Here is a 57671-nt window from a genome sequence, read left to right as displayed (position 1 = left end):
CCAGCTTGCACGGTAGGTGCCGGCTGATTTCGTCTCATTAACTATCGTAGCCACCCGTTGACCCATTACATTATAAACGGTAAGCTTAACAAAGCCTGTCTCAGCAATACTGTACTGAATATTTGTGGCTGGGTTAAAAGGGTTCGGGTAGTTTTGCTCTAGTGAAAACTGTTCGGGTGTTGTTCCTCGTTCATTACTGGTCGTTACGCTGCTAGACATCCTGATACCAAATCTCGCACTTACTTCTTCAGGAGCAGCTTCAACTGCGGTCAGATTTAGCACACTGGCATGCGGTGCTTTCTGTTTAGCTTCAACGGTAAATTCATACGATTCTCCTGGAATCATATTTACTGTTTCACCCGTCTCAAAATCAGTAAGGGTGAATGTCCAGTCAGAAGGGATATTCTTCATTTCAGGCCAGCTGAGTGTGTAGGTTCCGCTAAGTCCGGCATCAGCCAGTGCTAACTCGTATACCTGATCTCTCTCCGGTTGAACAGGACGAGAATCCTGTACATAAAGCTCATCACCGCTTCCAAAGTTGTTTACAAATGATAGATAAGGTGAGCCGTTCAGAGGAGTAAGCTTTCCTCCATCAAACGCATCTCTTCCTTCCACAGCCTTATTTGTAAAATACAGTTTGTTAGATCTATCAGATAGATTACCAGGTGCTTCCAGTAATAATTCAACTTCCCGAAATTGATCTGAGTTCTCCTTAGAAAATGAAGCAACGGTAGAAGTAGTGCTTGTTTTACCGGCTTCAGGGAAGGTGATCTCTGTTGTTGAACTACTATTACGTTCGATAAAGAATCCCTGCCAGGTACTTAGTATTTCATTATTGCCAGAACCAAAATTTGCAGTAATCCATGATCCGCTTTCATCGGTACCAGCTCCATCATCCCAAACACTTACTGGACTTTTGAGACCATTGTTAACACCCTGTCCGGAATCATTTCCTGTTAGCTCATCTAGCTCAAAATTGCTGTTAAAAGGATTACCAAGTAAAGCCCAGCTATTTGACACAGTCACACTTACATCACCCGAAGGTTCTGTCCCAAACGCCTCTAATGTAATTGGTAATTCAGAACTCCCTGCCGTAGTGTTGTCGTAGAAATATAGAATAAACCCACGACCGTCTCCCCAAGGGGTAGTTACATTTGTAGGTACCATATATCCATTCTGGGCGGAACCGTCTGATGCTGTATTAATGTAAAAATTTGAAGTTTCACCGGCATTATCTCCACCCGTAACTCCTTGCACAGCCGTGTCATCAGAAATGTCTTCCACAGTTCCATCTTCAACAGGCAAAGAAAGCATTCTCCAACCTGCATTTCCAGATATTTCAACGGTGGGTTGAAAAGTTGAACCGTCAATACGGGTACCTGGAGAGAATAAAGAAGCGTCATCAGTATCTGCTGATGAATGATCAGCAAAGTCACCTGTCAAATCTGGGCTTCTGGTTTCCGACTGATCAGAAGCACCTCCGTATTCATAATATATTAGTGTATTACTACTTCCATCTTTCACTTCAATAGTTTCTCCACTATTGCTTAAACCTACGCTTCCACTTGAAGCAGTTTGTACTTCTGAATTACCAAAATCACCAGTCGGAGTACCGCCTCCAAATATCACAATACCTTGCATTGGGCTAAGGACTGTTGGGTCAGTAAACGTATGCTCTGTACTCCCGCCAACTTCGACCGTCCAACCAGTTATAGTTAAATCACTGCTCCCTGTATTCACAAATTCTATAAATTCATCATCAGCAGAATCTCTTGTACCATCGCCATTCGCGTCTCCAGTTATATCAGTAGCTGGGTCAGCAAAAATTTCATTTAAAACTAAATCAGGTGCCTCTAATGTAGTTGCATTATCCGAAGGTACTGTTCCATCTGTTTTGTAATTAATATTAGATCCGGAATTTGTGTATGAGTAGATTTCAAAATAGTACTGGGTATTTGGATTTAGTCCTGAAAAAGAAGCAGATTGAGTGCCTTGAGAGATATTTAATACAGCTGAACCATCAGACAGATCAGTATCATCAGATTGTGCAGTACCATCGGAAGGAACTGAAAAAGAATTATCATCATTCGCTAAGATTAAATAGCTATCCGGGAGCGTAACACTGCTTGCATCTGTCCAAGATAGATCAACTTTCTCTACACTTGTTGAGGTTGCACTAAAACTAGTCGCATGATTCGTCGGTTCTGCCTTTAGAGTATTCTCTTCTTCAAAAACAATTAAATCATCAAACTGTAGGTCAGCATCACCGGTGGTATTATAGTCAAAGTAGAAGGATATATATGAGAAAGTAGTATGAGTGTTGTCAGTTATTGAACCGTAAGAAGTAAAGTTATTAAATACTCCATCCTCATCATTGTCAACAAATAGTTCCCATGACCCAGATGGCTGGCGGACAACTTTAACACCCATAAGATCACTAGTATTAACGTTCACTTCTGCTGTAATAAGATCGGTTACTGCTCCACTTGTAATTTTATGAAGGGTTATATCGTCGCTTGTACCATTAAAATTTACACCCACATAGTAGCCATTTTGTGAACCATCAGCCGGATTAGCTTGGTCACCCATCAAAAGAACTCCAAAATTATTTGGACCAGATGGATCAAACGAGCCGTTTTTCATATTAAACCTCCAAGTAGTAATACTGTCACTTAAATGGGTGCCCGAAACAGCCTGATATAAAAATGATTCACTGTCACCAGAAGACAATGTGTTATCATGCTGCAACGAATATGTTCCACTAATAGGGCTCGTAGTAGATGCGGACCAATGATCTGTAGAATCATCTGTCCAAGAATTCAAATTACCCGCTTCAAAATCGTCTGATAAAAGTGTTGTCTGCCCCATCACATTACCTAAAAATCCGAAAACCATTAATAGTGAGAAAAGCAGTGTCGTAAATTTTTTCATAAATGATACCTTGTAAATTGATTCAGGTTTTAACCTTGAATAGTCAGTCCTTTAATATGATAATCAGCACGATCAATCTTTGTTAACATACTGTTGTCATTTTATAACCAAACTAAAAAAAGGCAATTCTGATTAAGAATCGCCTTTTGGTAAAAACATTAGAAGAATTTAACTATTGAGGGGCAGCGTCAAATTCTACAAATAAAAAAAGCCCCGCACTTAAGTTGAAGTGCGGGGCTTTTGAATATCTTACTTTTTCTTCTTGTGTCTGTTTTTTCTCAGACGTTTTTTACGCTTATGCTTTGCTATTTTTGCGCGCTTTCTTTTCTTACCGCTTGGCATAAATACTCACCTAAAATTTATTAATAGAATTACTGTTGTTCGAACACAGCTAAAATAAGAAGATTTATCGGTTTTCTAAATTCATTTTTCAACCATCTGTGCTTCGTTCACAGCTTCTTTAAAATCTTTAGACATTTTTAAAACCGGAGCGAATTGTTCAGGGACAATAACTTCTTCATTTGTTTTAGGGTTTCTTGCCACACGCTGCGCACGTTTAACAACCTTAAAACTTCCAAAGCCACGAAGTTCAATATTTTCTCCCCGCTTCATCGCATCAATAACGGTTTCCATGAAACCATTAACTACGGCTTCAGTTTCTACTTTGGTCAAACCTACAGATGAAGAAATTACATCTACTATGTCTGCTTTAGTCATGATTTAAAAGATTGATTATTAATTAATATACGGTTTTCGAAATACTACAATGAAAACAAAGCTACTTAAAAATCGTTCACTCCCAAGCACGGATTTTTAGAAATTCATATAATTTTTTCAAAAGTTTTCATTTTTTATTGAAAACAACTTCTGTAATCAAGGGGAAGCTAATCGTAAAGTAAATTACTTATTCTAAATGCCAAACGTGAAGAACCTTATTGCTTCACTTGAAATCCATCTTGTCAAAACTTCATTCATTGCTCAATTACTTGGAACTCTGAAGTATAATCACACAAGGATTTATCTATTTAACAAGGTATTCCTTTAATATTCCGAAATGTTTTTTACTTTCTGCCTGCCTCTTAAAATTTCTTAACCTATTAATAATTTATTCATGGAAGTATTTGAACAAGCTGTAAACTGGTTGAACAACCTCGTTTGGTCAACCCCCGAAAAGTTTCCCTTCATGGTTGTTGTGCTTTTGGGATTTGGAATCTTCATTACGCTCCGACTCGGGTTTGTACAGATTCGACGATTTGCTCACGGTATAAAATCTGTTATGGGAGTTTACGATAATCCCGATGATACCGGTGATGTCAACCACTTTCAGGCCTTAACTACAGCTCTCTCTGCAACCGTAGGTATTGGTAATATTGCCGGTGTTGCTATAGCCATCCATTATGGAGGTCCCGGAGCCCTTTTCTGGATGTGGGTTACTGCTTTCTTTGGAATGGCAATCAAATACGCTGAGTGTACACTGGCTGTAAAACACCGTGTGCAAAATGCCGACGGTTCTGTATCTGGTGGACCGATGTATTATATCGAAAAAGGCTTAGGTGAAAACTGGAAGTGGCTTGCAATCTTTTTTGCAGCGATGGCGGTAATCTGTTCATTTCTTACCGGTAATGCCGTACAAGCCAATACCGTTGCTGACACCATGTACTCAACATTTTTAGTACCTGCCTGGATTACAGGGATCTTCACTGCTTCCGTAGTTGGTATTGTTATTGTAGGTGGGATTAAGCGTATTGGCCAGGTAACTGCACGACTGATGCCCATCATGGCTCTGATTTATGTGTTAGGTGCACTCACCATTTTACTATTAAATGCCAGTGACGTAATTCCTGCTTTTAAAACTATTTTTGTTACTGCTTTTACTCCTGAAGCCGGACTTTTCGGAATTGTTTCCGGTGGATTTTTAACCACATTGGTTTGGGGAATTAAACGAGGTTTATTTTCGAATGAAGCTGGTCAGGGTTCTGCCCCTATCGCTCACGGTGCTGCGAAAACAGAAGAACCGGTTCGTGAAGGTGTGGTTGCTCTGTTAGAACCATTCATTGATACCATCCTGATTTGTACAATGACCGGTTTGGTGATTGTTAGTACAAACGTATGGCAAGAGCGCCACGATGTACAGTTTGATCCGGTTACCGTAGAAAATACCTATGTATTTGACGAGGACGGCGACACCATGCTTTCTATTGTGAACGGTGAAGCCACCGATGGTTATGTAGAACGAAATGATGCTCCAACCGGAATGTTTTATGCTGATGAAGAACGCACTACTCCATTCACAGGATCCATTGATGTTTCCAGTGGATCAGCGGTGATTATTTCTGCCAGTGGAAATGAAGTAGAAGTTTTATATACCAGTATCGCTGAGAATGGGGCTCCTCTTACTTCGCTCGCTTTCGAGAAAGGACTCTCTTCTCTATTCCCCGGCGGCCAAATGATTGTTACTATTTGTGTGCTCCTGTTTGGTATCTCAACCGCTATTAGTTGGAGTTACTATGGAGACCGTTCCATTCAGTATCTGGCCGGCGATAAGTCGATCATATACTACAAAATAGTATACCTGGTGATGCATTTTATTGGGGCCATCTTCCCACTTGCAACCGTTTGGGCTATCGGTGATATCGCGCTTGGTTTGATGACCTTCCCGAATATCATTGCCTTGTTTGCCCTTTCAGGTTCTGTAGCTGTAGCCAGCAAAAAGTATTTCACTAAAATGGAAGAATTTGAAGCGAAAGAATCATAATTCACCTATGGAAAACGTCACAGAAATAGACCATCCTGTCGTTAAGCGCTATCTCAGTATTCTCCGGAATAAAAAAACTGAGACCGCGCCTTTTCGCAGGGCCATGAGCACCATCGGTACTATTTTGGCTTATCAGGCACTTACTGATTTGCCTATGAAAACTTATGATGTAGAAACGCCCATTCAGACCACAACAGGTTATGAACCATCATCTGAAGTTTTTGTAATTCCCATTTTGAGAGCTGGGCTTAGTTTAGTTGATGGGATCATCAGTTTTATGCCGGATGCAAAAGTTGGGCATATTGGTGTTTATCGTGATGAACAAACTCATGAACCCGTCAACTACTATCATAACTTTCCCGGCGGCTTGAAGGGAGCCTACACATTAGTTGTAGACCCGATGTTAGCTACCGGAGGCAGTGGTTCTCATGCTATCAAATTCCTAAAAGAAAATGGAGCAGATAATATTAAATTCGTTTCCCTTATCTCTGCTCCTGAAGGAATTGAACGGCTCCAGAAAGATCACCCCGATGTCCCGATTATCACCGCATCAATTGATGAGAAATTAAATGAGAATGCTTTCATTGTGCCTGGTTTAGGTGATGCTGGTGACCGATATTTCGGTACGTTATAATTTAAGCCGTTAGCTTTCAGACTTCAGCTGTTAGTAAGAGACACCTGATGGCTGATTACTGACAGCTGAAAGCCATTTCGCTATGATCTAATCATGAAAAACATCCACCTTTTCTTACTGCCCATATTTTTGCTCCCTCTGACGACAAGCTGTGGAGAACTTACTGAGTTTGAGAACAAACAGGTACAGGAAGCACTAAGCGATTCTCTTTTCACAACTACTGAAAGCTGGGGAATTGATATGGAAGTGCTTGAAAACGGAAAGCTAAAACTCAAACTTTCCGGGAGTTATGCTGCCTCAATTAAAGACGAATCTCGAAATTTAACCAAGATAAGCGGCCCCGTTTATATCGAGATTTTTGACGAAGAGGGAAAACCCGATACTTTTGTAAACGCAGACAGCGCCGTCCATAAACCTCAGGATTCTGAATTTGAGCTTTTCGGTAATGTTCGAGTTGACGCTCCGGGTGGCAAGAAACTTCAATCTGATTACCTGAAGTGGGAGCGCCAGCGAGATCGGGTAAGCACTCCTGAGTTTGTCATATTCATTTCTCCGCCCGACAGTATTGCTGCCCAAGGCTTTTTTGGAGACTCAGACCTTAACAACTACACGCTGAATGAAGGCGGCGGAAGGGCAGTCATTGAATAAGCTTAATTCTAAAAGATTGCAGTTGTATATTCATGGCATGACCATATCACTTCACCTAAAAGTATTATCTAAGTTATTAACCGGGCTTTTTTTCGTGCTGGTTTTATCTACCGGTTTGATGGCTCAAAGTGTGGTAAATATTGAATCATTCAGCCGCGCTATTGGCGCCACCGTTGATGGCGAGCAGATTCAAAAGCTGTATAACGCTCGCCTCACAACGGGAAATATTGAAATGGTTTGCGACAGTGCCTGGCGATTTATCAACCGCAGTGAAATTCGGGCTTTTGGGAACATTCAAATTGAAACGCCTCAGGAAACTATCTGGAGTGATACCCTTTATTATTACAACAACCGGGATCTCAGTTTACTTAGAGGGCGGGTAATAATTCAACAAGACAGCACTACCCTTTTTGGTAAAAAAGTAGACTACAACTTCTTTACTAAAGTCGCTTATTTTGAAAACGGCATTCGTTTGGAAGATCAAAACGGAACCTTGATTGCTCAGCGTGGAACCTACTTCCAAAACCAAGACAGCGCTATTTTCAAAGGCAACGTGCAGCTTTCTGATTCTGCTCAATATGCCGAGGGAGATAGCCTTTTCATTAATCGAAGGACGGAATATCTGCAGCTGTACGATAACATTTTTGTTGTGGATAGCACCAATAACGGTACACTCACCGGGGATTATCTGGAGGCAGACTCCACAGGAAGGCGCTTCGTAGATGGGAATGCATACCTCAGTCGAGTCAGTGCTGACACGTCTGATACAACCCATATCAACGCAACTCAGCTGTTGCTTTTAGAACAGGATTCTACCTCACTAATTCGAGGTTTCAAGAACGTAAAGGTTTGGTCTCCTAAGTTTTCATCCAATTCTGACACCCTGCTTTACGATTCTTCCACAGAGATCTTTGAACTTATTTCAAACCCTATTGCCTGGCACGAAAATATTCAGCTTACCGGACCCTATATTTCTGTTGAAATGGACAGCAACGAAGTACAGCAACTCCGTTCATATTATAAAACCATTGCTGTTCAGGAAGACAGCAGCACCGGCAGGCTTCATCAAATTAAGGGTGATACTTTAATAGCCGATTTTACAGACGGAAATTTATCCCGCATTAAAATCTATCCCAATAGTCAGGTTTTGTATCACACAAAAAATGAACAAGGAAATCCTGATGGAGCAGTGGAGTATTCCTCACCAACCACTACCATGTATTTCAAGAATGGTGATCTAACCCGGGTTACAGCCGGTAAAAACGACGGCTATTTCTTCGAAGAATTTGCAGGACTTGCTGATCGTGAATTAGATGGCTTTGCATGGAATCCTGAACTCAGGCCGGAACGCCCAACAGAAGAAGTAACTCCCCGCTTCCCGCCCGTTCCTAAAGAACGCCCCTTCGAACTTCCAAGACGATTCCTCGACTACCTAAACACCCTTGCTGAAACTGAATAAAACTTCAGCATTCAATGTTCCTTGTTCAATATTCAGTATTCGCTATTCCCTACGCCTCCTCTACCTGCAAATTATTCTTAATAACCCGATCCTGCACGTCCCTCGGTACCTGCGCATAATGCGAAAACTCTCGGGTATAAGTCGCACTGCCCTGAGTCATAGATTTAAGCTTAGTTGAATAATGATCCAATTCCTCCAGAGGAACATGAGCCTTTATTTTCTGAATTGAACCTTCGCCAGCCATGCCCTGAATTTGTCCACGGCGTGTGCTGAGGTCACTCATAACATCTCCCATAAAATCAGAAGGAACTGATACTTCAATTTCATACACCGGCTCCATCAGCTGGGGATTGGCTCGCATAAATCCATCCCGAAAAGCCATTAAGCCAGCCGTTTTGAAAGCAGCTTCGTTTGAATCAACGGAATGCATGGAACCATCAAAAACAGACACCCGAATATCACGGGCTCGGCAACCGCTCATGGGGCCATTCTCCATTTTCTCCATCACTCCTTTTAAGATTGCGGGCATAAATCGGTTATCAATGACTCCACCAACAATGCAGTTTTGAAAAACCAGCTTGCCGCCCCAGCTTAAATCATGCTCTTGAACATCCCGAACTTTGAGGTCATCCGGTGTTGACATCCCCTCGGTATATGGCTCAATAAGGAGTTCAACCTCTGCAAACTGTCCGGCTCCTCCAGATTGCTTTTTGTGCTTATACTGTGCTTTAACTCCTTTAGTGATCGTCTCCCGATATGGGATTTTTGGGGTGATAAATTCAATATCCAGCTTAAAACGATTTCTAAGCTGATCTTCGATCACAGCTAAATGTTCTTCACCTTGTCCGTGAATAATCACCTGCCTTAATTCCTGACTATGTTCAATTAGCACCGAAGGATCTTCCCGGTGAATCTGATGTAGTGCATGTCCCAGTTTATCTTCATCACCTTCTTTTACCAATTTTACAGCGGTTCTGATAGTTGTTGGTGGGAATTCAATACCCTGAAGTTTTACTTCATGACCTTTTTCATGAAGGGTATCATTTACTTCTCCATCCTTCAGTTTTACAACGGCTCCAATATCTCCGGTTTGAATTTCATTGATTTCAATCCTTTTGTGGCCTTCCGTTAAAAACAAACTGCCAAGCCTTACTGAAGACGAATTACTGCTGTTCACCAAATCCATTCCCGGGCGAATAACACCGCCATAGGTTTTGAAATAGATCAAATCTCCCACATGCGATTCGGAATGTGTCTTAAATAGAAACATGACCGGTTTTCCGTCAGGATTCAATTCAAACACTTCACCATCTTCGGTTTTAGGAGGGTTTCCTTGCAATGGGTTGGGTGCCACATCATCCAGAAATCCCATAACACGACCCGTTCCCATGTTTTTGGAAGCACAGCTCACAAACAGTGGGAAAATCTGTCCGTTTACTAACGAGATATGAAGTCCTTGCTGCATCTGCTCTTCATCAAGTTCGCCTTGCTCAAAATAGATGTCCATTAAAGTCTCATCGTTCTCGGCAATGGTTTCTACCAACTCTTGATGAAGCTGCTGGGCTCTAGCTTTCTGAGAATCAGGAATCGGCAATTTATCCGGTTTCCCTCCTTCTTTCGGAAACTCATACATCGTCATTCTTAGCACGTCAATAATGGCATGAAAATCCGGTCCCTCACTAAATGGGAACTGAACGACCGTAACTTGGCGCCCAAAATGCTCTTTGGCTTCCTCAACCGTTTTCCAGAAATCAGATTGATCAGTATCGAGCTTATTCACCACAAACATGGAGGGTACGTTATACTTTTGTACATTTTTCCAAAGTGAATCCGTGGCTGTTTCAACTCCCTGCTCGGCATTTAGTACAAAAATTGCAGTGTCTGCTATACGTAATGGGCCAGCTACTTCTCCTATGTAATCGGAAGTTCCAGGAGTATCGATCAGATTAATTTTATGGCCGCGCCAGTCCAGGTTTAAAAAGGAAGAGTGAATTGATTTCTCTTTTTCCTTCTCCAGCGAATGATAGTCAGAGACGGTATTCTTCTCTCCGACTGAACCTCTTCGGTTAATTGCTCCGGCTTCGAAAAGCATCGTTTCGGCTAACGTTGTTTTTCCGGAGCCTGAATGCCCCAACAGAACAACATTACGAATTCGGGTAGGATTATATACTTTCATAGGTGACCTCCATTTGACTCCAACTGACAGTACCATCTCTGCCATTTAGCAGTGTGTTTTCTTGGTAACAGGTTTTAACTTGTCAAAAAAAGCGCCTTATTATTTGCGCGATCAAATCAATGAACAGTACTCATTCTTTTTGAATAGAATGTGAAGATCAAAAATAAACGGAGTCTCGTAATAAGCAACATGAAAAAAAATTTACTGATACAGACCGGTGGAACCATTGCCATGAATGCAAAAGGTGAAGGTGTGGAGCTCAATCCCGAGAAATGGTCTAAAGTGCTTTACGATGAAATCCCCGAACTGAACGAGATTGCTGAGATCACCACACTCCCTCTTTTCTTTGAGGATAGCTCGGATTTGAATGCTTCCCACTGGATAGAACTGGCTGCTTGTATTGAAGAGAACTACTCCACTTACAATGGCTTTGTGATTTTGCACGGAACCGACACGATGGCGTATTCAGCTTCTGCTCTGAGTTTTGGACTGAAGAATCTGGGCAAGCCTGTGATTTTCACCGGAAGTCAGTTACCTATGAGCACTATTCGAAGTGATGCCCGCCGAAATCTTGTCAACGCCATTGAACTGGCCACCATGGATTTTAAGGAAGTTGGCATTTGCTTCAATGATGCCCTGTATCGCGGAAACAGATCTACCAAACTCAGCATTGGTGATTTTGATGCTTTCGGCTCTCCCAACTGTTCTCCTCTTGCGGATATTGGAATTCAAATTGAAGCGCTGGTTCAGCATTCTTTTGGTGAAGGTGAATTTGAGAATCAGGCTAAGTATTCTGATGAAGTTTTCGTACTGACTGCCCATCCAAATATGAACCCCGAACTGTTGAATGGATTAGACTTAAGTAAAATCAGAGCGGTCGTTCTTCGTGCTTTCGGTAGCGGGAATTTTTGTGTGAAGGGTGAAAAGAGCCTGCTCCCTTTTCTGGATAGATGTAAAGAACATGATGTAGTTGTAGCTATTGTTTCTCAAGCCGATTACGACTCGGTCGATCTCAGCCAATACTCCGCAGGTCGTGCCGCTCTAAAACACGGAGCCATCAGTGGGAATGATCTTACCTTGGAAGCCGCTGTGACCAAACTCATGTTTTTATTAGCACATTACGATTCCAAAACCGATATTGAAGAACGTTTCCAGCAATCGCTGGTCGGGGAACTTTAAAAAGGTGTTAGGTTTTAGGGGCAAGGTTTTAGTTTAGACCTACCTAAAATCTAACACCCTGAAGCTAACACCTAAAACCTTACACCTACCACCATGTTTTTCATTTTTGATGTAGAGACCGTCCCGGATTTCGATTTTGTGCGACGGGTACTAAACGATCATGAATCAGATCAAGAGTTATTGCTGGAAAAAGCCAGCGAGGAATTAGCAAGAAATAAGTCGGGCTTCCTGCCTCCCATGTATCACCGCATGGTTTCCTGGGTGGGACTTTGGATCGAGAATACCGGCGGACCCAAACAAAAGCTGGCATGGAGCGGTGAAGATGAAAAAGAGGGACTTAAGCAGATTTTCGATGCCATCGGTACGTATAAAGATTTTGGTCTGATCCACCACAACGGCAAAGGTTTTGATATCCCCGTTCTCACCTATCGCGCTATGAAGCACGGACTTCAGATGCCCGTCCGTATGCATGATTATGATATCCGTTACCGATACAGCCGCCATAATATCGATCTGGTAGATGAGTTCAGTAACTACGGAGCAAGTTCATGGCCAAAGCTCAAACATTTGGGTCAGCTGATTGGGATCCCCTTCAAACAAACCGGAGAAGGAAATGAAGTTCTCGCCATGTTTGAACGGGGCGAGTTAGACCTGATCGAGCACTATTGCTACGAAGACGTGATGGCTACCTACATCGTTTGGCTTTACCATCAATATACTGCAGGTTCCATCCCTGAAGATCAATTCAATAACCTCAAAGACCGCGCAATGAGCAAGCTGGAAGATATTCAGGCGGGGCCGCCCAAGTAAGCATTCCGCTCCGACGCAGAGCGATCGGAGCGAGGGTTGTTGATAACACAATGCAATGCCATTTTTTAAGCAGACTTTATAAAAATCCACCTCTTGCCTTACGCTGGGCGAGGATAGTAACTGAATTAGTTTAGGGTAATCAAAAGCCCATCACCGCACTCGTTCCGACGCTCTGCGTCGGAACGAATCAACGATTAACGCCCTCACTAATAACGAAACTAAACAACCCGATCCTTATCACTGTAGTCAGGAATTTCACCTCGATATCCAAAAATTGTTTTAATAAGCTTAACCGACCATTCGCTTTGGTTCTTGATGTACCATTGATCAGCAGCACGACGAGCGCCTAATCCCCAGCTTGGATATGGATGAATGGTATCAGCAATGCCGCGGAGTGAGACTCCATTCCTCATGGCTACAGCATATTCAGAGATGAACTCCCCCGCATGAGCGCCCACAACCGAAGCTCCCAATAACTTGCCGGATAACTTCTTGGCAAAGAGTTTCACCATACCCACCGATTCTCCTTCTGAAACAGCGCGATCAATTTTGGAATAAGGAAATCGATAAACCTCGTATTTCACTCCTTCTTCTTTCAACTTCTTCTCTGTTTTTCCAACATGGGCCAACTCGGGATCGGTAAAAGTAACCCAAGGCACATTATCTTTTTCAATCTTCATGGGGACAACCTTCAGCAAGGCTTTGGTAGCTGCAATCTTCGCCATGTGCTCGCTCATATGGGTGAATTGGTATCGCCCTGTCACATCACCTGCTGCATAGATATGCTTTTGATTGGTTCGACAGCTCTCATTTACCGTAATATTGCCCATTTCGGATTCAACACCTGCCGCATCTAAATTTAGTGACGCTGTATTGGATTTCCGACCCGTTGCCATGAGTAACGCATCACCTTCCAGTACTTTTTGCTCTCCATGTACTTCCACATACACTTTGAATCGATCGCCTTCCTGTTCAACTCTTTGTACAGAAGCTCCCAACTCATATTTCACTCCCTGTTTTTCCAACTCTCCTTGCAGGATTTCGACCAGATCCGGATCATCATTCGTCATAATTCGATCGGCCATGTCTATTACGGTAACTTCAGACCCCAAATTCACAAAAGCCTGAGACATTTCGGTGCCAATCGGTCCACCGCCAATTATCAATAATTCTTTTGGCAGTTCTTCAATTTCAAACAGACTTTCATTTGTTAAATAATCCACGTCCTGAATTCCATCTATTGGAGGGACGAAAGCTTTTGCCCCGGTAGCAATGATGAAATATTTGGAAGAAACCGTTCGACTGCCGCCATCAGTTAGCTGAATATCAATCGTGTGCGAATCTTTGAAAGAAGCTTTTCCAAAAACCACCTCAATTTTCTGGTCTTCAAAAATCTCAGGACGATCTGCATCGTGATAAACTTCTTTGCGAACCTCATCAACGTGCTGCATCACTTTTTTGAAGTCGATATTTGGCTCCCCGTCAATGAGTCCATATTTACCGGCTTCTTTGATTTGGCGGGCAACCTTAGCTGCTTTGAGTAATGTTTTCGATGGAATACACCCGGTCCATGTACAATCTCCGCCAAGCCGATCGGCTTCGATCATCATTGTTTTTGCACCGAAGTTTGCTGCTATTCCCGAGGATGTAAGACCAGCAGCTCCCCCACCAATCACAATCATATCAAAATCATATCCAGCCATAAATCTTTATCTCCTTTTTGGTAGAGACGCTATATCTACCTAAGTACTTACTTCTTTTCAATTACTTTTACTGAACCAAAAGTAAGCATTGAGAACCAATGATCTATGACCGGATTATTGTGATTATTCAGATTAAGCTAACAGTGAATTTAACTTTTCATCTTCATCGGGACTTTCTTCCCGGTTTCTTCTTAGCACAGCCTGTGCAGAAGCCAAGTGTGCCACCGGAACCCGGAAAGGTGAACAAGACACGTAATCCAGTCCGGTATCATATGCAAAACTGATACTGGACGGATCGCCACCATGCTCTCCACAGATACCCACTTTCAGGGTTGGGTTGACCATTCGACCAAGCCTTGTTCCTGCTTGCACAAATTGCCCTACTCCTTCTTCATCGAGTACCTGGAATGGATCCTGCTTTAGCACACCTTTCTCGATATAGGCTGGCAAGAACTTAACGGCATCATCCCGGCTAAACCCGTAAGTAAGCTGTGTTAAATCGTTGGTTCCAAATGAGAAGAAATCGGCTTTTTCAGCAATTTGATCCGCCAATATAGCGGCTCGTGGAATCTCAATCATTGTTCCCACCTTGTATTCCAGCTTTTCACCGGATTCCTTGATGAGAGCCCTGGCTGTGCGATCTACAACCTCCCGTTGGTGTACAAATTCTTCCACACTTCCCACTAGTGGAATCATTATTTCGGGGAGAACGGTTTTACCTTCCTTCAGCAATTCTAAAGCAGCTTCGATGATAGCCCGAGTCTGCATTTCAGTGATTTCAGGATAGGTAATTCCGAGTCTGCACCCACGGTGGCCAAGCATCGGATTGAATTCTTTCAACTGGTTTACTTTTTGCTGAAGAACTTCAAAAGTAACGCCAAGTTCACTGGCTACTTTTTCTATTTCTTCCTTTTCCTGTGGAAGGAATTCATGAAGTGGTGGATCCAGCAGCCGAATTGTAACCGGCAAGCCTTCCATTGCTTCAAATATCTCAATGAAATCCTGCTTTTGGAATGGAAGCAGGTTGCTCAATGCAGCCACCCGTTCTTCTACTGTATTTGCGATAATCATTTTCCGCATGAAATTGACCCTACCAGGCTTAAAGAACATATGTTCTGTTCGAGCCAAGCCTATTCCTTTAGCGCCATATGAACGAGCCAATCTTGCATCCTCCGGAGTTTCTGCATTGGTGCGCACTTTCATAACCTCGATCGCATGAACCCAGTCCATAAACACACGGTACTCTTTGCTGAACTCTGGTTTAGAGAGTTCTTTTTTGCCAAGAATAACTTTTCCAGTATTTCCATTCAGGGAAATCCAGTCTCCTTCTTTTACCGTCACTCCACCGTTTGTAAACGACTTTGTCTTATAGTTGATTACGATATCACTGCATCCTGCCACACAAGGTTTACCCCACCCGCGGGCAACTACAGCGGCATGACTGGTCATGCCACCCCTGGAGGTCAAGATTCCTTCCGCAGAAGACATTCCTCCTACATCTTCAGGACTTGTTTCAATTCTAACTAAAATAACGGGCTCGGATTCACTACCGGCTTCTTCCGCTTTTTTGGAATCGAACACAACTTTACCGACTGCGGCTCCCGGAGAAGCAGGTAAACCGGTTCCAAGTATTTTACTTCCGTTCAGTGCATCTTCTCTGAATTGTGGATGGAGTAATTGCTCAATATGCTCCGGATCAACCAAATCACGAATGGCTTCATTTTTGGTGAGAATACCCTCATTAACTAAATCTACAGCGATTTTTACAGCAGCAGCTCCCGTTCGTTTACCATTTCTGGTTTGAAGGATAAACAGATTGCCATCCTGAATGGTGAATTCAATATCCTGCATATTTTTGTAGTGAGCTTCCAGCTTTCTGGTGTAGTTGAGGAGCTCTTTAAATATGACCGAATTTCGTTTTTCTAACTCAGAAATTGGACTTGGTGTACGAATTCCTGCCACCACATCTTCACCCTGTGCATCCAGTAAAAATTCGCCATAAAGTTTAGCCTCACCGGTGGAAGGGTTTCGGGTGAAACAGACACCAGTTCCACTTTTTTCACCCATATTTCCAAATACCATCGCCTGAACATTTACAGCCGTGCCAATCAACCCAAAGATGTTACTAATCTGACGGTATTTTATGGCGCGTGCACTGTTCCAGGATTTAAATACGGCATTGATTGCGAACTTGAGTTGTTCCATTGGATCATCGGGGAACATGTGTCCGGTTACTTTCCGGTAAATTGCTTTGTACCGGTCGGTTAGTTCCCGCAAGTGAGAAGCATTCAAATCTATATCTTGCTCTACGCCAGCTTCTTTCTTCATTGTTTCAATAGCCTCTTCAAACTGGTCGTGACTTACTCCCATCACTACATCCCCAAACATATCGATAAATCGGCGGTAGCTATCATAAGCAAATCGTTCATTCCCCGTTTTTTTGATGATTGCTTCCACCACATCATCATTAATACCCAGATTCAAAATGGTATCCATCATGCCCGGCATAGAGACAGCCGCACCGGAACGGACTGAAATCAAAAGTGGGTTACTGGCGTCACCAAGCTTCAGCCCCATTTCTGTTTCGATGTGTTTAACCCCTTCCAAAACCTGCTCAAAAAGATATTCAGGCCAGTTCATTTGATTATCAATCGTTCGTTTACAAGCTTCCGTAGAGATTGTAAACCCTGGAGGAACCGGTATCCCAATTGTACTCATTTCTGCCAGATTAGCCCCTTTTCCACCCAGCAGATGTTTCATTTCTCTATTACCGTCAGTGTTAAATTTCCCGAATCGGTATACAAATTTATCAAGATTAGCCATAACAGTACCTCTCTGTACTTTTATTGAACAAGTTTCCGAGACTCGGCTAACCAAACCACTAAAGTCAACCGGCTTAGGTTGTATATGACTTCATTATTAAAAAGAAATGTGAATTATTGATGTACTAAGTCTAGAAAAGCGCTATTAATTTTTGATAAGCAATGAAACACCTGGAAATTCACCCTTTTTGTTGTGGTGTAGCGTCCTGTATTCTTGATCTTACTTTATTGTAGGTTGACCAAGCTCCGTAAATCACCATCACTACAACCACTCCGTACACCCACCAAGGCACATTCTCACCGGCTATTATCAGGTATAGATAGGCAGATATAAAAAAGAATGTGGCACTGATTGCCGGAAGCACGATAGGCTTACCCTTTCTATAACTCTTAACCAGCCAGCCAATACTTAGGGTGAAAAATGGAATAGCTCCTACATAAATACTTCCAAAAATAATGGGATTTACTCCATAATTTTCTCCAAGACTAAAAAACCATTCCTTCGTTAACTCAAGAAACTCTGCCATCGTATATTTAGTTTAAAATGTGTAACAGGTTTGTAATAAGATATGGCAATTCGCCTTTTTTTGATGATATTATCATCGTAATTCTTACTAGGTAATACGATATATCTAATTGAGCAGATTTAGAAACTTCATATCATTTATTTTTCTCGCACTCGCTGTGGTGGGTATGTTGGGTGCTATGGCTCATTATCACAGTGAAGGATTGGAATGTCTACACCATGCGAATGAGCAGCACTACGCGGAAAACGATCCAGTCTGTCCAGTTTGTACTATTGTATCAGATACTACCTACGAAGAATCTGTTAACTACACTCATATTTTAGAATTTCAGGAAACCCTTGTTGCTGTACAAGAACTCCTGATCGCTGAAGAATTTCATACTCCTCTCCTCGGACGTGCCCCGCCAGCATTGATTTAGATAAAACCCATTCCTTAAGCCTGTTTTCTAATACAGGCCTTAAAAACTTATTTATCAATTTATTTAAATCAATCTATCATGAAAAAAGTAGACCTTTTATCAGCAGCTAAGACTGTATTAACACTTATTATTTTTGCTGGAATTTTCACCGCTTGCTCAAATTCTACCTCTGCCGATGAAGATGAGCATGGAGACGCCGAAGGATTTCGCCTGATAATGAACGGGCAAACTGTCGTGGAGCAATTGCCTGACGAGGATTTGACAGGTGAATTTGAACTAGTAACGGGACAAGAAACTGACCTCATTACTATTGTATTTATTGATCACGATGGTGAAGAGTTCACTCCCGATGAAGATGAACTCAGCCTTGGCTATGAATTTGAAGATTCTGGCATAGCTGAATTCGAGCAACATGACGAAGACGGAAAGTGGAGTTTTCACATCCATGCTGAAGCAGAAGGGATTACAGATTTAAGACTTATGCTCATGCATAGTGGCCATTCTGATTTCACTTCCCAAAATATTCACGTACACGTTGAAGCGGCTGAATAGTGCATATATTAATCTCATTACTGTTACTCACAGGGGGTTTCCTTTCAGGAAGCTCTCCTGCTGAGGACAGTTTTTTATTATCCGGAACAATTACTGATTCCGAAACCAACGATCCAATCTCATTTGCCTACGTTCACGTTGAAGAACTGAATCGGACTTCTGTTGCAGATGCTGCAGGTAAATATGAAATCAAAAATATGCCGGAAGGCAACTTCACGCTTTCAGTGCACCGTATCGGATATCGGACTCAAACACAAGAAGTTAGCATTGAAGAATCCGATAAAATTGTAAATATAAAACTACGCCCTACTGTTCTTGGATCTCAATCTGTAGATGTTGTAGGCAAAGAAGAGGTTTTAGAAGGTTCAACTCTGGAGCATGCCTCAAAAAAAGTTTTTGGCTCAGACCTTAGAAGAAACCTTGGTAATACACTCTCACAGACACTATCTAATTTAGCTGGATTTGACGAACGTAAAATGGGCTCCGCACCGGGAAGACCCGTTATAAGAGGTTTGGGAGATGAACGGGTTTTGATTTTACAGGATGGTATTCGTTCAGGTGACGTTTCCGCTCAGTCATCCGACCATGCCGTAACTATTGATCCCATATCAGCTCAGGAAGTAGAAATAGCAAGAGGGCCACAAGCTCTTGCATACGGAGCAAATGCCATTGGTGGGGTAATCAATGTGGTTCGTAATCAAATTGAAACTACGGTTCCCTCAAAATTTACAGGGAGCTTTACACTCAACGGTGAGTCTGTAAGCAGCGGTGTCTCAGGAGCTTTAGATGCCACCATTCCATATAAAGATTTTGCGCTCAGCTTAAACTTAAATGGCCGCCTGGCTGGAGATGTCGGTACGCCTTTAGGTGAAATCGACAATACTTATTATAGATCAACAAATGATGCTTTAGGCTTGAGTTGGGTGAAAAGTTGGGGTTACCTGGGAGCTGCTTTTAGCACCTACATCAATAATTATGGAATTCCACCGGATCCAAACGGACATCCAAATGGAGTGGATATTGAAATGAAAAAGTTCCAGTACGATGTTAAGTCAGAAATTTTAGTTCGCAATGATTTTATTGATGTATTGGAAGCCGATTTTTCCATTAAGAATTACACCCATAAAGAAATTGAATCGAACGGTTCTTTAGGCACTCAATTTGGTTTGGTAACCACTAATGCTGAAGTAAAAGCATCTCATAATTCACTTGGGTTTTTAGATAAAGGTAGTTTTGGAGTATGGGGAGAATTGGAAGATTACGCAGTAATTGGTGCAAGCACTCCCGATGCAAACAGCTACAAAATTGGAACCTACCTTATAGAAGAGAAAGATATTGATCGGCTCCACCTTGAAGCAGGTCTGCGATTCGACTGGGTATTAAATAAACCGGTCGAAAATGATCCTACATCCTCTATTGGTAATATACGGGAAAGGTCATTCCCAGCCCTTTCAAGTTCCTTTGCTGCCATTTACTCGTTAGGAAAAGGGTTTTCGGCAGGTACCAGTTTATTACACTCTTTCCGTGCACCTTCTCTCGAAGAGTTGTATTCGGAAGGTCCACATTTGGCTTCTTATTCCTTTGAAGTCGGGAATCCTGATCTTGATCCTGAACGTGGTTTGGCTAAAGAGCTTTTCCTCAGGTATCAGTCCGAGAAAGCCACAGCAGAAACGGCCCTTTTTCACAACGGATTTGACAACTACTTATATGCGAGAGATACAGGCCAACGAAATAACAGCAGACCTGATTTAAATAATTACCAGTTCGTAGGAACTGAGGCTATACTTTATGGGGCTGAATTTTCCGGTGAACTTCAGTTTTTAACCAACTTTGTTATTGATTTATCCATGAGCTACACGATAGCCGAGCGAAAAGTATCTGAGCAAGAACAAGCTAATACAGGCATTAATAGCGACACGCGCCCCCTCCCTCAAATCCCACCGTTCAAGACCAAAACATCACTGAAATATTCTAAGGGCGGTTTTGAGATTGGCAGTAGAGTTCGGTTTTCAGGGAAACAAGACCGCACCGGTGAATTCGAAACCCCGACTGAAAGCTACACTTTGGTGGATGCTTTTTCACAATATCGGTTAGAAGGAAAAAGCCTGCTTCATACCTTTTCACTGAATGTTAATAACCTGCTCAATCAGGAATATTACGACCACCTCTCTCGCATTAAAGATTTACGACCTCAACCGGGCATAAACGTGAGCTTACTCTACCGGGTTTACTTCTAAAAAATCATTCAGCATAAAAAAACCCTGAGAGGTTCAATCTCAGGGTTTTAGCTTTAGGTTTCAGCTTTAAGGAGTAAAAATTTTGACTAACTGTTAGGGTATAAACATTAATCTCACCTCTAAGCTATATTCAAGAGTTAGGCCAAACAGATTTGTTACACTTTTTTTTAAATAATTTTATTCTTTTTTAAAAAAGCCTCAAAACAGTACTAAAAACAGCTTTTTCATGTTGAATAAATTTTATTCTTTTCGATTTTGATAAGACAAAATGAGTCGATATTCTCCCGCTGACCACTCACCAAAATAACTTTTGTGACTTACGTTAGCTTTTTAGAATCTCCAATTGGAGTACTTCGAATTCTCTCTAATGGAGATGGAATTACCGAAATTAAATTCATGGATTTTGACGGGCCTGAAGATCCTGATGTTCATACCGAATCTGCCAAAACTCAGCTTCGGGAATATTTTGAAGAAAACCGATCAGCTTTTCAACTTGAGCTCCAGCCTCAGGGGACTGAATTTGAACAACAGGTTTGGAACCAATTGCTGGAAATCCCCCAAGGCAGCACTACCTCCTATGGAAAAATAGCCAAGAAGCTTGGTGATGAAAAAGCATCACAAGCAGTAGGGAAAGCCAATGGGAAAAATCCTATCGCTATTGTTATCCCATGCCATCGCGTAATTGGAGCAGATGATAAACTGACTGGCTATGCCGGTGGACTTGAACGCAAAGAATGGCTTCTTAAACACGAAGGCTCTTTACTAATCTAACTTATTTTTACGGTGATGATTGTTTCTTTGTAGTACATTCATCCCATCTTCTCAACCTTATCTATTCAGCTATGAAAATTATTAACGCTCTTTTATTAATCCTCACCTTTGCAACCTTCACGGTACAGGCTCAAATGTCTGACGCACCAGATCGTACGGATGGCGAAGGACCCTACGAACGTTTAATTATTCGTGGTGTGAATTTGATTGATGGTACCGGATCCCCGGCAACCGGTCCGGTCGATATTGTGGTTGAGGGAAACAAAATTGCATCCATTCAAACCGTTGGATATCCAAATTTACCCATCAATGAAAACCGCCGTCCCAAAGCGGATGAGAATACTCAGGTAATTGATGCTGAAGGCATGTATCTCCTCCCCGGCTTTTTTGATATGCATGCACATACCGGTGGCGGTGCTCAGGGTACAACCCCTGAATATGTATATAAACTATGGCTTGCCCATGGAATAACTTCTATTCGGGAACCCGGTTCTTTTAATGGGATGGATTGGACACTTCGCCACAAGAAGATGAGTGCAAATAATGAAATTACTGCTCCTCGTATTTCAGCTTGGATTGGTTTTGGAATGGATCACGACGGACCAATTACAACTCCTGAGCAAGCACGAAAATGGGTTCAGATGATTCACAAAAAAGGAGCTGATGGAATTAAATTTTTCGGAGCCCAGCCCGCTATTTACGCCGCAGCAATTGATGAAGCCAACAAACTCGGCATTGGCACTATGACTCATCACGCCCAAACCCGGGTAGTTTATAATGATGCATTGAAATCAGCCCAGCTTGGCCTTACCTCTTTGACCCACTGGTATGGGTTACCGGAGTCTATGTTCGAAGATCGTATCATACAGGATTATCCTTTAGACTATAATTATAACGATGAACAACATCGTTTTGAAGAAGCTGGAAACTTATGGAAACAAGCTGCTGATCCCGGTTCAGAGAAATGGGAAGCAGTGATGGATGAGATGCTTGAACTTGACTTCACGCTGAACCCCACCTTCACTATTTATGAAGCCAACAGAGACTTAAGTGCTCAGCGCCGAGCTGAATGGCATGAGAAATATACCATCCCTTCTCTTTGGGAATTTTACGCTCCCAGCCGGATTTCACATGGTTCGTACTGGATTGAATGGGGAACGGAGCAGGAAATTGCGTGGAAAGAAAATTTCGACCTTTGGATGCAGTTCATCAACGAGTATAAGAATAAAGGCGGGCGTGTAACGCTCGGTTCTGATGCCGGCTATATCTATAAACTGTACGGGTTCGGATATATTCAGGAAATGGAATTGTTCCGTGAAGCCGGATTTCATCCTTTAGAAATATTTCAGTCTGCCTCTTTAAAGGGAGCCGAAGTTTTAGGAGTGGATGATCAGTTGGGTACCATCGAGATTGGAAAACTTGCAGACATGGTTATAGTAGATGCCAATCCAATGAAAAACCTAAAAGTACTCTACGGCACCGGAGCTATTTACGTGAATGAAGATAATCAGCCGGTTCGAAGAGGCGGTGTACGCTATACTATCAAAGATGGAATTGTATATGATGCAAAAGAATTACTGAAAGACGTTGCTGAAATGGTAGAAGCCGCTAAAGCTGAAGAAGACTTTAAAATCACCCAGCCCGGGCTAGACTACTAAGATTACCATCAAACCAAAATTTAACCTTTATGAAAAGCATTCGCGTCCTTCTTTTTTTACTGATTGCTGGAGCATCAACTTCTATACATGCACAGCAAAGCAAAAAAGCTGTTGGCGGCTACCTTTCGGGACTTACTGCCAAATTCACCCTTAATGAGAAATCAGCTATTCGTACAGATTTAGGTTTTACTCTTATTGATGTCACTCAAATTAATTTCTCAGCCAATTATGTGATTTACAAAAGTGAAAATTCACTAGGTGTAGAGTCCGGTAGCTTAACTCCCTACTACGCCCCAGGCATTCGTCTCAACTATACTGACCTTGGCGCTAATGTTGATGGAGATGTTTCCTACGGCATCGAGTTTCCAATTGGTGTTGAATACGGCTTTGAAGAAGCTCCTTTTGAGGTCTTTATTGATATGGGTCCTTATCTGGATATCAATCCTTCCCAGATTTTTGGGTTTACCGGATCTATAGGTTTCCGATACCAATTATAGAAATAAAAAAAGGGCGCCCGGTTTAGGCGCCCTTTTCTGCTAAAATCACTGCTCCTCTACATTCCCGGAAGAAGCATCACCGCATTCTGAACCATCCGGCTTGGCCCAACCCAGAACATTCTGTACTGAGTGTTATCAAGCAGAAACACCACTTTACCACTGCCCATATTCTCGACAGCTGCAAAAGCCATTCCCGCTGCTTTCTCTTTGTTTTCATCTGAGGCATAACCGGAGGCCAGTACATCGTCAGCATCTTTCACATAGTACCCAACGGTTTGAAAATCGGTATTTGGAACTAGCCCATCATCCCCAAACTTAAGTGAGTAGATTTGCTCCTTCATTCCAAAAGCCAATGGGTTGGTAGTATCCAGCATACCTTTAAATGCTGAACCCGGGATTCGCTCTAGTCCAAAGACATCTTCCCGATCAGCATACTTGGTATAGGCTTGTGGATCTACTTGGGTGCTGTCTTCTTCCTCATCTTCTTCAAACAGCTCTACGCCTGTAAATCCGGATCGGCTTTCTGTTAGCCAGCCTGCGCTTCCTTCCGTACCAATAAGTACACCGCCATTTCGTACCCACGTTTTCAGGGACTCAATTTCTGATTCATTCCATACGCCACTTAACCCTCCCCATGAGCCCGGCATCAAAATCACATCATAATCCTCCAGATCGCTGCTTGAGAAACTACCCGACCTGATTCGACTGATTCCAAGCTCCGTCCACTGATCAAATAAAAACCAAAGCTGACCGGCCGTATAGGAACTGAATGGAGAATCGATCATCAAGGCCACATTTGGCTTGTCAACGGGTTGTGAGTCGCTGGAAGCTAAATCCATGCCTGTATTCATTCGGCCACTATCAAAGCCTTCTACAACAACATTTGCCTCATTAGCAAGCATTTGCATGTCGGCTGCTATCTGATCACGCTTATCAAAGTTTCGACCTATTAAAACAATCAGGGATCCTTCCGAATATGTTTTCTCTCCATTGTTGAAGTGGCGCCTGGCACTTCTCACTTTATATCCCATATCCCAGAGTTTAGCCAGCGCTTTTGGAGCGTGACGCTGTTCCCAGTCGATCACATAGGCATACTGAGCGCCAGAATTCTCAAGTCCTGATTTATACTCTACTTCTTCCGTCACCATTTCCGTAGAAGCATTTACGCCTCTGGTCGTCCATGATGCATTCAGGTTATAAGCTAATGGAACTGACCAAGTTGACATATCATACATCACTGAATCCTCAATCTCCATCTGCTTACGGAACAGCGTATTAATGAATAGATGTTTGGGCTGATCTGTTTTAATGATGAAATCACCGGCTTCAAAACTTTGGTTAGTTGAGTTACCATCCCAATAATTATAGGAATCTCTTTGGGTGAAATTTTGAGTAGCACGTTCCACTTTCACCCCATGCTTCATTAACATATTTACTACCTGATAGGTATAATCATTCTCATCATTTGGTAGAATGTATGCTTTGGTATTTCCTTTTTGGGAAGACTGAGATACCGAATTCTTGAAGTAGCTAAGCAGCCCTTCTTTATTTTCGGCAGCTGTTTTAACGATTGAAACTCCATTCGTGTAGTGATCAAAAACACGTTGTCGGAGTGTTAGTACATATTCATCATCAGTTTCAACGGCACGCCCTCCTCGGCTGTGACCACCCTGCTCAGCCAACATTCCAATTCCTCCCATCACGCTTGGGTAAGAAGAACCATACCCAGGATAAAAGAAATCAAATGCCTCACGGGTTGCATAGTTTACATTCGCTTCGTCAAACTCTTCAATCAAACCACGACCAAAAGCGTCCGCCCATTTATCATAATCAGCAGGCAATTCAAGATTTCTTGGAGTAGTGCCCGGCATTGCAAAATAGTTGTTATTAAAACCCTGCTCGTGAAAATCCATATGCACTTGCGGCATCCATTCTTGATAGGCCGCTATTCTTCCTTGTGACTCTGGGTGAACCAGCCATACCCAATCACGATTTAAATCAAACCAGTAATGATTGGTTCGTCCGCCCGGCCAAATTTCATCATGCTCCAGATCATTGGCATCAGTATTTAAAATGTTGGCGCGAGATGATTTGTACCAATACACATAGCGATCTCTGCCATCCGGATTCATCATGGGGTCAATCACCACTACAGCATTATCCAGCCAGTTTACAGTTTCTTGATCGGCTCCTGCTACCAGGCGATATGCTGTTTGCATAGCCGCCTCACTGCTTGAAGGCTCATTCCCATGAACATTATAACTCATCCAAACCACCACCGGTTTGTCATCAATTGTTGTGGACTCAGGGTTATTAGCCAGCGACAGGTTTGCTTGGCGAATAGCATCAATGTTTCCCTGATTTTCCTCCGAGCTGATTACCGCATAGTATAAATCACGGCCTTCGTAGGTTGTGGCATATTTATGAAGAGTCAGCTTGTCGGATTCCTCATCCAGCTTCTTGAAGTAATCCATCACTTTATGATGGAAGGTATATTCCTTACCAAGTTCGTAACCCAAATATTCGGCCGGTGAAGTGATGCCGGAATCATAATTTAGGTCAGCGTGAAATTGAAAACGTTCGAAGGCAAATTCATCCTGTGCAAAGGCGGATGTCGCCATCAATAAAAAAGCGAATAGGGTAACTAATTTTTTCATTGGGGGTAGTTTAAGTGAATATGTTTAGCAGTTAATGCGCACCAAAATAGTGTAAATTATTTAACAATAAAGGTTTTTGCATTTAGAGGATTTATATCAATTTTTAGATATGAAAAAAACACTAAAGGTTTTTTTAATTATTGTTATTTCCATTCTCGTTTTGGTTGGCAGTGCTGCTGTAATTGCCCCAATTTTTTTGAATGAACCTCTCAAGAAAGCACTTACTGAAGAGTTTAGAAAACAAACGAATCAGGATTACATCCTTGACTACTCAACCTTTGATATTGGAATTCTTGGGCGGTCGATTTCTGTAGATTCAGTTGTTGTAAAGCCTGATAGCGCCTCGCCTCATATCCGTAAAATTTCGGCACAAACCATTTCTATTAACGGTATTCAATGGTTTAGTCTGCTGAACAGATCGTTTCCTGTATTCAAATCTATTGTAATCAATAAGCCGAATGTGGAAGTTTTTACGCGGGATTACTCATCAAATGCTTTTAGCCGTTCAAGTAATGGTGAGGCTGAGGAAATAGCAGACAAAATTTCAACATTTAACCTGATTATTAATAGTGGATCGGGAAAGCTGGTGCGGCAAAATGGGGAAGAATTGGTCACGGTTGCCGACCTTTCACTCCGAGCTCAAGATGTTGATGTCAATCAATTGCTGGATGGTTCAGAACTTATTTTCATGGATAACCTCACCATTAATGGTTCTGGCATAAAATGGTCACTGGAAAAGAAATTATATCAGTTCACGGTAGGTGATTTTCATTTTGAGAAGAAAGCGGAATATCTTTCGCTGGACAATGTAGCCCTCACCCCAGTAGTCCAAAAATATCGGTTTTCAGAAATATTAGACCGCCAGATTGATCGTATTGATCTAAATATTCCTGCACTTGAGCTTATTGGGTTTACTCTTGATTCCCTTGCTTCAAATCAGCTCGAAATTGATTCCATGCAGATTACAGGTGCCCAAATGGAAGTGTTTAGAGATAAGCAAAAAGAGCGGCTACCCGGTTATAATACTAAGCCTTTACTGCACGAGCTAGCTACATCCACCGATTTTTCTTTTGGACTGAATACGATAAATATTTCTGACACTGATATTACCTATCAGGAACATAAGCCGCCTTCAGAAGAACCGGGAAGTATTTCTTTTAATGATATCAACGCAACAGTCACTAACCTTAGGACGGAAAGTCATCCGGAATTTTATAACGATTCGTTAAGGCTCAACATCAACGCCAGGTTTATGAATACTTCCCCCCTTACCCTTGATGTTGGTTACGCAACATTTGACAACCTCAACTCCCACACTGTTCACGTACAGCTGGATAGTTTTGATCCTAAAGACGCGGCTAACATGCTCAATAACGTTGCTTTTGTTGAAATAGAAGATGGATTTGTTGAAAGCTTAAGTGCAAATATGGAACTCAACTCCAGCGCTTCATCGGGAGAAGTTACTCTCCTATATAAAGACCTAAAGGTTTCTTTTCTGAATAAAGATAACCCTCAAAAGAAAGGCCTGAAGCAATGGGCTGGTGATTTTATAGCAAATACCTTTGTACTTAAATCTGATAATCTTGGCGATAAGCCGCGCGTTGGTATCTTTACATTTCCAAGAGATAAAGAAAAATCAATTTTTGCTTACTGGTGGAAATCGCTGCTGGAAGGCATCAAACAAGTCATTAAATAATAGCCATGCATTCTGTATTAACACCTCCCTCCTTTTCCGATATTCAGAAAGCTCATTCCAGAATTCAGAAATACATTAACCGTACTCCTGTTTTGACAAGCACTCAGGTAAATGAAAAAGTGGGCGGTGATATATTCTTTAAGTGTGAGAATTTTCAGAAAGTGGGAGCCTTTAAATTCCGTGGTGGCTCTAATGCTATTTTTTCTTTGTCGGATGAAGAAGCATCAAAAGGAGTTGCTACCCATTCCTCTGGTAACCATGCCCAGGCAGTTGCATTGGCTGCAAAATTAAGAGGTATTCCGGCTTATGTAGTCATGCCTGAAAATGCTCCTAAAGTTAAAGTAAAAGCTGTAAAAGGCTATGGAGCCGAAGTCACCTTTTGTGAATCAACACTTGAATCCCGGGAGACAACTTTAGAAAAAGTGGTTGAGAAAACCGGAGCTACTTTTATTCATCCCTATAATGATGCCCGAATTATTGCAGGACAAGGAACTGCTGCCATTGAACTGCTGGAAGATTATCCCGATTTAGATATCATCATGGCGCCGGTGGGTGGTGGGGGATTATTAAGTGGAACGGCTTTGGCGGCAAAATCCGTAAAACCGGAAATAAAAGTAATTGGAGCTGAGCCTGCTAACGCTGATGATGCTTACCGGTCATTTAAGAAAGGCGAGCTCATACCAGTCAAGAACCCGGACACCATTGCAGATGGACTCCGTACTTCACTTGGAGAACTTCCCTTCACCCTCATCCAGAAATACGTGGATGATATTGTCACCGTTTCTGAGGGTTCTATCATTGAAGCCATGCGTTACATTTGGGAACGTATGAATATGATTATCGAGTCTTCATGCGCAGTTCCCGTTGCGGCTGTATTTGATGGAAAGATAGATGTAAAAGGCAAAAAAGTCGGTATCATTATAACCGGTGGGAATGTAGATTTTGATAATCTGCCTTTTTGATTTGAATTAACCTTACCAGAGCACCTCAATCTTTCTAACACTACCCGTAATATCTGCTACATATAGAAAGCCTTTTTCATCCACATGAACGGGGATGGTTTCAGGGGGATAGTCCGCTCGAAGGCTATCAATCTCAGCAGCTTTTTCGAGCTGTCCGGTTTCAGCATCAAATATCTCATAGATAAACCTCAACTCGGTTTTCTCGGGATCGGCATCTCGGAAAGATATATGGGCAAATCTATTTCCTTCAAGTTTATATAAGCCTTGAGAATAGGAATGGTACTCATAACCAAGATAACCTCCATTAGGATTAATGCTTATAAGCATTGCTCTTTCATGGGGTTCATTCATAGTTTCATGAATACTGAAAGGTTTCTGAACATCTTCATATCCCTTAATAATGCTTGCTTGACTCCATTGATCATCAGACTTCTCATACAAATACATTTGGCCGGAATAGTATTCTGGAGTAAAAGCGATTAGCTTTTCTGTAATTTTTATTACGTAACCTCCTGTAGTCTCCAGAAATCGTTCTTCACTCTCATCTTCTTTTGACAGAACTTCTTTAATGGGTATTATCTGATCAGTAATTTGTTCTTCTTCTAAGCTATAAACCTGAAGTAAGTGCCCCTCACGGAAATTTGACAGAAGCAGTTCACCTTCAGTAAAATCAGATATATCTGATACTGAATTATTGTATTCCATATCAAGAATCTTTTCTACATCTAACTCCTTATTAAAAACCGTGGCGCGCCGAGACATATAATCGTAAACAAGGAATCTGGAATTATCCAGCATGGCTATTTCACGAATATTCTCAAACTCTCCCGGCCCTCTTCCTCTTCCTCCAAAAACATCTTGATATTCGCCCGCTTCATTAAACACGAAAAACTTACCAAGTGGAACATCTTGAATATAGATTCGACCCTCATCATCAGTAGCAGTTTGATAGGGAGTGCTAAGAAACACCTCGGGATCACCGGTCTCCGCACTATTTTCATCAAACTTCATCACATCCTTAATTTCCACTGATTGTAGTGAAGCTTTCTCAGTAGGGACTTCTTCTTGGCAAGCAGCTAAAACAAAAACAAATAGTAGTGGCACCATTAATAGAGCAGATCGCATTTTTACTCCTAAAAAATGAAAAATTAACGGCTTATTATACATCTTTGTTTTTAATTTCCGAAAAATGAAATAAAAAACTCTTATATGACATTCACCAAGGAGAGGTCAGCTTAACTCCTAAAAAAATCTATCCTATCCTGATTTAATTGAAACAAATTGCTTCACAAATTCGTCCATAGATAAACATTCTATTATTATGGCAAAAAAAGAACAGAATAAACCACGCTCTTTCTCTAACGATTTAGACCGGCACCCCAACGCAGAAAATGATCCCGACTTTGATCTGGATGAATACATCAATCAAAAAAGCCAGAATGAAGAACTCTTTGCGGCCGAACCTGAGGAAGAAGACCGCTCTCAATTTAAAAATGCTATTCTGATATTTATTGTCTTTGCGGCTTCTTTTTTATGGTTCAATAACTGGAGCGGATCAGAAGCGTGGACCTTTATTTTTGGTGGGGATGATAATACGACTCAGGTTGCTACTGCCCCGCCAGTTTCAGATCGACTTGAGGTTCAGATGCCCGAAATCCCAACTATACCTGCGGTTCCTGATTTACCTACACTGCCCGGAGTAGATGTTCCATCCTCTGCCGGCCTGGATATGCCGATCACCGAATACTTAACAATTCTTCGCGATAAAGGATATTTGGGTGATGAAGTTTCCAGTTTTTCAGCTCGGCAACTTTATGATGGAAATGTCCCTATTTCTTACCTCGATCAGCTTCAAAATGCGGGGTTTCTTGAAGACCTTTCTTTTGTTTACATCATCAATTACTACCAGAATCAAATTCCATTAAGCTATCTCGAAAGCCTTCAAGAGGCTGGTGTTTATGAAGAATTATCTTTTGTCGATGTAACCAACTTTTATCAAAATGATGTTTCAACAGACTATCTAATTAAACTAAATGAAGCCGGTTACCTTGAAGATTTGTCTTTTGTGTATGTAACTAATTTTTATCAGAACGGTGTTACCGTTGAGTTTCTTGACCAGCTTCAAGAACAAGGACTCTATGAAGATCTTAACTTTCTGGACATCGTAGATCTTTACCAACGAGAAAACGGCGATTAACGCTACTAATTTATTCCAATGAGTACACAGTTTAAAAATACGCCCAACGATCCGAATTTTGACTTAGATGAATATATCCGCCAAAAAAGTGAAGAAGGCGATGACTTTTCATTTCAACCTCCAGAACAAGAAGCTCCAGAAGGGTCAACGTTTAAGAATGCTTTACTGATTGTTTCTGTATTTATGGCTGCATTTCTCTGGTATCATGACTGGAGTCCGGCCCAAGCGTGGAATTCTGTATTTGGAAGTAATCAACAAACAGTAGCCGTAAATATACCTGACATCAATATTAACATCCCGGAAATCAACATTCCTGACATCCCTCCTATTCCAGATTTTGAATTTGAAGGTGGATTTGCTGACTACCTAGTTGCTATTAATGAAGCCGACCTGGAAGACTTTTACTCCAATTCCGGTTATCAGGCCTTATACCAAAGCGGAGTTCCCATCGAATATCTCGAACAGCTGAATGATGCCGGCTATTTAGGCGATGAGTTTTCATATTCAGCAGTCATTGGTCTTTACAACAGTGATGTACCCGTAGAATATATAAATGGTCTAAATGCCATTAATCTGTTGGATGAATTCTCCTACTCGGCTATCATTGGATTATATAATTCTGGCGTAAGTATGGAATACCTGAATTCTATGAATGAGGCTGGTTATCTCGATGAGTTTTCCTATTCAGCCCTGATTGGCCTCTATAATACTGATGTTCCCATTGATTATTTAGATGGCATGAATGATGCAGGATATTTGGACGAATTTTCATATTCAGCCATCATTGGACTTTATAACTCTGATGTTACAATTGACTATCTCAACGACATGCAGTCCAGTGGGTTAATGGATGAGTTTTCTTATTCCGGGCTTATCGGTTTATATAATGGTGACGTACCTACCGGATATATTCAGGACCTAAAAAGTGGCGGCTATCTGGATACTTTTTCGTATTCGGCCATCATCGGGATGTATAATGCCGATGTAACTGTTGATTATATTAACGGTCTGAACGAAAGAAACCTGCTTGAAAACCTGAGCTACTCTGATATTATTCGGATGTACAACACGGATAATTAATGACCAATGACCAATGACCAATGACCAATGACCAATGACCAATGACCAATTTTAAAATTTAATAGTTCAAGCTCCAGTGGTTGGGTCTATTCAGTCAAAAAATCTTTGTATCTGAATATTGGATATTGAGGTTTGGTTAATGGGATTTACATCACCTTTGGCTCATCTAAATCCCTGAATTGTAATTCATACAAGTGACTGTATAATCCGCCTTGCTCTATAAGTTCTGTATGGGTTCCCTGCTCTACAATTTCACCTTCATCCAGCACTAAAATCCTATCTGCATGCTGCACAGTTGACAAGCGGTGAGCAATCACAAAGGTAGTTCGGTTTTCCATTAACCGGACTAACGCTTCCTGAACCTGAGCTTCAGATTCAGAGTCTAGGGAAGAAGTCGCTTCATCAAGCAATAGGATGGCTGGGTTTTTAAGAATGGCCCTGGCAATAGCCAATCGCTGACGCTGCCCTCCACTCAGCTTCACTCCTTTCTCACCAATCATAGAATTGTATCCATCCTCAGTATCCATAATAAATTGGTGAGCATTGGCATCTTTTGCGGCCTGAATAATTTCCTCTTCCGTAGCATCCAGTTTTCCATAGATTATGTTTTCCCGGATGGAAGTCCCGAATAAATGCACCTCTTGCGGTACAATTGAAATATGTTCCCGAAGCGACTTAAACTTCACATCCTGAATATTATTCCCATCCACACTAATCACTCCTTTTTGGGGATCATAAAACCGGGGAATGAGATTTAGCAAGGTAGTTTTACCGGCACCGCTTGGTCCCACTAAGGCAATTGTTTTTCCCGCGTCTGCTTTAAAAGAAATCCCACGAAGCACGTCTTTTTCTCCTTCATAGCTAAACCATAAATCCTTAACCTCAATCTCTCCTTTTACTTTTGAAATTGATTTGGCATTCGAATTATTCTCAATTTCCGGTGTTTCTTCCAGCAGTTCAAAAATACGCTCAGATGCACCTGCGGCTGTATTTACGGCAGTATATAGTCTTGAAGTTTGACTAATGGATCTTGAAATATTCAACGCATAAATAATGAAAGCTACCAAGTCACCGGCGGTGAGACGATCAGCCAGCACCTCTTTACCTCCATACCAAAAGATGATGACCAACGTACTCATGAACATAATCCCCACTCCGGCCCAAAACAATTGAGTGAGTACTACCTTCCGGCGTGCCGTTTTGAATAGCTTTTCGATCGCAGTTTGATATCGCTCTACCTCATAATCTTCCCGAACAAAGGCTTTTACTAAACGGATCGCTCCTAGTGCATCTTCAGCTACCGCGGTTGAATCAGCCAGTTCATCCTGTATGTCTTTGGATAGAAAACGAATCTTTTGGCCGAAATAACGAGTGGCTAAAGTCACAAACGGCACCGTAACAAAGATCACCATACTCAGGCGCCAGTTCAGCACCACCATCAACGAAACAGAACCAATCAAAGAAAAAGAAATGGTGAGTAACTGAGGAAGCGAATCTGTTAATGCAGTACGAATCGAGCCCACATCATTGGTCAAGCGAGAAGTAATTTCACCAAGTCGCCGCTCTGCAAAAAACTTAAATCCCAGTCTGTGCAGATGTTCATAAACCTTCTTCCGAAGATCCGTAATCACCCGCTCTCCAACCCATTCCAAGTGATAATTCCCAAAAAAGGAGAACGCAGCCTGCAGCACAAAAAGCACAAACAAGCCCATTGCCAGCCAGTTGAGCAACTCATTATTTCCGGATTCAAACACAGCGTCCAGTAATTCACGGAGTCCTAAGGGTACAGTCAGCCAAACCGCTGACGCCAGAATGGTAACTACCGTTGCAGCATAAAAGCGTGTCCGATAAGGCTTACTTAGTGCAAATATCTGCATCAGCGTTTGCCAAAGTGACTGAATGGATTTTTTCTCGGAATCGGGCTTTTTACTCATTGGCATAATTTGTGAAAGACAGCTTAAATAAAGCGCCTCTTTTTGGTTTAAGCAATAGTAGCCAAATACCGTGCCGCATTTAAAAATTCTGCCATAAAATTAATCGTATTCTATTGAGTTTTTTTGCGTTCAAATTACTATCTATACTAAAACTTAAATCTTTACTTCAGGTTATGGATAGCGAAATTCTTACTTGGATTTTTTTAGTCGGAGGCGTTCTTCTAATGTTTTTGGAAGCAGCCCTGCCCGGAGGCGTCGCATTTCTCTTGGGATTTAGCGGTTTGGGCATTGGTGTGCTTCGCTATTTTGGCTTCCTTGAAGATCCTTTCACGGCCACCTTCGTCTGGCTGATGTCATCAACTATATTGACCATCGCCATTCGGCCATTCATCAACAAATACTTCAAAGGCGACAGTTCTTTTAAATTTGCAGACGAAGATTATGAAGCCATGGATCAGATTGTAGATGTTATAGAACCTATTAATGATTTGGACAATCACGGTCGTATCAAATTTCAGGGAATTTCATGGCAGGCTCGTTCTCTTGAGGGGGAAATCCCAGCAGGAGTTCAAGTACGAATAAAGTATAGGGATAACACCACCTGGATAGTTGAACCTGTTGATGTTATCGATTCAAAGAAAAATCAACTTAAAGACTCAAACCAAAACTAATATGCTCTGGACTACTATTTTAGTTGTAATCGTAATGTCTTACTTCGTACTTACGAGGCTTTTTCAAATTGTGGAGTTTCGGGAAGAAGTAATTCAAGAACGGCTGGGTAAGTACAAAAAAACACTGAAACCCGGTTTTCACTTTTTAATCCCATTTGTTGATCGCCCGGCATACAGCCAGGAAATGCGAGAGCAAGTGTTGGATGTACCCAGCCAAACCTGTATCACCAAAGATAATATTGAGGTTGCTGTAGACGGGTTGGTTTATCTCAAGGTGATGAGTTCTCACAAAGCCAGTTACGGAATTTCAGACTATCAGGCTGCAGCGGTTAACTTGGCTCAAACCACTATGCGTAGTGAGATTGGTAAGATGACTCTTGATGACACTTTCTCAGAACGCGAGAAAATGAATGAAAACATCGTTCGTGAGATTGACAAAGCCGCCGACCCCTGGGGAATAAAAGTAATGCGGTACGAACTAAAGAACATCCGTCCTTCCAGTGAAATAGTTGATACGATGGAGCGACAGATGGAAGCTGAACGTGCTAAAAGAGCTGAAATCACGAATTCAGAAGGACACCGGCAAGCCCGAATTTATGAGTCTGAAGGTGAGCAAAAGAGTCAGGTTTTGGTATCTGAAGCTCAGCGACAGCGTCGTATCAATGAAGCAAAAGGACGGGCTAAGGAAATAGAACTCGTTGCCAACGCAACAGCTACAGGAATACGAAGAGTTGCTGAAGCTATTGCTAAACCCGGCGGTGACGTCGCTGTTAAAACAAAACTGGTGGAACAATACATCAAGCAGTTTGGAAATATTATCCAAAACTCAAACGTCTCAGTATTGCCTACTGAAACCGCTAACCTGAAAACATTTTTTGAAGGGGTTAGTACCATCAGCGATCATACCAAAAGTCCGGCAAGCAAGAAGTCTTCACCCAAACAAGGAGAGCAGTAATCATGGAAATTATCGAAACCATTAGTCAAGTTTTATTAGGTGCTTTCTCGGTCTATGTGATGTACAAGTTCATTCGATCTTTACGGTTGGTTCCAAACCAATACGCATATATCGTAGAACGCCTTGGGAACTATCAGAAAACACTCGGGCCTGGATTTCATGCCCTTATCCCCTTTGTAGACAAAGTAGTTTACAAGCAAGATTTACGCGAAGAAACCATCGAGGTGGAACCTCAGGAATGCTTCACCAAGGATAACGTCAAAGTAGAAGTTGACGGGGTTATTTACCTGAGCGTTATAGACCCTGTGAATGCAAGCTACGGGGTTACCAATTATCGGTATGCAGCTGTTCAACTTGCCCAAACTACCACACGTTCTGTTTTAGGTAATATGGAGCTTGATCAAACTTTTGAAGATCGGGCCGCCATGAGTAAGGAAGTAGTACATGTTCTCAGTGAAGTTGAACAAGTTTGGGGAATTAAAGTCCACCGGTATGAAATCAAGAATATCGTGACTCCCCGAACGGTACAGAAAGCTATGGAGCGACAGATGACTGCTGAACGAGATCGGCGAGCCATCATCGCCAAATCTGAAGGTGTGAAAGGCTCCAAAGTAAACGATGCTGAGGGGATGAAAGAGGAAATTATCAACATCTCGGAAGCTGAGATGCAGCGACGTATTAACGAAGCAGAAGGTTTAGCTGAAGAGATTCTTTCTATAGCTGAAGCAACAGCTTTGTCTATCGAGGAAATTGCAGGAGCTCTATCTCAACCAAAAGGAACCGAAGCGATGAAGCTTCAGCTTTCAGAAAAATACCTGAATGTACTTTCGGGACTGGGAAGAGACCAAAACAGTATCATATTACCTAAAGACATCTCTAATTATGAAGCACTAATGGATGGTTTATCTCTTGGTGATTTAGATGTCAAAACTGAGAAGGAATAAGCTTTAACGAATTCTCACCTTTATTACAGGGCAGTTCATAATCTCATGAATTGCCCTTTTTATTTATATATATTTTAAGTGTGGAGTTGGTCCACATAAAATCCTAACCATTCTAAAACATACATCCAGATAAATGAGTAAACTAGATACCGCAGTGCAGAGTAAAATTGATCAGTGGCTTAATGGAAGTTATGACGATGAGACCAAAGCAGCTATTCAACAGAAACTGGATGATGGAAAGTATGACGAGTTAACCGATGCTTTTTATAAGGATCTCGAATTTGGCACCGGTGGACTCCGGGGTATCATGGGGATCGGTTCAAACCGAGTCAATAAATATACATTTGGTATAGCCACTCAAGGATTAAGCAATTTCCTGAAGAATGAATATCCTGATACGGAACTGAAAGTTGCCATTGCCCATGATTGCCGGAACAACTCAGAAAAACTGGCTAAGGTAGTTGCTGATGTATTTTCAGCAAATGGTATTCACGTGTATTTCTTTGATGCCCTTCGCCCTACTCCTGAGCTCTCCTACGCTATCCGCGAGTTAGGTTGCCAAAGCGGGGTTATGTTGACAGCTTCTCATAATCCTAAGGAATATAACGGTTATAAAGCCTATGGAGCCGATGGGGGTCAGTTTGTTGCTCCCTACGACAAGATGGTGATGGAAGAAGTTCAAAAAATTGGAAGCGTAGATGAAGTGAATTTTGATGGGGATGAGAACCTTATTGAATCAATTGGTAAAGAAATGGATGAGAAGTACCTAAAAGCTTTGACCGACCTTTCTGTTTCCAAAGATGCAATCAAACGACAGAAGGATTTAGGTATTGTTTTTTCCCCTATTCATGGAACATCTAGAGAATTAGTCCCGGAAGTACTGAAAAGGTACGGTTTCGAGAATGTAAATTTAGTTGAAGAGCAGATGACTGTTGATGGGGACTTCCCAACTGTTGTGTATCCAAATCCCGAGGAAAAAGAAGCGCTGGATATGGCTCTCAATAAAGCCAAAGAAATTGATGCTGAGCTTGTGATGGCTACTGACCCGGATGCTGATCGTGTAGGGATCGCGGTTAAGAACCTGGAAGGTGATTTTGTTTTACTGAACGGAAACCAAACCGGCTCTTTGATTATTAATTATATGCTCACAGCCTGGGAAGAAGCTGGGAAGATCACCGGTAACGAGTACATTGTGAAAACAGTGGTGACTTCCTACCTGATTGATCGTATCGCAAAAGATAAAGGTGTGGAGTGTTTTAATACTCTTACAGGCTTCAAGTATATTGGACAGCTAATGACCCAGCTGGAAGGGAAAAAACAATTCATAGCCGGCGGTGAAGAAAGTTATGGATACCTGATCGGCGAACACGTTCGTGACAAGGATGCGGTTGTCTCCTGTGCCATTATCGCCGAAATGACCGCTTTTTATAAAGACCAGGGAAGCAGTTTATATGAAGCCATGCTGAACATGTATGTAGAGTATGGTTTGTTCCGGGAAAACCTTGTTTCCGTTACCAAAAAAGGAAAAGCAGGCGCTGAAGAAATTCAAAAAATGATGATGAATTTCCGTGCTAATCCCCCAAAGAAATTAGGTGGCTCTCAGGTTGTTACGGTCAAAGATTATCAGACATCCAAAGAGAAAAACATTGCTACGGGCAAAGTGACTGACATCGAACTTCCTTCATCGAATGTTCTTCAATTTATTACTGAAGATGGAGCTATTGTTTCAGCAAGACCATCCGGAACAGAACCGAAAATCAAGTTTTATTGCAGTGTAAATACCAATCTAATGAGCGCTGAAGATTATGCTCAGGTTTCTGCTACCCTTGACAAGAAAATCGAAATGATGATTGAAGGGTTAAAAGATTAGACATCTGAGTTTCCGCTACTTAAAGAATTTTTTATAGTTCTTTACTTTCACTCTAAAACCTGATTAATTAGTCTAATATTAATCTCTGCAACTCGGAACACCAGCTGGCAGAGATTGTTATAACAATAACAGGCTAATATTAATAAATAAGGGAATCACTATGAGTGTAGTTAGAAGAGATACTATTGAGAAACTCATTAATAAAACTGATGATATTAATGTCACCCTATTTTTACCAACTCATAAAAAAGGAGAAGAAGGTAAACAAGACTCCATCCGGCTGAAAAATCTCATTCAAAAAACTAAAAATGAACTCCTTGAAAAAGGATGGAAAGAACAGCGAGTAGAAGATTTATTTAAAGATTTAATTGAAAAATCTGAGGAAAATCAATTCTGGTTACATCAAGATAAAGGCTTAGCTATATATCTAAATGAGAATCATTTTGACTACTTCAAGATCCCTGTAAGTCCAGAAGAAGATTACTATATCGCTGAAAACTTTTTGGTAACCCCTCTTCTAGAACTGCAAAATCACCATGGCACCTATCATGTCTTGCTCTTAAGCCAGAGTGAAACAAAAATGTTCAAAATTGCTCCAGATGAAACTAGTCTGGTAGAATTTGAAAGTGTTCCCACAAGTATGGAAGAACATCTCAAGTATCACGTTCACGAAAAATCCATGCAGCAACATTCTGCCGGTGGTGGCAGTAACGCTACTTTTCATGGACAAGGTGGCGATGAAGATGACAAAGAGCTTGAGTTGTTCCTAAAGCACATTGAGAATAAAGTCACCAAGTATCTGAAGAAAGAAAATGGTCCTCTAGTTTTAGCGGGACCGGATAAAATGGTTGCCTATTACAGGAAAGCCAATAAGTATTTTAATGTTTTAGATGAGGCTATTAAAGGAAATTCAGATAATAAAAGTCCAAAAGAACTTGCTGAAGAAGCTTGGACTATTGCAGCAGATTATTTTCAGGAAGATATTGAAAGTGACATTGAACGGTTCAACAATTTGCAGGGCAGTGAGCTTATTTCAACTGAAGTTGAAGAAATCGTTAAAAGTGCGTATTTCGGAAAAGTTGACACTCTCTTTGTACCTATGGGAACCCGACAGTTTGGGGTATTCCATCCAGATGAAAATCGTGTAGATATGTCTGAATCTTTAAATGGTGAAGCTGTAGATCTGATAAACTATGCAGCAATATCTGCCATAAGAACTGGAAGCACCCTTTATGGATTGCCTCAATCTCAGGTTCCTAAAAATTCTGGTTTGGCAGCTATTTACAGATATAAAAGCTAATAGTGAATTTTAGTTTACAACAAGCCGAGACTTCTTAATTGAAGTGTCGGCTTTTCTATTTAATTGACTTATTTATAGCAATTGAAAGTTTTTACCCGCTTTCTGTAGTACAATCCCTTCCATCTCTAATTGTAGCAAAGCGACTAATAACTGGCTGGTGTTTACCCCAATTTTGTCGCTTAAATCGTCTACCTGATATGCCCGATCTTCTAAGGCTTGGCATATTTTAGTAGCTGTTTCGTCAAGATCTTTTTCCCTCCAGCTAGTTTTCTCTGCTTCTGTAGCTTTACTTTTTGATTCATCAGAATGGTATTCAACTAGCAGCTCTTCCAAAATGTCATCTACCGTTTGAACCAGTTTAGCAGCTCCCCTCTTTATTAAGTAATTACATCCCGTTCCGGTAGGATTACCAATTGGGTGTGGCACTGCAAACACCTCTCTGTTTTGATCCAGCCCAAGGTCAGCGGTAATCATACTCCCTCCTTTTATCCCTGATTCAATTACTAAAACACCCATACTCATCCCGCTAACAACTCGGTTTCTTACCGGGAAATTTCCTGCATCTGGATTAGTGCCTAATGGAAACTCAGTAATCACCGCACCACCTGACTTTACAATCTGATTAGCTAGATTAGCGTGCTTTCTTGGATAAAGATTGTCAATTCCCGAGCCGAGCACAGCTACCGTTGGAGCGTTATGGTCTAGTGCTGTTTTATGAGCAATAGCATCAATACCATAAGCGAGACCGCTGTATATACACAGCCCTTGATCAGCCAGCTCCCCGGTCAATTTTTCAGCCATATTTCTTCCATAGGTTGATGTATTCCGGGTACCAACCACAGCAACTCCGGGTTTTGAAATAGCTTCTGGATTTCCTTTTAACCAGAATAGTATGGGAGGATCATAGATTTGCTTAAGAAGAGGTGGATACTCAGGGTCTGAGAACGTAATAATTTCAGATCCGCTTTTTTCAGTCTCAGCTATAATCTGATCTACCGTCTCCCAATCATCAAAAGAAAGAATTGCCAAAGCAGAAGCTTCACCTATTCCCTCAATTGACCTAAGCTTTCTTTTACCGATGCTGAAAATCTCTTCAGGATCATCGATGTTCTTTAATAGTTTATAAACGCGCCGGCTACCTAATCCCGAAATTATGCTAAGCGCTACGAGTACCCTAAGTTTCTTCTTCTTTCCCATTTTGTATGTATTCCCACAGTTTCTCTCTAAGCTCGTCGATACCGTGACCGGTAGCTGACGAAATAGGAATAACGGAAATTTCATCATCAAAATGAAGTTCTTCTTCTAACTCAAACCCTTGTTTTAAATCCATCTTAGTGATAGCTAAGATTCGAGGTTTGTCAAGAAGGTCTTTTCTGTAGGATTTTAATTCATTCAAAAGCGCGTTGTATTCATACTCAATATCAGTCATACAACTAACCATAAACAGCAGTACGTTGTTGCGCTCAATATGTCTCAGGAATTGAATTCCCAAGCCTTTCCCATCATGAGCTTCTTCGATAATTCCCGGGATGTCAGCCATTACAAAACTTCTGTAATCCTCAAACTTCACCACTCCCAGGTTAGGCTCTAAAGTTGTGAAAGGATAGTCAGCTATTTTTGGCTTGGCGTGAGATAAAGCTGAAAGCAGGGTACTCTTTCCGGCATTGGGAAATCCAACCAACCCAACCTCTGCTATAAGTTTAAGCTCAAGCTCAACTGTTCGCTTTTCACCCGGTTTACCCTCTTGGGCATGCTGGGGTGTTTGATTGGTCGAACTTCTAAAGTGCCAGTTTCCCAAACCACCTTTTCCGCCTTCTGCGATAACGAGTTTCTCTTCATGTTCGGTGATTTCACCCAACCGTTCTTTGGTTTCCGCATCAAAAACAACGGTACCTAAAGGAACTTCAAGCAGTTCAGACTGTCCGGCTGCTCCAGAACTTTTTTGCTTAAAACCATTCTCCCCATTTTTGGCTTTGATATACTTTCGGTAGCGAAGATCAAGAATGGTATTCAGCTGTTCGTTTCCAACCAAAACTACATCCCCACCTTTTCCTCCATCGCCGCCATCGGGACCTCCTTTTGGCACATATTTTTCCCTGCGAAAATGAGCAGAGCCATCCCCGCCTTTTCCAGCAGTTACATAAATTTTGGCATAATCAGCAAAGCGCATAGAATTGGTCTTCCTTAAAGGTTTTCAAAAATAAAATCACTCATCATCTGGTAAAGATGTTTTCTGGCATTTCCGCCATTAATACTGTGAGCTTTGTTTGGATATATCATTGATTCAAACTGCACATCAGCTTCAATCAAAGCATCAATCATTTCAACAGAATTCTGGAAATGTACGTTGTCATCTCCTGTACCATGAATCAGCAGGTAATTCCCTTTAATCTGATCTACCTTGTTTAGGGGAGCACCTTCGTCATATCCCTCAGGATTGAGCTGAGGAGTTTGCATAAAGCGTTCTGTATAAATAGTGTCGTAATATCTCCAGCTGGTTACCGGTGCAACAGCGATGGCAGCAGAAAAAACATCAGCTCCTTCTGTAATACCTAATGAAGACATATAGCCACCATAGCTCCAACCCCAAATTCCAATTCGCTCTGGGTCTACATAAGGCAACTTAGCTACTTCTTTAGCCGCAGCTATCTGATCAGCGGTTTCTAACTGACCCAGTTTTTTATAAACCTGTTTCTTGAATTCACTCCCGCGAGCTCCTGTTCCGCGGTTATCTACAGAAACTACAATATACCCCTGGTTAGCAAGATATTGATGCCACATAGGGCGCTGACCGCTACCAAATGCTTTCGTTACAGTCTGGCTTCCAGGACCTCCATAAACATACATCAGCACCGGATAGTTTTGGTTAGGATCAAAATCAACCGGCTTAAGCATGTATGCGTTTAAGCTTACACCGTTTACATCCATCTGCATAAACTCTTTCTCGATGTAGCTGTATTCCTGAAGTGTTTGGCTCAGTTCCGCATTATCCTCAATCGTTCTTACTTTTCGTCCATTGTCTCTGAATAGACTTACTTCAGATGGCTTGTTATAATCTGACCAGCTGTCGATGTAATACTTAAAATCACCGCTCATATTTATGTTATGCCATCCAGCTCCAGTTGTCAGCTTTTGCTTCTTCTTGCCGTCAATACGGATGCTGTATAACTGCCTTTCCATAGGTGAGGCTTCTGAGCTTACATAGAACAATTCATACGTCCGCTCATTATGGCCAATGAGTTCAGTGACATCCCAGTCACCGCTCGTTACTTGCTCAAGCTGCTGACCTTCCATGTCGTAGAGATACACATGATTATATCCACTTTCATCACTGGTAGTAATGAACTGCTCGCCGTTATTCAAAAAGTACAGATCGTCGTTCACATCTAACCACGTATCACTTTCTTTAGTGAGAATTGTATTCGAGTTGCCGTTAGTAGCATTAGCCAACATGATATCCATCTTATTCTGAAGGCGATTCATGCGGCGAATAGACAATACATTGTTATCTCTGGTCCAGTTTATTCGAGGGATATACTGATCATCCTCCTCGCCAACATCCATGGTTACCGTTTCTTCAGAATTCAAATGGTACACATGGATAGATACAATCGAATTCTGTTCTCCTGCTTTGGGATACTTAAACTGAACTTGTCCGGGATATAGTGAACCCCAGTCTGTCATAAAAAACTGCTTTACCAGTTCCTCGTCAAACCGATAGAAAGCTATACGATTTCCTTCAGGTGACCAAAACCAGGCTTTAGCAAATCCAAATTCCTCTTCATAAACCCAATCAGCGGCACCATTTATAATCTTGTTGAATTCTCCGTCTTCGGTGATTTGAGTCTCTTCACCAGTAGCCAAATCAACCCAAAACAAATTATTATTACGGACAAATGCTGCACGCTCCCCTTCCGGAGAAAGCTCTGCATACTGTTGCTTCTCTTCAGACTGAGTTAGTTTGGTCAGTTCTTTTGAAGCAATATCATACACATAATAATTCTCCTTAGTGCTTCTCCGCCAGAGTTGCTCTACATCTGTTTTAATAAGCAGTTTTGATTCATCAGAAGAGAACTGATAACCCTGTACTTCAATTACATTGCCTTCGGCATCCGTAAAGTCATTCCCGTTAAACAACACGCGCTCATTCCCATTTACGATGTTAAAACGGATGATCTGATTATCCTGAGTAGCCGTGTAGAATTCTCCATCATTCATCCAGCGAACATTCTGAACACCATTTGGAGAAAATGTACCATCAAAGATATGCTCGAACTCAATGGGTTTTTTATCTTGAGCGAAAGTGGCAACCGAAAAAATTGCCATCAAAATAAAAGATAGTTTTACTGCTTTCATAGAAGTAATAATTGGATTAAAAAAGAAAAGAACGCCGGTCGGGCATTCTTTTCAAAAGTGATTATAGAAGTTCTTATTTCTTATGAAGTATAAGTTTGAGCAGCTTAGTAAGCTTTTCCTTCATCTCATTTCGGGAAACGATAAAATCCAGAAACCCGTGTTCCTTTAAATATTCAGCTGTCTGAAAACCTTCCGGTAAGTCACGACCTATCGTTTGGCGAATAACCCGGGGTCCTGCAAAACCGATTAAAGCGCCGGGTTCGGCTATGTTGAAGTCTCCCAACATTGCATAGCTGGCAGTAACTCCACCTGTGGTTGGGTCCGTCATGTAAGAAATGTAAGGCACCTTTGCTTCTTCAAGCTGAGCGAGTTTTGCTGAGGTTTTTGCCATTTGCATCAGGCTGAGCACACTTTCCATCATTCGGGCGCCACCGGTTTGAGAAATAATCATCAGTGGAATTTTCTTCTCCCGGGCGTGGTCAATTGCAATTCCTAAGCGTTCACCCACAACCGAGCCCATACTTCCTCCAATAAAGGAGAAGTCCATACAGGCTACAACCAAGTCCAGCTTATTCATTTTGCCCACACCTACTCGTGCAGCATCACTTAAACCCGTTTTTTCCTGATATTGGTCTAGTCGATCTTTGTACTTCTTACGATCTTCAAACTCCAGTGGATCAGTAGGTTGGATTTCCTGACCTAATTCTTTGAATTTTCCACCATCAAAAATAATTTCGAAATATTCTTCACTCCCAATTCTGAAGTGATATCCGCTTAGTGGATCAACCCAAAGGTTGTCTTCCAGCTCACGCTTGTGGATGGTTTCGCCGGTAGTAGGAACTTTAATCCAAACGCCTTCCGGCATTTCTTTCTTGGTATCCGTTTGGATGTTTTCGTCTTTTCTTTTAAACCAGGACATATACTGCGTTTTGTGAATTTTTTCAGATGTTTAAAATAAAGATTCTGAAGGTTAATTCTGAATCTCTTTATACGGAAGTGTTATTAACCTGACTGCTGGTCAAATAATTTGATTCAAGCTCCTCAGCGGTGGTCTTTTCAAAAAAATCATCCTTTGTAGTTGACTCAAAAAGAGTGACCAATGATTTTGAAGTAATCTGACCTGAATCTATGATCGTCAACTCTTCCAACCTTTTCTTATCTAATCGATCAATTCCTGTTCCAATTATCTTTTCACCCGGCTTCAACAACTCTTCGATTTCAACCAGTTCGAGGATTCTTGAATCTGAAACAGCTTTTAACCCCTCATTGTTAAATGAAAATAATTGGTGGTAGAGATGCTTTCTTCTCGCGTTAATTACGGCATGGATTTTACCTTCACCTACGGCCTGAGCAAAACCGGCCAGTGTATTTCCTGAATAAATATCGACGTCTAATCCGAAAAACATTCCCTTTATAGCGCTAGCAGCAATTCGAAGTCCGGTATATGAACCCGGCCCGGTGCTTACCAAAACGGTATCAAGATCAGCCATTTTAAATTGATGCTCTTGCATGAGTTCGCGTACGTATAAAAACAGTAGTTCGGAATGAGAACCCTTCCGCTCAGTACGTTTCTCAAATACCTCACCCGCATTATTTTGAAAAGAAACGGAACAAATATTGGTTGCGGTCTCGAAAGCAAGAATCATAGTTTTACTAAATCTGATTGTCATCCTGAACTTGATACAGGACTTTAAAAATCATCTAATTTCGTTTAGTACCAACTGACCTTTATTGAAAATACCCACCGCTCTACCCTTCAATGTTTTATCCAGATATGGAGAGTTTTTAGATTTTGAGCGCACGTTTTTCTTATCAAAAGTCCATTCTTCGTCTGTGTTAAAGAAGGTCAGGTTAGCTTTCGCACCTTCTTTTATTTCCGGCTGATCCAGGTTTAAAATTTTGCGTGGATTATATACCAGTTTATCCATCAACTGCTGAAGGTCTAACTTCTTGGTTTGAAGCAGTCTCTGATTAGTTATTGACCAAGCCGTCTCCAATCCTATAATTCCGTTGGGAGCATAAATGAATTCCACCTCCTTCTCTTCTATGGCATGAGGCGCGTGGTCAGTACAAATAACATCAATAGTTCCATCAACCAACCCTTCAACCATTGCATCTACATCTTCCTGAGTTCGAAGTGGCGGGTGCATTTTAAAATTTGTATCAAAGTGTTGTTTATCAATTTCTTCATCCGTCAGATCAAAGTGATGGGCACAAACTTCGGTAGTAACATTAATTCCTTTTTTCTTGGCCTGTCGGACTAAATCAACCGCATTCTTAGTACTGATGTGAGCCACATGAATATGTCCGCCTGTATATTCCGCTAACAAGATATCACGGGCTATCATCACCTCTTCGGCTATTCCAGGAGTTCCGTCCAGTCCCAGGCGGGTAGATACTTTCCCCTCGTTCATATGTCCCGGCCTTGAAAGAGCCAGGTCTTCTTCATGATTAATAATCGGCATTCCAAGCATAGAAGAATACTCGAGGGCAACTCGCATTACCTGAGAGTCAAAAACCGGATCTCCATCATCACTAAAAGCAACAGCCCCACCTTCTTTCATATCGGCCATTTCGGCAATAGACTTCCCTTTACGCTCTTTGGTCACACAAGCAATCGGGTGTACATCAACCGGTAATTTCTCTGCTTTTTTGATGATAAACTCTACCACATCGCGAGTATGTGTTGCAGGCTTGGTATTCGGCATACAGGCTACAGCTGTAAAGCCTCCAAAAGCTGCAGCATCGCAACCCGTTTTAATTGTCTCTTTATGCTCAAAACCGGGTTCACGCAAGTGAATGTGCATATCCATCCAGCCCGGAGAGACGTATGCTCCGCCAAAATCATGAGTTTCTTCTCCTTTACCGGCCTTTAATCCGGAACCAATTTCTTTAATGAGACCCTCCTCAATGCGGATATCAATGGTGTCTTTACCTTTATGAGAATTGCTAACGGGCTTCAGGTTTTTGAGGAGCATGAATGTGGATTTGTACGATTTACGTTCGCCTGCAAATATACCGTGATTCGGCACTAAAGTTAAGTCAAGGATTGAAATCCTTTTCTGTAGTAAAGGATTAGATTTCTTCCTTTTCAAAAAGCTTTACCTCTTCTTGATAAGATCTATATTTGTGATGCTCTTCTTGGTTGTAGATATAATTTCTAACCCGTTGTATTTCATTTTTTCCGACTGAGAATACTCCATATCCTTGTTGCCATCGAAATTTTCCGCTCGGGAAATATTGATCGTTTATCCATTTTGAGGATGAGCCTTTAATGAGCTTTATAACCTCAGACGTATTTTGCAGAATGGGCATTTTAAAAAGAACATGGATATGATCTTGCATACCGTTCACCACATCAATTTGTATCCCTTTTCTTATCCCGTGCGCCTTGATATAGGTATTCAATTCACCCCGAAAATAACGCTTCAATAATGGTTCTCGATTTTTTGTACTCCAAACCCCATGTACCCAAACCTGATTTAATGTTCTTGGCATCGGTGCATTTTTTTGTTTTTGATCAATAAGTAAGAGCCTCTAAGTCTCTATTCCTTACAATATTTTTTTAAACCAGCTCAATTGTCTTCCTTTATTACAGAAAAGGATTTCAATCCTTTGTACCTTTAACACCGATTTAAAAATCCCAAATTCTCCCAATGCCCGACAAGCAAATCCCATTTCTTTTTGATATTCCTTCTGTTGAAGAGCTTACCGAGAAAATCAAAAACCTGCTGGAACAAAATTTCACGGATATTCTGGTTGAAGGTGAAACCAGCAATGTAAACCAAAGCCGAAACGGACATTATTATTTTACCCTTAAAGACTCCAACGCATCCCTCCCCTGTGTAATTTGGAGAAGCACGGCCCAGCGGTTGGGGATTAACCTCACCGATGGACAGCAAATTGTGGTAGGTGGAGATATTCAGGTTTACGCACCTCACGGTCGCTACCAGATGATTGTGAATTTGGTGCAACAGGCCGGAATTGGGAAACTGCAGCAGGCTTTTGAAAAGCTAAAAGCTAAGCTAAAAGAGGAGGGGCTTTTTGAAGATGATCATAAACAAGCACTCCCAAAATTTCCGGAAAGTATTGGTGTAGTAACTTCCTCAACCGGTGCGGCCTTTCAGGATATTAGGTCTACACTGGAGAAAAGGTGGCCACTGGCTGAAATCAAACTCTATCACGCTAGCGTGCAGGGCGTAAATGCCGCGCCGGAAATTGTAGAAGGCATCAATTATTTCTCCAATCACAAAAACGTGGACGTCATCATTATTGGGCGTGGCGGAGGTTCATTGGAAGATCTTTGGCCTTTTAACGAAGAATCGGTGGCGCGTGCTGTTTTCCATTGTGAGGTCCCGCTTATAAGTGCGGTTGGGCATGAAGTGGATTTTTCTATTTCTGATTTTGTAGCAGATGCACGGGCAGCAACCCCAACTCAAGCCGCCATTGTAGCCGCTCCGGATATTAATGAAATTCGATATATGGTGGAAGACTACACCAAGAAATTAGAAATGAATACCACCGGAGCCATAGAACTGTATAAGGATAAAGTAGCAAACATGGCAAAATCCCATGCTTTGTTGGCTGTGAAGCAGAAAATGGAAGCAGCTCGGTCTCGCATTTCAACCCTTGATGAAAAGTTGAAATACCGAACAGACTCTCTTATTCGAAATCGAAAAGAGCACCTGACAGAACTCTTCCACTCTCTTGATAAACAGAATCCAAACGAACCACTCGAAAAAGGGTTTGCCCGTGTTTGGCAGGATGGAAAATGGATTCGGGAAGCAAACGTCTTTGAGCAGGAATCGACTTTTGATTTAGAATGGAAGGATAAAAGAGTTACCCTGAAAAAGTAAGTCCATCCTTTGGCTTGGGATCTATTCGGAATATCCTATACCCTTTCAGAGAAATTGACATTCCTTTCTTCATAAAGTCTTTATTTCCGATGGTTACCCTCTTGAAAACTAAGAGGAGCTTGCTATGTATCTCATTAATGTAACTGCGGATAACTCTGAATTAGACGACATTCCATGTTTAGATCAAAAAAACCCGAATAGCGTTCGATTATTTAATTATGATCGGAAGTGGCTACTCGACCGTTTTGATGAAGGATTGAAAATCATAAAACTGGACACCCCTGAACCAGCCTTCATAGAATATATACCGGCAGAAAAAGCCTGGAAACCAATTTCGGCTCCGGGATACATCTTCGTCAATCAACTTTTTGTGCCTGAAATCTATGCCAGTGAGTGGCTAAAATCTATACTTCTTCATCATTGTGAAATTGAAAATAAAGACAAGAATGGTGTCGTCATCATGCTTGGAAATGATGATTTCAAACAGAACCGAACTTTCTTTCTACAGCGTGGATATCTCGAATATGCTCACCTGCCAAATTTTACTCTTCTCGTAAAACGCTTTAACCCCGAGTCGCCTTCTCCATACTTTTCTATGAATTTTGAGACTGAGACTTCCCATGGCCAGTCACATACAATCACTCTAAAATATGCTGACCAAAGCACCTTCATCAATTTTTATATCTTCCAAATGGGACGTGAATTTGAGGATTTGGGATTTGAAGTAATACTCAAGAAATTAGAGACTGCTAAAGATGCAAGGGATTCAGGAACTCCATATGGCACTTTTGGTGTATTTTTAGATGGAAACTTTCTTACTCACCGTCTCTTAAATCAAAAAGGGATTCAAGAACTCATTGGTAAGCAAGATCTGAATATTGTTTTTCCAGAAATCAAGAAGTCCTTTAACCATCCACACTCAGAATAATCCATTTACAGATATTTATGTTTTCAACAAATGTACCCGTTTAAGTAACTCATAAATGCTGTCGATAAGGACAAATTCAAAGCCCTAGTTGTTAATATAAATTCAAGCTAAATTAAATAATGCTTTCACGAATAGGTTTCACGCTACTAACAGCACTACTTCTTTTTGTCACCGGACAAGCTCAGGATAATAGTAATTTCAACTTTTTTGGAAACGCTCGCTTTTCTTACGGAAGCTCTGCCAGTGATGCTTTAGAACATTTTGATGGCACTTCTTTTTTAAGGGTTCGTGTTGGTGGTGCTTATGACTTCAACGAGAATCATAGTTTTAGGGCACGTATAGCTACTACTCAATCTTCCGAATTTGAGCCCGTATCATTAACACTGGCTTCTGACCCCGGTGGATTAGATGTAGGTCACATCTCTTTTGATCAGTTTTATTACCAGTATCAGGGAGAGAATATCAGTTTAAAAGCCGGACGTTTTCAACATACTCCAAAAGTACTTTCTAATGCAGGACGAAGTCACTTTCGTTTCCAGAGTAATAACATCAATAACCACTGGGTGGACGGTATTCACTTAGAGCACGATTTAGGAAATTCATGGGTAGCTGAGGCAGTTGGAGAGTATCAGCATCGAAATCATGTTAGTTATTCCTACCGAGGCGGACTCAATTTCGCAAACAACAAGCATAATGTTGCCAGCTACTTTGGAGTAGAAAATAAATCCCGGGATGACAACAACATCATTCAAAAAGCATTTGCCTTGTTCGTAGCTCCTGACGCCTACTTAAAGCCAAATGGATACAGCACTTACTTAGCTTTAATGAGCCGTTTAGTTTACGATCTGCCAAAACCTGAATTATTGAATGGCGGTAGTTTTCGTATAGCAGGTGAGCTTGGTCAAAACCTCAACACTTCTTTTGAGAATGGAACCAGTGCGGTGATTTCCTTTGGTGTGAACAATTTTGCGGATAAGCATCAATTTATGATTGAATTCGCCAAAACGGATACTCAATGGCTAACGGCAAATGTATACGCGCCAAATGCGGATGAACTCGAACTCCGCTACCGGTACTTTATAACCAGCGATTTAAATATTGATTTCAGATATCGAATTAGAGATTCCCGAAATGATTTAGTGCCCACCAACTACAACTTCTTTGCCCGTGCAACATACTCATTTTAACCGCTCTTAGTTTAGTTACGCATCTTGTTTAGGGTAACAGCCGAGGATTTTAAGCTCTTCGGCTTTTTTATTGAGTTCATCTAAACCCTCCTTAACTTCGGGATTCTCAATGTTTCCGTGGATATCCAGATAGAATGAATATTTCCAGGGTTCATTCATCCGAGGCCGTGATTCCAATTTGGCCATATTTATTTTGTGGCGATGAAGAATATTCAGGCACTCAATCAGCGAGCCTTCATCATTGGAAGTAACCATCATCAATGATGTTTTGGCCGGTATTTGTAAATCGACTTGCACAGGTTCTTTGGTGGCAATCACAAACCGCGTGAAATTTTCCCGCTGATTGGCAATATCATGTTCAATAACATGAAGTCCATACAAATCTGCCGCATGTGCTCCGGCGATAGCTCCCTGAGACAAATCACCATCCTCCAACACTTTCTTAGCCGACATAGCCGTGTCTAAATATGATTCCACTTTGCATCTTGGCAGCTTTGACAAAAACTGAGAACACTGTGCAATAGCTTGCGGATGCGACATAATCCGACGAATTTTAGACAACTCAACAGGCTCAACAGCCATCAGGCAATGAACTACTTTCAGAATTTCTTCCCCTACGATGTGTAATTTCTCATTCCCTAGAATATCATAGGTATCGTTGATAGAACCTGCCGTTGTATTTTCAATTGGAAGGAGAGCAAAATCTACTTTCTCATCTAATACAGCTTGTGCTGCCTGCTGGAAGGTATCGTAGCCAATTGCATCAACTCTTGCATATCGCTCACTGAAATGGCGTGTTGCCGCCTGGTGGCTATAAGCTCCATCTGTCCCCTGATAAGAAACCCGTACCGTATCGCCATTCGATTTTTCATTCTGATGATCAACCAGCGACTGTGTTTGGAAACGTACAGAGTTTGTAATTATCTCCCGAAAAAGATGCTCGGCATAATACCGATCAAGACCTACTTCACTGGCTAAATCACGAATACGATTTAAGAGCTGCTCTTCCCGTTCAAGGTCCCGAATTCCCTGTTCGTTCTTGAGTTTCAGATCTGAAACTTCCTTGACCAACCCCTGCCGTTGGGCTAAAGCTTTTAAGATGGTACGATCTATTTCATCCAGCCGTTTTCGAATGGAATCTAGGTTGTCTGACATATAATAAATTACTTAACTGTGAGTGAGTAATGGAAAGTAGTAAAACTGATGGGGATTAAAAGGATGAATTTTGATCTTACAAATCAACCGATAACTAATCTGATTGCTGTCCGTAGCACGCCTAAAATTTATCTAAAAGTTTTATGAGCAAACAACATATCGGCACTGCCAAAACTCTGTTCATCTTTATCTTTACTGTATTAATTGGTTTTATCCTCTTCATTTTGCCCAATCTTTTCTTTGGGATCTTTAAAATAAATGGCGGGCTCTCCGGAATTAACCTTTTGTTCATCGCTCTGTTTCAATTTACAACCGTCACGTCTTTACTCTATTTGTCTCTGAAGTGGCTGGGGAAAGATTTCAAGTTTATCGGATGGAATTGGAAGCAATGGAGAAATGACGGGATGCTTGGTATCATTATCGGGCTCAGTTGGACAGCGATACAGGTTTTATTCATCATCCCAAATACCAGTGGTGCAGAACGAGCTGACATCAAACAAATGCTCGATATGATGGATGGTACTTTGTTGAGTACTGTTTCTTACATCGCTCTTGGTGTGATTGGTGGAGGAATTACTGAAGAAATTTACAACCGCGGCTACTTCATTAATGTGCTTAAGTCAACCTTTAAGAACCAAAAAGCAGGACTCTGGCTATCTGCGCTACTTTCTGTCCTGTTCTTTGCTTTAGGGCACATGCCCTCCAATGCAATTGAATGGATAGACATTCTAGTACCGACTGTACTTTACACACTATTATTCATTTATACAGAACGGTTGACCGCCTCAATTTTTGCCCACGCAATATATAACAGCACAGCTATTCTGATAGTCTACTATTTATATTTTGGCTGAAATGACCCTTAACTCTTTTCTAAAGACTTGGCATAGAATCCTAAATTTCCTATTGTAATTCCAACCGACAAAAATACCCGATTTATGTTGAAACTAGTTTTACTCCCACTATTGATTTCCACCTTCACCATTCAAACCGTTGACCCTACTCCTGAAATAGATGCTTTTTGGGGTGAAATGAGTTCAACCGTTGCCTCCGGAGACTTTGAAGGATATGCTTCACTTTATCATGAAGATGCGGTTTTGGTGAATGGCATTTCTGACGAAAGTTACCCTATTTCTGATGCCTTGTCCGGATGGAAGCAAGGCTTTATAGACACCAAGGAAGGATCCATGTCTGCCAGCGTAGAGTTTAGATTCAGTAAGCGATTACACAGCGAAAGCACAGCCCATGACACCGGAATCTTCCACTATACCTCTAAGGCAGAAGGACAGAAACCGCAGCCCATCTATGTTCATTTTCAGGGTTTGCTTGTGAAAAAAGAAGGAGAATGGAAACTAGTTATGGAGTATCAGGAATCAGTCGCCACCATTGAAGAATGGGAAGAACTAAAATAATTCCAACTTAGATTTAATCATTAGTTGCCGTAGTTTCTATCTATGATTTTTGCTGCTAGCGTCCTACTACTTTCATGTATTTTATATTATTTGGTTGAAAAGGAAAACCTCTTGAAGGTTTGGTTTACTCCTGTCAGCACAAAGCTAAAACACTTCTTGATCGGGTTTTTAACTCTAGCCCTCTTAAGCACTATATCTCAATTATTTTTTGGTTATTTAAGTGGCGCTACGTGGTTTATCGCTCCTGAAATTAGTCTCAAATCCATCTATGCATCCGCTTTATATGATTTAAGATCGGTACTTTTTGAAGAACTTACCTTTCGTGGCATTGCATTATACTTTCTGTTTCGATTCACTAAAAAGCGACAACTTTCCCTTCTGATTTCAGCCGCAGGCTTCGGAATTTATCATTGGTTCACCTTTGGCGTTTTAGGAAACCCAATTCCTATGATAGCGGTGTTTATTACTACGGGTCTCATGGGCTACGCATTTGCTCTAGCTTTAGAAAAAACAAATTCTATAGTATTACCTATCGCTCTTCATCTGGGGTGGAATCTCATTAACAATACCGTATTCTCTAATGGACCTTTAGGCATTCAGTTGCTTCAGGCAAATCTAAGCGGCAACCCCATAGATTTAGGAGGATACTATGATCTTATCTCCCTCGCTTGGTACATTTTTATTCCCTCCCTTGTAATCCTGATGCTAAATCGGTTCTTCACCAGACAGACCAAAGACTTCAAACTGATGTAAGGAATAGGAACGCATCACATTCCTCACTCGTTGCGCCCAAGAGAACATTCACTCCAAATTCTTTATGGGCTCCATCAACCAAAAAACACTTTTCGGAACTGATCGAAGAGTTATTGCTCTCGGTGTTGCACGCATGGCTGATGCCATGGGTAATTCTTTTCTTATTGTTGTCCTACCCCTTTACATAGCAAGCGGCAGTGTCTCTGGTGAGGTTTTTGGTTTCTCAGAATCTCTTATTACCGGAATTGTACTTGGCCTGTACGGATTAGTCAGCAGTGCATTTCAACCCTTTGCCGGACGAGTGTCTGACCGGGCCGGCAAGCGCCGACTATTTGTGATACTTGGCTTGATTCTATTCATGTTTGCCAACTTTGCCTATGTAATTGCCGATACCTACGAAATCATTTTTGTGATAAGAGCAATACAGGGTATTGCAGCAGCTCTTACTATTACAGCCAGCATTGCCTTGGTAAGTGAAGTAAGTGATACCGGCAGTCGGGGAGAAAATATGGGCATCTATAATTCATTCCGGCTGATTGGTTTTGGGGCCGGACCTTTGGTAAGTGGAATTCTTGTTGAAGCAGGACCCTACACACTCCCTATTGTTGGTGAAATAAATGGATTTATAGCTTCTTTTGGTATTGCCGGGATTATGGCTATGGTAAGTGGAATATTGGTTTCAATTATGGTTCAGGATCCTGTAGAAACCAAACCCAGCACAGAAAAAATGATTTTCCGGGTTACTTCTGATGACCCTAACTACATCCTTGACCCTATATTTGCACTTGGGATCTCCACTTTCATCATGAGCACCGGTTTTGCCTTATTGGCCTCTATTGAGCCACAGGTTAATGAACGGCTTTCTCAAGGGGCATTTGTCTTTTCCATTCAGTTTAGTGCTTTAGTGGGAATGCTTGCACTCGTTCAACCTTTTGTTGGGAAATTGAGTGATCAGTATGGGCGGAAAGTGTTTATCGTAATTGGTTTGGTTGGATTGGTACCCATCACGCTTGCACAGGGATTATCAACAGAATCATGGCATTTGATTGTAGCCCGGGCACTTCAGGGAATCAGCGCGGCTATGGTTTTTGCGCCTGCACTGGCACTAGCCGGCGATCTTACCAAAAAAGGTCAGGAAGGAGCTCAGCTTTCAGTGCTAACCGTTGCTTTTGGAATAGGAATTTCTGCCGGGGCAGTCCTATCCGGATATGCTATTCGATTTGGCTTTATTGCCCCTTTTGCTATTGGCGCTATCCTTGCGGCGTTTGGTGCTATTCTTGTTAAAACTCAGGTTCCTGAAGACTAAATTTTGGCCTCATTAATAAGTTAACTTATTGAATAATCAGCCTTCATCTTCTAACCACCCAAACCTCCGCTGAAGCGACTTAATAGTGAAGGAATGGGATTCAGTTCCACGGGTTCCCAATAAAAAACCAAGTGGTTTAAGATCTTCTACATTTTCACAGACAATTTTGAATAACCCGAGGTAAGGAATTATAATCAGCATGCCCGGTATTCCCCAAATCATACTAGCTGCAATCAATGAAAATATGATGACCAGCGGATTAATCTGTACATATGACCCCGTGATGTTCGGAGTGAGGATGTTATTCTCGATAAACTGAACTATAAAAAACTGAACTAAAACGGCTGCAGCGAGAGAAGGACTCTGTGTCCCCAGCACAATAATCGCGACAACTCCGTAGCCCAACACCGTTCCCAGATATGGAATCAGGTTGAACAGTGCAGCTATCAAACCAAAGAGCAGTGCGTATTCAACGCCAATCAGCATAAACCCGAGGGTATTAAGTACTACTAAAATCAGACAAACAATTACCAACCCTTTAAGATATTTAGGTACAACTAAAGCAGCCTGATTGATAATATTTTGAGTCACTGCTTCTCTTTCCTCAGGAATCAACATAGAAATGAAATCGCGAAATTTATCCCTATATAAAAGCAGCAGGAAAGTATAGACCGGTAATAATCCAACTCCCAGAATAGTGTTCGTTGTTGCTGTGAATGCCTGAGTGACATATTCTCCTGTTTTGCTTGCACTTTCAAGCCAGGAATTAATGGAGGCTTCAGAAAAGCCGGTAAATACAGCCAATGAATACTTTATGGCATCCATATTGGCTTCTACATTTTCTTTGATCTCAGAAAGATTATCTGTGAAGCTTGCCGAAAGCGCTATTAGTGCATAAACGAAGCCCCCCACAAAAACCATAAAGCTAAGAATCACCATAAAATTTGTGAGTAGACGGGGGATTTTTCGTTCCTCCAGCCAGCTTGCATAGGGGTACAGCAAATAAGCAAGCATAACACTTAAAAAGAATGGAACCAGCAGAGGCCGAGCTATAATCAAGGCTGCAACAACAAGAAAAACAAAAGCCAGCCGGATGGTATTGCGAAGTAAAAGAGGGTATTCACTCATAGAATGTCATTTGATATCAATCAGTAAGTTAACATAGCTGAATTATAACATAGAATATAAACTTAAGTCTATATTATTTCTTCTATGAGGATACGATTTTGTTCCCGTTCTCTTTCAAATTACTTTTTAATTAAAGAATCTTTTTTAAGATACTATCCGGTCGTGATCCATCTAAAGGAATGCGGCCGGTAAGCTGCCAGTGATTGCCTTCCAAAAAGTCACCGTATTCAGGATTATCAAATACAAAGGCATAATCTAATACCACGTAAAACAGATCTATACCTAAACCAAGAGATTGATACGACATATCCTCCTCATACTTACCTGCCTTTCTTAGTCCCCACCTTATTGCAAAAGTTTCTACAAACTTTACTTCAGCACCTGAAAGCCAGGAGATCTGTTCTCTCAACGAACTTTTAATTCTATTTTGTCCATCAAAATAATCATGGTTCCCCCAAGATTTAACTAAGGCCTTCAAGGGATTCATAGCTTCTAAATAAAAGCCAGAATTAGTTTCCCTTCTCTCCATTTGAGCCAAAGTGTTTGA

The 57671-nt window shown here is 41.5% G+C and carries 47 protein-coding genes (2 of these 47 only partly in view); 28 read left to right on the top strand and 19 right to left on the bottom strand.

The window, feature by feature from the left end; all coding sequences use genetic code 11:
- Both CL667_08500 and CL667_08495 read right to left on the bottom strand, forming a co-directional pair.
- Positions 1 to 2931, bottom strand: the 5' portion of a protein-coding gene (locus CL667_08500; GenBank protein ID MAL17739.1) for a hypothetical protein. Its footprint begins 90 nt before the window's first position; only the first 2931 of its 3021 coding nucleotides appear in the window; its start codon is at positions 2929 to 2931; its stop codon lies off the left edge, out of view.
- Between the two features lie 423 nt (positions 2932 to 3354).
- Positions 3355 to 3648, bottom strand: coding sequence for an integration host factor subunit beta (locus CL667_08495; GenBank protein MAL17738.1), 294 nt, complete (start codon positions 3646 to 3648; stop codon positions 3355 to 3357).
- A 466-nt stretch (positions 3649 to 4114) separates the two neighbouring features.
- Here CL667_08495 and CL667_08490 point away from each other — a divergent pair, with 466 nt between their 5' ends.
- The 4 genes from CL667_08490 (at position 4115) to CL667_08475 (ending at position 8427) form a co-directional block, all read left to right on the top strand.
- Positions 4115 to 5686 carry a sodium:alanine symporter family protein gene (locus CL667_08490; GenBank protein ID MAL17737.1) on the top strand — a complete coding sequence of 524 codons (1572 nt, stop codon included), beginning with the start codon at positions 4115 to 4117 and terminating at the stop codon, positions 5684 to 5686.
- A gap of 7 nt (positions 5687 to 5693) precedes the next feature.
- A complete protein-coding gene (locus CL667_08485; protein ID MAL17736.1) occupies positions 5694 to 6320 on the top strand; it encodes a uracil phosphoribosyltransferase in 627 nt (208 codons plus the stop codon).
- A 93-nt stretch (positions 6321 to 6413) separates the two neighbouring features.
- Complete coding sequence (gene lptC, locus CL667_08480) at positions 6414 to 6968, top strand: LPS export ABC transporter periplasmic protein LptC (GenBank protein MAL17735.1); 555 nt, start codon at positions 6414 to 6416, stop codon at positions 6966 to 6968.
- Between the two features lie 37 nt (positions 6969 to 7005).
- A complete protein-coding gene (locus tag CL667_08475; protein ID MAL17734.1) occupies positions 7006 to 8427 on the top strand; it encodes a hypothetical protein in 1422 nt (473 codons plus the stop codon).
- Positions 8428 to 8476: 49 nt separating this feature from the next.
- Here CL667_08475 and CL667_08470 read toward each other — a convergent pair whose 3' ends face one another.
- The gene (locus CL667_08470; protein ID MAL17733.1) at positions 8477 to 10603 is read right to left on the bottom strand and encodes an elongation factor G; all 2127 of its coding nucleotides are present in this window, start codon (positions 10601 to 10603) and stop codon (positions 8477 to 8479) included.
- A gap of 189 nt (positions 10604 to 10792) precedes the next feature.
- Here CL667_08470 and CL667_08465 point away from each other — a divergent pair, with 189 nt between their 5' ends.
- Complete coding sequence (locus CL667_08465) at positions 10793 to 11782, top strand: L-asparaginase 1 (GenBank protein MAL17732.1); 990 nt, start codon at positions 10793 to 10795, stop codon at positions 11780 to 11782.
- A 93-nt stretch (positions 11783 to 11875) separates the two neighbouring features.
- Positions 11876 to 12592, top strand: a complete 717-nt coding sequence (locus CL667_08460; GenBank protein MAL17731.1) for a hypothetical protein — start codon at positions 11876 to 11878, stop codon at positions 12590 to 12592.
- 218 nt (positions 12593 to 12810) lie between these two features.
- On the opposite strand, the gene CL667_08455 is transcribed toward CL667_08460, so the two are convergent.
- From CL667_08455 to CL667_08445, 3 genes are all read right to left on the bottom strand, one after another.
- Positions 12811 to 14295, bottom strand: a complete 1485-nt coding sequence (locus CL667_08455) for a mercuric reductase (protein MAL17730.1) — start codon at positions 14293 to 14295, stop codon at positions 12811 to 12813.
- A gap of 132 nt (positions 14296 to 14427) precedes the next feature.
- Positions 14428 to 17118 carry a pyruvate, phosphate dikinase gene (locus CL667_08450; protein ID MAL17729.1) on the bottom strand — a complete coding sequence of 897 codons (2691 nt, stop codon included), beginning with the start codon at positions 17116 to 17118 and terminating at the stop codon, positions 14428 to 14430.
- Positions 17119 to 17296: 178 nt separating this feature from the next.
- Positions 17297 to 17644 carry a hypothetical protein gene (locus CL667_08445; protein MAL17728.1) on the bottom strand — a complete coding sequence of 116 codons (348 nt, stop codon included), beginning with the start codon at positions 17642 to 17644 and terminating at the stop codon, positions 17297 to 17299.
- 166 nt (positions 17645 to 17810) lie between these two features.
- On the opposite strand from CL667_08445, the gene CL667_08440 reads away from it, so the two are divergent.
- From CL667_08440 to CL667_08415, 6 genes are all read left to right on the top strand, one after another.
- On the top strand, positions 17811 to 18062 hold the full coding sequence (locus CL667_08440) for a hypothetical protein (GenBank protein MAL17727.1): 252 nt from the start codon (positions 17811 to 17813) through the stop codon (positions 18060 to 18062).
- Between the two features lie 78 nt (positions 18063 to 18140).
- Entirely contained in the window at positions 18141 to 18614 is a 474-nt protein-coding gene (locus CL667_08435; GenBank protein MAL17726.1) for a hypothetical protein, read from the top strand.
- Positions 18614 to 20851, top strand: a complete 2238-nt coding sequence (locus CL667_08430) for a TonB-dependent receptor (protein MAL17725.1) — start codon at positions 18614 to 18616, stop codon at positions 20849 to 20851. The genes CL667_08435 and CL667_08430 overlap by 1 nt, the downstream gene beginning before the upstream one ends.
- 312 nt (positions 20852 to 21163) lie before the next feature.
- Positions 21164 to 21622: a methyltransferase gene (locus CL667_08425; protein MAL17724.1), complete on the top strand. Its 459-nt coding sequence runs from the start codon at positions 21164 to 21166 to the stop codon at positions 21620 to 21622.
- A 71-nt stretch (positions 21623 to 21693) separates the two neighbouring features.
- Positions 21694 to 23280, top strand: a complete 1587-nt coding sequence (locus CL667_08420) for an amidohydrolase (protein ID MAL17723.1) — start codon at positions 21694 to 21696, stop codon at positions 23278 to 23280.
- A gap of 29 nt (positions 23281 to 23309) precedes the next feature.
- Positions 23310 to 23777 carry a hypothetical protein gene (locus CL667_08415; GenBank protein ID MAL17722.1) on the top strand — a complete coding sequence of 156 codons (468 nt, stop codon included), beginning with the start codon at positions 23310 to 23312 and terminating at the stop codon, positions 23775 to 23777.
- A 56-nt stretch (positions 23778 to 23833) separates the two neighbouring features.
- Here CL667_08415 and CL667_08410 read toward each other — a convergent pair whose 3' ends face one another.
- The gene (locus CL667_08410; protein MAL17721.1) at positions 23834 to 26434 is read right to left on the bottom strand and encodes a hypothetical protein; all 2601 of its coding nucleotides are present in this window, start codon (positions 26432 to 26434) and stop codon (positions 23834 to 23836) included.
- Between the two features lie 76 nt (positions 26435 to 26510).
- On the opposite strand from CL667_08410, the gene CL667_08405 reads away from it, so the two are divergent.
- Both CL667_08405 and CL667_08400 read left to right on the top strand, forming a co-directional pair.
- On the top strand, positions 26511 to 28130 hold the full coding sequence (locus tag CL667_08405) for a hypothetical protein (GenBank protein MAL17720.1): 1620 nt from the start codon (positions 26511 to 26513) through the stop codon (positions 28128 to 28130).
- A gap of 5 nt (positions 28131 to 28135) precedes the next feature.
- Positions 28136 to 29092: a serine dehydratase gene (locus CL667_08400; protein ID MAL17719.1), complete on the top strand. Its 957-nt coding sequence runs from the start codon at positions 28136 to 28138 to the stop codon at positions 29090 to 29092.
- A 12-nt stretch (positions 29093 to 29104) separates the two neighbouring features.
- Here the strand turns inward: CL667_08400 and CL667_08395 are convergent, their stop codons facing one another.
- Positions 29105 to 30259: a hypothetical protein gene (locus CL667_08395; protein ID MAL17718.1), complete on the bottom strand. Its 1155-nt coding sequence runs from the start codon at positions 30257 to 30259 to the stop codon at positions 29105 to 29107.
- Positions 30260 to 30413: 154 nt separating this feature from the next.
- Between CL667_08395 and CL667_08390 the strand changes: the two genes are divergently transcribed.
- Positions 30414 to 31289 (top strand): hypothetical protein, encoded by an 876-nt coding sequence (locus CL667_08390; protein ID MAL17717.1) that lies wholly within the window; start codon positions 30414 to 30416, stop codon positions 31287 to 31289.
- Positions 31290 to 31307: 18 nt separating this feature from the next.
- Positions 31308 to 32369, top strand: coding sequence for a hypothetical protein (locus CL667_08385; GenBank protein MAL17716.1), 1062 nt, complete (start codon positions 31308 to 31310; stop codon positions 32367 to 32369).
- Positions 32370 to 32515: 146 nt separating this feature from the next.
- Here CL667_08385 and CL667_08380 read toward each other — a convergent pair whose 3' ends face one another.
- On the bottom strand, positions 32516 to 34309 hold the full coding sequence (locus CL667_08380; GenBank protein MAL17715.1) for an ABC transporter ATP-binding protein: 1794 nt from the start codon (positions 34307 to 34309) through the stop codon (positions 32516 to 32518).
- A gap of 167 nt (positions 34310 to 34476) precedes the next feature.
- Here CL667_08380 and CL667_08375 point away from each other — a divergent pair, with 167 nt between their 5' ends.
- From CL667_08375 to CL667_08355, 5 genes are all read left to right on the top strand, one after another.
- Entirely contained in the window at positions 34477 to 34974 is a 498-nt protein-coding gene (locus CL667_08375; protein ID MAL17714.1) for a nodulation protein NfeD, read from the top strand.
- A 1-nt stretch (position 34975) separates the two neighbouring features.
- Complete coding sequence (locus CL667_08370; GenBank protein MAL17713.1) at positions 34976 to 35929, top strand: paraslipin; 954 nt, start codon at positions 34976 to 34978, stop codon at positions 35927 to 35929.
- Between the two features lie 2 nt (positions 35930 to 35931).
- A complete protein-coding gene (locus CL667_08365; GenBank protein MAL17712.1) occupies positions 35932 to 36873 on the top strand; it encodes a paraslipin in 942 nt (313 codons plus the stop codon).
- A 133-nt stretch (positions 36874 to 37006) separates the two neighbouring features.
- Complete coding sequence (locus CL667_08360; GenBank protein ID MAL17711.1) at positions 37007 to 38743, top strand: phosphoglucomutase; 1737 nt, start codon at positions 37007 to 37009, stop codon at positions 38741 to 38743.
- A gap of 160 nt (positions 38744 to 38903) precedes the next feature.
- Positions 38904 to 40043, top strand: coding sequence for a hypothetical protein (locus tag CL667_08355; protein ID MAL17710.1), 1140 nt, complete (start codon positions 38904 to 38906; stop codon positions 40041 to 40043).
- 72 nt (positions 40044 to 40115) lie between these two features.
- Here CL667_08355 and dprA read toward each other — a convergent pair whose 3' ends face one another.
- The 7 genes from dprA to CL667_08320 all read right to left on the bottom strand — a co-directional run bounded on the left by dprA (position 40116) and on the right by CL667_08320 (position 47897).
- The gene (gene dprA, locus CL667_08350; protein MAL17709.1) at positions 40116 to 41240 is read right to left on the bottom strand and encodes a DNA-protecting protein DprA; all 1125 of its coding nucleotides are present in this window, start codon (positions 41238 to 41240) and stop codon (positions 40116 to 40118) included.
- Positions 41218 to 42213 carry a GTPase ObgE gene (locus CL667_08345; protein MAL17708.1) on the bottom strand — a complete coding sequence of 332 codons (996 nt, stop codon included), beginning with the start codon at positions 42211 to 42213 and terminating at the stop codon, positions 41218 to 41220. Before CL667_08345 ends, dprA begins: the two co-directional genes overlap by 23 nt.
- 14 nt (positions 42214 to 42227) lie before the next feature.
- Positions 42228 to 44399 (bottom strand): S9 family peptidase, encoded by a 2172-nt coding sequence (locus CL667_08340; GenBank protein ID MAL17707.1) that lies wholly within the window; start codon positions 44397 to 44399, stop codon positions 42228 to 42230.
- A gap of 73 nt (positions 44400 to 44472) precedes the next feature.
- Positions 44473 to 45318 carry an acetyl-CoA carboxylase carboxyl transferase subunit beta gene (locus tag CL667_08335; protein MAL17706.1) on the bottom strand — a complete coding sequence of 282 codons (846 nt, stop codon included), beginning with the start codon at positions 45316 to 45318 and terminating at the stop codon, positions 44473 to 44475.
- Positions 45319 to 45385: 67 nt separating this feature from the next.
- Positions 45386 to 46045 carry a tRNA (adenosine(37)-N6)-threonylcarbamoyltransferase complex dimerization subunit type 1 TsaB gene (tsaB, locus tag CL667_08330; protein ID MAL17705.1) on the bottom strand — a complete coding sequence of 220 codons (660 nt, stop codon included), beginning with the start codon at positions 46043 to 46045 and terminating at the stop codon, positions 45386 to 45388.
- A 51-nt stretch (positions 46046 to 46096) separates the two neighbouring features.
- A complete protein-coding gene (locus CL667_08325) occupies positions 46097 to 47377 on the bottom strand; it encodes a dihydroorotase (GenBank protein ID MAL17704.1) in 1281 nt (426 codons plus the stop codon).
- Positions 47378 to 47474: 97 nt separating this feature from the next.
- Positions 47475 to 47897, bottom strand: a complete 423-nt coding sequence (locus CL667_08320; GenBank protein ID MAL17703.1) for a transposase — start codon at positions 47895 to 47897, stop codon at positions 47475 to 47477.
- 158 nt (positions 47898 to 48055) lie between these two features.
- On the opposite strand from CL667_08320, the gene xseA reads away from it, so the two are divergent.
- The 3 genes from xseA (at position 48056) to CL667_08305 (ending at position 51370) form a co-directional block, all read left to right on the top strand.
- Entirely contained in the window at positions 48056 to 49255 is a 1200-nt protein-coding gene (gene xseA, locus CL667_08315) for an exodeoxyribonuclease VII large subunit (GenBank protein MAL17702.1), read from the top strand.
- A 124-nt stretch (positions 49256 to 49379) separates the two neighbouring features.
- The gene (locus tag CL667_08310; protein ID MAL17701.1) at positions 49380 to 50183 is read left to right on the top strand and encodes a hypothetical protein; all 804 of its coding nucleotides are present in this window, start codon (positions 49380 to 49382) and stop codon (positions 50181 to 50183) included.
- Between the two features lie 119 nt (positions 50184 to 50302).
- Positions 50303 to 51370, top strand: a complete 1068-nt coding sequence (locus CL667_08305) for a hypothetical protein (protein ID MAL17700.1) — start codon at positions 50303 to 50305, stop codon at positions 51368 to 51370.
- A gap of 15 nt (positions 51371 to 51385) precedes the next feature.
- On the opposite strand, the gene CL667_08300 is transcribed toward CL667_08305, so the two are convergent.
- Complete coding sequence (locus CL667_08300; protein MAL17699.1) at positions 51386 to 52525, bottom strand: prephenate dehydratase; 1140 nt, start codon at positions 52523 to 52525, stop codon at positions 51386 to 51388.
- A gap of 143 nt (positions 52526 to 52668) precedes the next feature.
- Between CL667_08300 and CL667_08295 the strand changes: the two genes are divergently transcribed.
- From CL667_08295 to CL667_08280, 4 genes are all read left to right on the top strand, one after another.
- Positions 52669 to 53379, top strand: coding sequence for a CPBP family intramembrane metalloprotease (locus CL667_08295; GenBank protein ID MAL17698.1), 711 nt, complete (start codon positions 52669 to 52671; stop codon positions 53377 to 53379).
- Between the two features lie 84 nt (positions 53380 to 53463).
- On the top strand, positions 53464 to 53937 hold the full coding sequence (locus tag CL667_08290; protein MAL17697.1) for a hypothetical protein: 474 nt from the start codon (positions 53464 to 53466) through the stop codon (positions 53935 to 53937).
- A gap of 42 nt (positions 53938 to 53979) precedes the next feature.
- Complete coding sequence (locus tag CL667_08285) at positions 53980 to 54690, top strand: CPBP family intramembrane metalloprotease (protein MAL17696.1); 711 nt, start codon at positions 53980 to 53982, stop codon at positions 54688 to 54690.
- Between the two features lie 64 nt (positions 54691 to 54754).
- The gene (locus tag CL667_08280) at positions 54755 to 55996 is read left to right on the top strand and encodes an MFS transporter (GenBank protein ID MAL17695.1); all 1242 of its coding nucleotides are present in this window, start codon (positions 54755 to 54757) and stop codon (positions 55994 to 55996) included.
- A 36-nt stretch (positions 55997 to 56032) separates the two neighbouring features.
- Here the strand turns inward: CL667_08280 and CL667_08275 are convergent, their stop codons facing one another.
- Positions 56033 to 57124, bottom strand: a complete 1092-nt coding sequence (locus tag CL667_08275; protein MAL17694.1) for an AI-2E family transporter — start codon at positions 57122 to 57124, stop codon at positions 56033 to 56035.
- 130 nt (positions 57125 to 57254) lie between these two features.
- Positions 57255 to 57671: the final stretch of a hypothetical protein gene (locus tag CL667_08270; protein ID MAL17693.1), read on the bottom strand. Its footprint extends 756 nt past the window's final position; 417 of the gene's 1173 nt are visible here — the last part of the coding sequence; its start codon lies beyond the right edge, outside the window; its stop codon occupies positions 57255 to 57257.

The sequence above is a fragment of the Balneola sp. genome, from assembly GCA_002694685.1.
Lineage (GTDB): Bacteria > Bacteroidota > Rhodothermia > Balneolales > Balneolaceae > Gracilimonas.
This window is presented reverse-complemented; position numbering and strand designations above follow the sequence as displayed.

Excerpts from the sequence above, each read along its gene's own strand:
- CL667_08440 (MAL17727.1), top strand. The coding sequence starts at position 17,811 with ATGTTGGGTGCTATGGCTCATTATCACAGTGAAGGATTGGAATGTCTA.
- CL667_08400 (MAL17719.1), top strand. The coding sequence starts at position 28,136 with ATGCATTCTGTATTAACACCTCCCTCCTTTTCCGATATTCAGAAAGCT.
- CL667_08300 (MAL17699.1), bottom strand. The coding sequence starts at position 52,525 with ATGTCAGACAACCTAGATTCCATTCGAAAACGGCTGGATGAAATAGAT.
- lptC (MAL17735.1), top strand. The coding sequence starts at position 6,414 with ATGAAAAACATCCACCTTTTCTTACTGCCCATATTTTTGCTCCCTCTG.
- CL667_08370 (MAL17713.1), top strand. The coding sequence starts at position 34,976 with ATGCTCTGGACTACTATTTTAGTTGTAATCGTAATGTCTTACTTCGTA.
- CL667_08345 (MAL17708.1), bottom strand. The coding sequence starts at position 42,213 with ATGCGCTTTGCTGATTATGCCAAAATTTATGTAACTGCTGGAAAAGGC.
- CL667_08470 (MAL17733.1), bottom strand. The coding sequence starts at position 10,603 with ATGAAAGTATATAATCCTACCCGAATTCGTAATGTTGTTCTGTTGGGG.
- CL667_08450 (MAL17729.1), bottom strand. The coding sequence starts at position 17,118 with ATGGCTAATCTTGATAAATTTGTATACCGATTCGGGAAATTTAACACT.
- CL667_08385 (MAL17716.1), top strand. The coding sequence starts at position 31,308 with ATGAGTACACAGTTTAAAAATACGCCCAACGATCCGAATTTTGACTTA.
- CL667_08375 (MAL17714.1), top strand. The coding sequence starts at position 34,477 with ATGGATAGCGAAATTCTTACTTGGATTTTTTTAGTCGGAGGCGTTCTT.
- CL667_08460 (MAL17731.1), top strand. The coding sequence starts at position 11,876 with ATGTTTTTCATTTTTGATGTAGAGACCGTCCCGGATTTCGATTTTGTG.
- CL667_08475 (MAL17734.1), top strand. The coding sequence starts at position 7,006 with ATGACCATATCACTTCACCTAAAAGTATTATCTAAGTTATTAACCGGG.
- CL667_08390 (MAL17717.1), top strand. The coding sequence starts at position 30,414 with ATGGCAAAAAAAGAACAGAATAAACCACGCTCTTTCTCTAACGATTTA.
- CL667_08410 (MAL17721.1), bottom strand. The coding sequence starts at position 26,434 with ATGAAAAAATTAGTTACCCTATTCGCTTTTTTATTGATGGCGACATCC.
- CL667_08395 (MAL17718.1), bottom strand. The coding sequence starts at position 30,259 with ATGTATAATAAGCCGTTAATTTTTCATTTTTTAGGAGTAAAAATGCGA.
- CL667_08360 (MAL17711.1), top strand. The coding sequence starts at position 37,007 with ATGAGTAAACTAGATACCGCAGTGCAGAGTAAAATTGATCAGTGGCTT.
- CL667_08320 (MAL17703.1), bottom strand. The coding sequence starts at position 47,897 with ATGCCAAGAACATTAAATCAGGTTTGGGTACATGGGGTTTGGAGTACA.
- CL667_08335 (MAL17706.1), bottom strand. The coding sequence starts at position 45,318 with ATGTCCTGGTTTAAAAGAAAAGACGAAAACATCCAAACGGATACCAAG.
- xseA (MAL17702.1), top strand. The coding sequence starts at position 48,056 with ATGCCCGACAAGCAAATCCCATTTCTTTTTGATATTCCTTCTGTTGAA.
- CL667_08485 (MAL17736.1), top strand. The coding sequence starts at position 5,694 with ATGGAAAACGTCACAGAAATAGACCATCCTGTCGTTAAGCGCTATCTC.
- tsaB (MAL17705.1), bottom strand. The coding sequence starts at position 46,045 with ATGATTCTTGCTTTCGAGACCGCAACCAATATTTGTTCCGTTTCTTTT.
- CL667_08310 (MAL17701.1), top strand. The coding sequence starts at position 49,380 with ATGTATCTCATTAATGTAACTGCGGATAACTCTGAATTAGACGACATT.
- CL667_08415 (MAL17722.1), top strand. The coding sequence starts at position 23,310 with ATGAAAAGCATTCGCGTCCTTCTTTTTTTACTGATTGCTGGAGCATCA.
- CL667_08495 (MAL17738.1), bottom strand. The coding sequence starts at position 3,648 with ATGACTAAAGCAGACATAGTAGATGTAATTTCTTCATCTGTAGGTTTG.
- CL667_08340 (MAL17707.1), bottom strand. The coding sequence starts at position 44,399 with ATGAAAGCAGTAAAACTATCTTTTATTTTGATGGCAATTTTTTCGGTT.
- CL667_08435 (MAL17726.1), top strand. The coding sequence starts at position 18,141 with ATGAAAAAAGTAGACCTTTTATCAGCAGCTAAGACTGTATTAACACTT.
- CL667_08305 (MAL17700.1), top strand. The coding sequence starts at position 50,303 with ATGCTTTCACGAATAGGTTTCACGCTACTAACAGCACTACTTCTTTTT.
- CL667_08325 (MAL17704.1), bottom strand. The coding sequence starts at position 47,377 with ATGCTCCTCAAAAACCTGAAGCCCGTTAGCAATTCTCATAAAGGTAAA.
- CL667_08290 (MAL17697.1), top strand. The coding sequence starts at position 53,464 with ATGTTGAAACTAGTTTTACTCCCACTATTGATTTCCACCTTCACCATT.
- CL667_08295 (MAL17698.1), top strand. The coding sequence starts at position 52,669 with ATGAGCAAACAACATATCGGCACTGCCAAAACTCTGTTCATCTTTATC.
- CL667_08365 (MAL17712.1), top strand. The coding sequence starts at position 35,932 with ATGGAAATTATCGAAACCATTAGTCAAGTTTTATTAGGTGCTTTCTCG.
- CL667_08275 (MAL17694.1), bottom strand. The coding sequence starts at position 57,124 with ATGAGTGAATACCCTCTTTTACTTCGCAATACCATCCGGCTGGCTTTT.
- CL667_08355 (MAL17710.1), top strand. The coding sequence starts at position 38,904 with ATGAGTGTAGTTAGAAGAGATACTATTGAGAAACTCATTAATAAAACT.
- CL667_08490 (MAL17737.1), top strand. The coding sequence starts at position 4,115 with ATGGTTGTTGTGCTTTTGGGATTTGGAATCTTCATTACGCTCCGACTC.
- CL667_08285 (MAL17696.1), top strand. The coding sequence starts at position 53,980 with ATGATTTTTGCTGCTAGCGTCCTACTACTTTCATGTATTTTATATTAT.
- CL667_08455 (MAL17730.1), bottom strand. The coding sequence starts at position 14,295 with ATGGCTGGATATGATTTTGATATGATTGTGATTGGTGGGGGAGCTGCT.
- CL667_08420 (MAL17723.1), top strand. The coding sequence starts at position 21,694 with ATGAAAATTATTAACGCTCTTTTATTAATCCTCACCTTTGCAACCTTC.
- CL667_08280 (MAL17695.1), top strand. The coding sequence starts at position 54,755 with ATGGGCTCCATCAACCAAAAAACACTTTTCGGAACTGATCGAAGAGTT.
- dprA (MAL17709.1), bottom strand. The coding sequence starts at position 41,240 with ATGGGAAAGAAGAAGAAACTTAGGGTACTCGTAGCGCTTAGCATAATT.
- CL667_08465 (MAL17732.1), top strand. The coding sequence starts at position 10,793 with ATGAAAAAAAATTTACTGATACAGACCGGTGGAACCATTGCCATGAAT.
- CL667_08445 (MAL17728.1), bottom strand. The coding sequence starts at position 17,644 with ATGGCAGAGTTTCTTGAGTTAACGAAGGAATGGTTTTTTAGTCTTGGA.
- CL667_08380 (MAL17715.1), bottom strand. The coding sequence starts at position 34,309 with ATGCCAATGAGTAAAAAGCCCGATTCCGAGAAAAAATCCATTCAGTCA.